Source organism: Synechococcus sp. W60.1, from assembly GCF_047461575.1.
GTDB lineage: Bacteria > Cyanobacteriota > Cyanobacteriia > Thermostichales > Thermostichaceae > Thermostichus.
In genome coordinates this window covers 56312-112579 of record NZ_JANSHL010000004.1, presented here as the reverse complement: position 1 = coordinate 112579, position 56268 = coordinate 56312, and the positions used below count along the sequence as shown (strand labels likewise).

Sequence of the window (56268 nt, the reverse complement as noted above, 5' to 3'; positions counted from 1 at the left end):
GCTACACAGGAAGAAGAGGAGCAGAGGCAACGCTGCCGACATCCTCTCGCTTGACATTAAGCCTAGCGGTATTCCACCGTAAATGCAAGCGTCACTTGCAGCCCGCCGCAATTCTTCAGGTTTTCTCCTCACTATGGCACGTCCTTCTTCTCGGCAAAGGCTGCTGAATGCGGCTCGGGAGCTGTTCGTTCGTCAGGGCATCACCCAAACCACCACCCGTCAAATTGCGGATTTGGCCGGAGTGAATGAGGTCACCCTGTTTCGGCACTTCGGCACCAAGCAGGGGCTACTCCTGGCCGTATTTGGGGAGTTGGGGGTTTTTTCCGGCATTGCCGATCTGCCTCTGAAGGCGGATCCCGCCCCCTCTCAAGGTTCTGGGTTGCAAGCCATTCTCCTGCGCTATGTCCACACCTGTTTTCGGGCTTTGGCCGATAATCCTGAACTGGTGCGCTCCCTGGTCGGGGAGGCTGGCCTTTATTCTGAGGAACATCGTCGCGCCTTGCGGATGGGTTTTTCTCAGGCCCAAGAACAGCTGACAGAGTATTTGCGGCGATTTCCCAACTCTGAGTTGCAATCTGTCGAGCCAGATCGCCTTTATGCAGCCGTTGGGGTTTTGCATGTAATGATTTTGGGAGCAGCAATGTTGGCGGTAACTGCCGAGTTGCCTTCCGTTGGCGCCGACGGAACCGAGCCCTCTGTTGAGGGGCAGCTATCGGATGAAAAATCTAAAAAATCAGAGAAAGGCGCCGAAACCGCCAGGATCCCCCCCCTTCTGCAAGCCTGCGTGGAGCTGTGGATGGCAGGCGTGACCCAACAGAGACCAGATAGAAAAGAGAGGAGGTTGTAAGCCGGGTTCTGTAGTGCAGAGTTGCACTGGCGATCATCTATCTGGGAGTGATGTTACCATCACCCTCTAGCGGCTCACCACCATCGAGAGCACCCTTCCCCACTTTGGGTACCGTGACCTCGATGCAACCGACAGGGGCGAAGAACAGCCATAGTCCTGCGGCTGCGGCCTTGCTTTCCACCGGGGTTTACCGAGCCAACGCCTCACGACGTTGCTGGTGGGCTCTTACCCCACCTTTGCACCCTTACCTGTGCTGGGATCCCAGCCATCGGCGGTATGTTTCTGTGGCACTATCCTCGCGGTTACCCGCACTGGGAGTTTCCCCAGCGGTGTGTTCTTCTGAAAGCCCGGACTTTCCTCATCCCGCTGTCTGGTGGCGACAGCAAGGACGCGATCGCCTGCCCCTCCTCTCTCTTCAGCTCGATCCTACTGCATCTCCCAAACCTAGAAAATCCCGGAAATCGGTACAAACTCCACGTGATCGGGAATGTTGGGGGCCAGGTGTAAGATTTGCCGGTTCAAATCCATCACCACAGCCGCCACGCTTTCGGTGCGATCCCAGACGGGCAGATGGGGATCCGGATAGCGGCAGATGCAGTGGGGGGCATTCGTCCGGTCCTGTAGGATTTTTTGAAGAGCGACCGCGTCTAGGGTTCCCGTTTGAGCACTCTGGCGAAGCAAATGATAGGCCCGTTCTAGCCTTGTGGAGGATCCTATATGGGGGGGCAGCTCATCTTCTCGCAAGGCCGGATCCAGGAAATGATTGGTGTGGGCGAGGATCCCTCCTTGAGGGAGATGCAGGCCAATTCCTCGTGGACTGATTTCAAAGCTGATTGCACTAGCGGGCTGTAGGCCTACCGCCTGTCCTGCGGTACCCGCAACGCTGACACAAGAGGAGGCGGTGTAGGGGTAGGATCCCACCCTCTCTACAGCCTGCTGCCACTCCTCGCACTCCAACAATAAGCGCAACAGCAGATGCACCGGCATTCCCTCGGTTTGCCCATCTAGGGTAGAGCGCAAGAGGTTGAGGGCTACGGCCAACCCTGCTCGGTTGAGGCCGATTTTGGCCAGGATCCCAGCTTCGGTCAGGGTGAGGTAGGCAGGGTGGGTATCGGAGTGAACGCGCAACAGCACACAGGCCCTGCGCTGCTCCCCAAGCCAATCCCAGGTTTGGGCCAGATAGGTGTGGTGGGTGGAGGTAACCTGGGGCAAGGCCGCTAGGGTAGTACATTCTCCCCCATCTGACTTGGCTGGGTTTGGATCGATGAGTTTCTCCATTGCCTTGCATTCATGAGCAGGATCCGCTGAGTGCTGGGGTACTCCGTTTTGGAGATTGTGTTCCAGAGCAGCGGCGCAGTCGGGATGGGATCCCCTGGGAACCGATCTGGATAAAATCTCGGTGCGCAAATTGAGGGCCAGAATCTCGGCAAAACGGAAGCCACTCCCCGCGGCAATGCCTTGGATTTCTTCCAGCAGGTGGGGCACGTGGCGCTCTAGCCAGGGCAGGGATCCCTCTGCTTGGGTCTGGGCCTGCTGCCAGGTGAGACCACAGCGGTAGGCAAATTGGCGGGCGTAACTAGCAATGCTGTGGCGAATGAGTTGGGCCGCCTGGGATCCATACTGTTGGCCTCGTTGTTGGGGATCCCCCTGCAGATGAAGAATGGGGAACATGGTGCTGGTTTGCCCGTGACCTCAATAGGTGGGCAGGGAGGGATCCACCTCACAGGCCCAAGCGTGAATGCCGCCGCTGATGTTATAAACCTGAGTGAACCCGTTGGCCTGTAGCCACCGGCTCATCTGAGCAGAGCGGATGCCATGATGGCAGAGCACAAAAGTTGGCTGATTCGGATCCAGCTCTGTGAGGATCCGTTCCCTCCATTCCTCGTACCGGCTCAAGGGGTAGTTGCGAAAGCCCAGGGCATTTAAATTCACCAGCTCCAGCTCTGCCGGTTCCCGCACATCGATCAATTGCAGAGGCCCAGCCTCGGGATCCCGTAGGTGTTGGGCCATCTGTTGCGGCGTAATGGAACGGATGGAAGAGGACATCGCCAACTCTGGTCTACAGGGATCCCTTTTCAAGATACACCGGCTCAGCGGCTGCCCTGAGACTGCCCGCAAAGGTTAAGATGTCACCCTGATTTGGGCTTAGCCTGGGTATGGCTGTGCAGCGCTTTTTGATCGACACGGATACGGCGGGAGATGATGTTACCTCGCTGCTCTTTGGGCTGCTCTGGCCCAACAGCATCCTACAGGGCTGCCCGCCGGGGTGAGTTTCATTCGAGATCCCTTTGCGGAAGTGCCCAAACCCGCCGATTATGCCAGCATCTGCAGCGGAGATACCCGTCCGCTGTTCTTTATCGGTGTGGATGCTAACCAAAACTACCTGGGGGATACCGATAACAACCCTGCCACCCTCAACCACGGTCTCACCTCGATGCTGAAGCGGGTGGATATGGCCACCTATGAAGTGATTCGCAGCGTGGTGGAAGGCAACTTTAAGGCAACTTTGTCGGCGGCATTCAAACCTTTGGCCTGGAGAACGAGGGTGTGGGCTATGCCCTGGATGAATACAACCAAGCCTTGCTCTCAGCGGATTTGGTGGCTGCTGTGGAAGCGGTGAAGCAAGACATCCTCGCCGGAACCCTCGAAGTACCTGAAGAGCGCTAGATTTTTGAGATTTTTGTTGCCGATTGATTGCGGATCCCTGGCGAAGCCTTGACTAAACAGAGGATCCATCAGAGGATGCTTTTGCTGAGGGCATTGGATCGCAACTTGGCCACCTGCACTTTGACCTCGTGGCAGTTGTTTGTTGCTCTTGTTTGTTGCTGTAACAACCTTAACCGCTAAGCGCTTGTAAGGAGCTTTCCACCTATGCTTGGCCAAGTATCCAAGTCTGGTTGGGGGATCTGTTCAGCCTTGCTGCCTCTGTTGGCGGGGGTTGCCCTCGGCTGTGGGGGTGGCGGCGGCAGTTCTCCACCTCTTCCTCCGCCAGGTGGCGGGCCCGTCATCCTGAGAGTGGATCCGGCCAGTGGCCCCTTTACCAAACTGGCAGACGCAGTTGCAGAGGCGCAGCGACTTCAGACTGCCACAGCCGGCCTGGAGGTGCTGATCGAGATTTTGGGGACGGGCAGGGAAACTTTGCAAAGCAACCTGGCCCTGGATGGCGGCGATGGCACCAACGGCGGTCGCATTCGCATCACCAGCTCCACCGCCTATGAGATCCTGACCGGGCTCTTTGACGTGATTGTAGCCAGCCAAACCAGCCTGCAGGGGGTAGATGTGGTGCTGGGGGGTGGACGGGTGCAGGTGAACAACGGCACTTTTCAGCCGCGCAAGGTCACCCTCAACGACCCTCGCTCCAACATCTTGGTCAACGGCAATACCGCGGTTCTGGAGGGCGACTTGGGCCAGTTAGCCCAGATCTTGTGCCGGCAATTTTTGGATCCCTGTGTGCAGATCTCCGGAAACAGTCGAGTCAGCGGCATTTCGTCAATCGTTAGCAAAACAGGCGGGGTGGGCATAGGCACAACACCAGGAAGTAACCCAACCCTCGAGAACAACACGATTCTCTTACAAGCTTTAGGGACTTTGGCTGTTCGCTACAGCGACAACTCCGGCGGGATCTTCCGCAACAACCAAATCGAAGGGGATCCACCCACGGCTGGAGCCGGCTTGGTACTGCAGGCGCGGCAAGCAGGTACGAGTGGCACTACCGGGATTCAGCTGGATGGGGCAGGCTCAATTCCATCCATTCAATCCAACCGGATCGGCGTGGGCAGGATAGCCGGCAGTGTCGGCATTCGTATTTTGCAGGGAACCCAGGCCCGCACCATTTCCGGGAATACGTTCCTAGCTCGGGGCGAGGGCGTAGGAGTGGCAATTCAGGCGGCCCCCGGCACCCCAGATGCGGTAGTCGCAGCCTACCTGGCTGGCAATACTTTCCAAGGAAACTTTGCTCAGAGGGTCACTGGGGAACCTGCGCCCACGCCAACTCCTACCCTGAGGCCACCACCAACTCCTGCACCGACACCCTCTCCCACCCCCACTCCTACACCGACACCCTCTCCCACCCCCACACCTCCAGTATTGGGCACCGGCCCCATTCAAGTTACCTTGAGTTGGAACACCATCGATGACCTTGACCTGTATGTTACGGATCCCAAGCAGCAGACGGTGTTTTTCAACAATCCTGCCATTCCTTCTGGGGGGCGGTTGGATGTGGATGCCAATCGCGATTGTGTTGGAGCGACCACAAGCCCTGTCGAAAATGTCTTCTGGATCTCCACTCCTCCCACAGGGCTATACATTATCGATGTGAGATTGTTTCGACGCTGTTCCCAAGTAACTGCTCCCATTCCCTTTACCGTAACGGTTCGCAAGAGCGGAAACGTCGCGCAGACTTTTAGCGGCTTGGCCACATCCCCTGGCTTGGCGGGTAGGTTTACGTTTTCCTTCCCCTGAAGTTAGCCAAGGCTGGCAGCCATCTGCCCTGCCGACGTATGGCCATTTTGGTTCAGACTAGGACACCACACCTATACTCATACTCAGATCTTTGATTGCAGATCGCAGGGTTCAGAAGACCTTATTTCTGCGCCCCAGGCATCTCCTTCCCACTAAGGACAGCTCCAACTTCGCGGCCTCGACGCTTTTTCTGGCCATCACCTTGCGGCAGCGGGCGATGCTGGAAGGCAGTCCCACAAGTTCAAACAGTCACATCCCCTGGGAAAGGGGCTAGGGGTGGCGGACAGCGGCGCGGAGCGCTTTGCGTCAGCATGAGTGCGGGAGTATGTCACGCTATTCCGCAGCAGCCTTGGCTGCTTTCGCTTCGGCTTCCTTAGCAGCTTTGGCCGCTCTCATTTCCGCCAGAATCTCCTCCGGTCGTTTGCCAGCCCGCTGGGATCCAGCAGGCAAGTCGTGGGGATCGATCACCCCTTTGGGCAGATAGGCAAACTCCCGCAGTGGGGTCACCATTGGGTCCTCAGTTACCTTGGAGGGCAAACGGCCCATCGCCACCTGATGGTAGTTGAGGTCGTGGCGGTCGTAGGTGGCTAGCTCATAATCCTCAGTTACCGAGAGGCAGTTGGTGGGGCAAAACTCCACACAATTGGCACAGAAAATGCACACCCCAAAATCAATGCTGTAGCTGTAAAGCTCTTTTTTCTTCAGCTCTGGGTTGTAGGCCCAATCCACCACTGGCAGGTCAATTGGGCAAACCCGAACGCAGATCTCGCAGGCAATACACTTATCAAACTCGAAGTGGATGCGTCCCCGAAAGCGCTCAGAGGGGATCAGCTTTTCGAAGGGGTATTGCACAGTTACTGGGCGCCGACCCATGTGGTCGAAAACCACCCCCATTCCCTGGCCAATGTATTTGGCAGCTCGGAAGGCATCGCCCACATATTCTTTGACACGCTTGAGAAACGTCATGACCTATGTTCTCCCTCTCTTGCCTCTTTACTTCTCATTCAACCCCCAAAAAAGGTGGGGAAGGCGAGCTTTAGGGCTGCCGTCAGCAGCAAGTTAACAAAGGATACGGGCAGCAAAAACTTCCACCCCAAGTCCAGCAGTTGGTCAATGCGCACCCGTGGCAAGGTCCAGCGCAGCAGGATGGCCAAGAAGATGAAGATAAAAGCTTTGACCATCGTCATGACAATGCCTAAGGCCGCCGCGCCGATCTGCAAGAAAGGGTTATCCAAAGGAATCCCGGCAAGTGCAGCAATCGTTTCCACCGGCACCACAAACGACCAACCCCCCAAGTACAGCACTGCCGCAATCAGAGAAGCCAGCAGCAAGTTGGCGTAGGATCCCAGATAAAAGAGGGCAAACTTCATGCCGGAGTACTCCGTTTGGTAACCGGCTACCAGCTCTTCTTCTGCTTCCGGCAAGTCGAACGGGATCCGCTCCGTTTCCGCCAGAGCCGAGATCAGGAAAATGACAAAGCCAATGGGCTGCCGCCAGACGTTCCAGCTCAGAATGCCTAGGCCGCTCTGCTGCTCCACGATCCCCACCGTGTCCAGACCGTTGCTCATCAGCACCACGGCCAACACTGACAGGGCCAGCGGCAGTTCGTAGCTGATCGATTGAGCTGCCGCGCGTAGCCCACCCAGCAAGGAGTACTTGTTATTGGAACCGTAGCCCGACATCAACAAACCGATGGGTTGCACGCTGGAGGTGGCGATCAGGAAGAACACGCCAATGGCAATGTTGGAGATCAATAGGTTCTGGCCAAAGGGAACCACCAGGTAGCACAAAAAGACGGGCAGGAAAACCAATATCGGCCCCAGCGTAAACAAGACTGGGTCGGCCAAGATGGGCAGAACATCTTCTTTGGTCAGCAGCTTGATGCCATCGGCAATCGGGATCAGCACCCCCTGAGGGCCGGCCATGTTGGGGCCAATCCGCTGTTGGGCTGCTGCCGAGATCTTGCGCTCCAGCCAAGTCATGACCATCACCCCCAAGGTGGCGGCGATGATCAGCAGCAACATCGGCAGGGGCATCCAGAGGGCATGGGCTGCGCCTGCTCCCAAGCCTAGGTTCTGTAGCGCAGTCTCGAAGCCAAGCTGTAGATCGATACCGGCGTTTGTCATGGGGGTGAGTAGCTCCCTAGAGATGGCGGGTTGGGTAGGGTTTGGGATCCCTGTAGCTAAGTTTTCCCGTTGGGATCCGATTGGGGGGGACGGTTGCGGCGGCGTAGCTCCTGCTGGATGATGGCCTGAAGGCGAGCATCAGATAGCTCTTCCGCGCGGCGGCGCCTTTCCTCTTGGTACTTAGCCCATTGCTTGGGGCCAATAATCGCAGCAATGACAGACACAATCAACAGCGGCAGAACCAAGATCGCCCAGGCCATTGCCTTTGTCCTCGCTTTCCGTAAGTATCTTAGCGATCCACCTCGCCCATGATGATGTCAATGCTGCCGAGGATGGCGATCATGTCGGCTACCTTCATGCCGCGAATCAACTGAGGCAGTACCTGCAAATTGACAAAGCCGGGGGGACGGATCTTCCAGCGCCACGGGCAAACGTTGTCGTCACCAACAATGTAAATGCCCAGCTCTCCTTTGGCGCTCTCCACCCGCACGTAGGCTTCCCCTTTGGGGATCTTGAAATTGGCGGAAGGCTTTTTGCTGATGAACTGGTAGTCCCCTTTGTTCCACTCCGACTTCGGCCCCTCCAGCATCCGCTTGGCTTCTAGGTTTTCAAAGGGGCCGCCCGGCAGAGCCTTCACCGCTTGCTGCACGATCTTGCAGGACTCCCGCATCTCTTTCATGCGCACCCGATAGCGGGCCAGGCAATCCCCTTCGGGATAAACGGCCACCTCCCAGTCGAAGTCGTCGTAGCATTCGTAGTGATCCACTTTGCGCAGATCCCAGTTGACGCCACAGGCCCGCAGCATGGGGCCGGACAGCCCCCAATTGATGGCATCCTGCTTGGAGATGGTGCCCACCCCTTCCAGCCGTCGGCGGAAGATGGGGTTGTCGGTCACCAGCCGTTCGTACTCATCCACTTTGGGCAGGAAATACTCACAAAAGTCTAGGCATTTTTCCGTCCAGCCGTAGGGCAAATCCACTGCTACGCCGCCTACCCGGAAATAGTTGTTGTTGATCAGGCGCATGCCGGTGACGGCTTCAAACAGGTCTAGAATCCACTCCCGCTCCCGCATGGCGTAGAGGAAGGGGGTTTGGGCGCCCAAGTCCGCCAAGAAAGGGCCAAACCAAAGTAGGTGATTGGTGATGCGGGTTAGCTCCAGCATGATCACCCGCAGGTAGCTAGCCCGCTTAGGCACGCTGATCCCGGCCAGCTTCTCGACGGCGTTGACGGTGATGGCCTCGTTGAACATGCCAGCCCCATAGTCCCAGCGGGAGACGTAGGGCAAGTATTGCACCACGGTGCGGTTTTCGGCAATTTTTTCCATGCCGCGGTGCAGATAGCCAATCACGGGCTCACAGTCGACAATGTTTTCGCCATCGAGGGTGACCAGCAGGCGCAAGACCCCATGCATGGAAGGGTGGTGCGGCCCAAAGTTGAGCAGCATCCGATCGGTACGGGTCTCGATCATGGGCATGGGCATAGCCGCCGCCTCCGCAACTGAAGAATGTTTATAGTCTGCAACATTTGCAGTATAGCGGTTTTCTTCTGCCTTCTCGGGATCCCATGCCATCAAGGATCCCAATCCTCGATATTGAAAATCTCCAGGGGAACTCAACTAGAGTGAGAGAAAAAGGAGGGAGACCGATGGCTGTATCCCGTTCACCCGCGAATGGCCCATCCCGGAGAGAGCAGCAACATCCGCAGTATGCCACCGACCGGGCTGTGCTCGATGAGCTGATGGTGCAGGCCCAGGAGAGGCCCCTCTCGGATTGGGTACTGGCGGAAGTTGCCCGTTTGCGCATCCGTTACCACGGCTTCCCCGGCGCCTGGGATCTGCAGCGGGATTTGGATCAGATCTTGGAACAGTGGGGCCTGAGCGAAGAAGAGCTGTTCGCCCGGACTCGCCAGATCCATGCCCGCGGCCAGGTGTACGACCGCAGCTTTAGCACGCGAGACGACTGGGCCTAGTGGAGGGTTTGGGTCGGGATCCCTTACCCCCCTGAGAGAGGGGAGTTTGCCGGTTGTTCATGAGACGTGAAGTTGCTCGGCAAAGATGGGATCCAAAGGCACATCCAGGGCGGCAATCACCTTAGTCCAGAAGTTCATAAAGCCAATCCAAGCCGATAGCTCCACCAGATCTTCATCTGACCAAATGGCTTTTAGCTGGGCAAAGAAGCTATCGGTGACCACCATGCTGGGCACGGTCATCCGCTCGGCGTACTCGATGGCCAGCTTCTCCGCTTCGGTGTAGAGGGTGCTGGTGCGGGCCTGGGCCACCGCCGCAATTTTGGCAGGGGAGGCGCCGTACTTTTGCGCCTGCAGGGTGTGGTAGGGCAGGCAGTAGTGGCGGCAGCCGTTGATTTGGGCAATGCGGATGCTGACCAGCTCCTTCAGCTCTTCAGGCAAGTTGGGGTTTTGGGTGTGCAGCGCCCCGTACAGGTTCATCACGGCTCGCATCAGTTGGGGCTTGTGGGCCATCACCTGCAGGGGGTTGAGGGCGGTGCCGTAGGTTTTCTCCAGGCTTTCGTAAACCTTTTGCAGTTGCTTGTCGGCTTTCTCTGGGGTAACAGGAGGGATCCGCATGGACAGTCTGTAAAATTGCAGCATTCTCGACTTTAGCGCGTCTGGGGGATCCACCCAAGCCTGAGGGGCGCTTCACGGTCTGGGGGAGGGATCCCTTCTCCGCCTGAAACCAGGCACCTGCCTCCCTTCTTACTTGTCAAGGGTCAAGGATTGCCCAAGGATTGCTCAACGGCTTCCACCTGCTGCTGGGTGGCGGTAGCCCCTTGGTTGAGGGTTTGCTGGATCTGTTCCCGAGATTGGTAAATCTGCAGCGGCCCACCTTGAGGGATCCCCTGCTGGGCAGCTTCCGGGCTGGCTTGCTCTGGTCTCGGCTCCGAACTCAGCGGGTTGCGATAGAGGCGGTTAACCAGCAAAAATCCCACCAGCACCACAGCAGTTGCCACCAAAAGCCGAACCATACTCGGATCCCTTGCAAGCATCTGGTTCTAGAATGCCCAAAAAGAGGAGCAGGTATCCGATGTCGGGCAAAGTTGCGCAAACTTCCCAGCCGGTACGGGTTGGCATTGGCGGCCCGGTGGGATCTGGAAAAACCGCTTTGGTGGAAAAGCTCTGCTTGGCGCTGCGGGACCACCTGTCTTTGGCGGTGGTGACCAACGATATCTATACCCGCGAGGATGCCGAGTTTTTGGTGCGGGCCAAGGCCCTGGAGGCAGAGCGGATCATTGGCGTAGAGACCGGCGGCTGCCCCCACACCGCCATTCGGGAAGATGCCTCCCTCAACCTAGACGCCATTCAGGAGCTGGAGCGCCGCTTTTGCCCCCTGGATCTCATCTTGGTGGAATCGGGGGGGGACAACTTGGCAGCTACCTTCAGCCCGGAGCTGGTGGACGCCTGCATTTACGTCATCGACGTGGCCGAAGGGGACAAGATCCCGCGCAAAGGCGGGCCGGGGATCACCCGCTCCGACCTGTTGGTGATCAACAAGATCGATCTGGCTCCCTATGTGGGGGCAGACTTGGGGGTGATGGAACGGGATGCCCGTCGCATGCGGGGAGACAGGCCCTTTGTCTTTACCAACCTGCGCACGGGCGAGGGGCTGGAGCAGGTTCTCAGTTGGCTGGAGCGGGAGGTGCTGTTTCGCCCCATCAAGGCCAATTCCCCCTCGGTGAGCCGCCTGTGAACTTCGGTAAGGCCATCTTGAAGGCAACCCGCCGAGGCGACCATACCCACATTTGGGAGTATTCTCAGGCTCCCTTGCAATGGCTGGGATCCCCTGGGGAGCCACCTGTGTACTACCTGCGCAACCCCAACGGCGGCCTGCTGGGTGGGGATCGCCACCGGATCGAGATCGGGCTGGGGCCAGGCTCGGCGCTGGAAATTCGCACCCAAGGGGCAATGCGGCTACATCCCGGCTTGATTCGGCAACAGGTCAAGGTCAAGCTGGCCCCCACCAGCCAGTTGATCTGGATCCCTCACCCGACCATTCCGGGGGCAGGGGCAGACTTTCGCCAGCAGGTGCAGATCGAACTGGATCCCACAGCCCGCCTGGCCTATGCCGAGATCTGGACTGCCGGACGGCTGGCCATGGACGAACGCTGGCAGTTTGAACATCTTGCCAACTGCTTGCAAGTTTGGGTCACTGCTGGGATCCCATCCTCCCCCGAGGGGAGAAAACTCTGGCTGCAGGAACACATAGACCTGCACTTTCCCCATCGGCAGGTCTCCGCCGCGTCAGTGCTGGGATCCCATCTCTGTTGGGGATCCCTGTACTTGCTGGGGGATTGGCCGGAACCCACTTGGCTGACCGTTCACATCAGCGGAACGGAGTCCCCATACTGGCTGGTCAAGTCTCCGGATCCCATCTGTAAGGGTTGGATTCTGCGCCAGGTGGGGCCACAGGCAGAGGCCATTTGGCGGCATTTTGGCCAGGTTGCACTACAGCTTGCTCAAGCCAAGGGTGGCTCACCCCAGGGGTGGTAGACTAAGGCTGACTCAAACCAACTGGTTGACCCAAGGCCGGGACGGAGTCCTTTGAACGCTGCTCAACGGATTCTCAGCTAGAAATCGCAGGAGCCCCGCACTGTACCCGTAGGGTCAGTGCCGGGAGGAATGCGCTTTGATGAAGTACAATGAACTTATGAGCCAAGTCCTGACCGTCTCCTGTAAGCTCAAGGCGTCCCAGTCGCAAGCCGCCAAATTGGACGCGACGATGGAGGCTTTTGGCCAAGCCTTGAACTGGGTCAACCAGAACACGCCGGAGAAGATCGTCAACGCGGTCAAACTGCAATCCCTTTGCTACTACGAGATTCGAGCCCGGTTCGGCTTGTCCAGTAACTTGGCTCAACAGGTGTGCAGACGGGTGGCAGGCGCTCGCAAAGTGGCGAGACAGCGCAACCGTCCGGTTAAAGAGTTCAAGCGTAGGTTCGTTACCTACGACGCACGTATCTTTTCATTCCGCGAGAAAGACTGGACGGTGTCGCTGACCACGGTGGAAGGGAGAGAACGCTTTGAGCTAGCCATTGGTAACTACCAGAGGGGAATGCTGGCTGGCTCTAACCCCAAATCGGCCACCCTGGTCAAGCGCAAAGATGGCTCCTACTACATCCAGATTTGCGTAGAGAAAAAACCACCCAAGCAACAAGATACCGACAAGGTGATCGGGGTGGATTTGGGAAGGATAGATATCGCTCATACCTCAGAGGGGAAGAACTGGAATGGACAGCAGTTGAACAGAGTCCGAGACCACTACTCCCGGTTGAGGGCGGCACTCCAACGCAAAGCCAGTAAGGGCACACGCAGTTCGCGGCGCAGATGCCGTCAACTGCTGCAACGGCTGTCTGGCAAGGAGAGACGCTTTCAAACGTGGGTCAATCATCGCATCTCCAAAGCTATTGTCTCTAGGGCAAAAGCTACCAACAGCGCTATCGCCCTGGAAGACCTGACAGGGATCCGGGAAAGGGTCAATCAACAGCCACGCAGCAAAGCCGAGCGGCGTAGGACCAACAGTTGGGCGTTCTACCAACTACGTCAGTTTCTGGAGTACAAGGCGAGGGTTGCAGGGGTTTCTCTGATTCTTGTGCCGCCCGCCTACACGTCGCAGACCTGCCACAAGTGTTTGCACATCCATCCCGATCCTGCGCAATCCTACCGCAGTGGCAAGTCGTTCAAGTGTGGGCACTGTGGATGGGAAGGGGATGCGGATTTGAATGGTGCGAATGTGATTGCGCTCTTGGGGGCTGTCGTAAACCAGCCTAGAGGTCCGGGCTTGTTTTGTTCTCTGGTAGAGCAGAGCAGGCCCAGGGCTACTGAAAGCCCGCTCCGTACCGCTTAGCGGTCGGAGCCGGGTAGTTTACGGCGCCAACAAAACTGGCCAGTTTGTGCGTATCCTCAATTTGATGCGGGAGCACATCCCAGAAGCCGACTCTGCCAGAGCCGCCTTTGCCCGCTTTTGGACTGCTGAGTACTTGGCCAGCGCCGATCCTGCAGATGGAATTGAATTTTTCCAGACCCGGCTGCGCCCCCTCTTTGAGACCAACTATTTCCGCCCCATTGGCGAGAGCGGTAACCCTGTTGACTTTTTCCCGGTGCTGGATTTTCCCTTCGTGCTTCTGTTTGGGCTGGAATTTTTGCTGCGCACGGTGGCCATCAGCCGCCGCTACACCGGCGTCAATTGGCTGGATGCCATGCTCTGGCGTTGGTACGATGTGCTGCTGCTGCTGCCCTTTTGGCGCTTGCTGCGGGTGATCCCCGTCACCATCCGGCTGGGACAAGCGCAGTTGCTGGATCTGGAGCGGGTACGAGCTCAGGTGAGCCAAGGCTTTGTCACCAACTTCGCCGAAGACCTGACGGAAGTCATTGTTGTGCGGGTGATCAACCAAATCCAGGTATCCATTCAGCGGGGATCCCTGCCCCTACTGCCGGCAGCACGTACCCCGCGGGACTACATCGACATCAACAACACCAACGAGCTGGAGGCGATTGCCAACCTGGTTTTTCGCATTGTCCTCTACCGCGTTTTGCCCCAGGTGCAACCGGAATTGCAACAACTGCTCCGCTACAACCTGGATGGCCTGCTCAAGCAGTTGCCTGCCATGCAAACTCTAGAACAGCTTCCCGGCCTGGGATCCCTGCCTGGCCAACTGACGGAGCGCCTGGCCAACGAGCTGACCACCACCACCTACAAAACCCTGACGGGCAGTTTCGAGGATCCCGTTGGCTCCAAGCTGGCAGCGCAACTGATGCAGCGGTTTGGTGAAGTCTTGGCACGAGAACTCACCCAGGAGCACGCTTTGGAGGAAATTCGCTCTCTCCTGCAAGACTTGCTGGAAGAGATCAAGATCAACTACGTCGAGCGGCTATCCCACGAGGATCTGGAGGAGGTGATGGAGCAAACCCGCCAGCTTCGGCAAAAGGCCCAGCAACTGGAGAAAGACCGCCGCCGATAGAGTTCGGGGGATTGGTTGACGAGGTTTCGCCAGTTCAGTAGGATAATGGTTCCAAGTCGGGCGAGTGGCGAAACTGGTAGACGCACCGCACTCAAAATGCGGCGGGAAACCGTGTCGGTTCGAATCCGACCTTGCCCATGCTCCTCAAATCTGTAGGGCTCGCCGCTTTCTGTGTTTGGTAGGTTGATCCGTCTTGCCTCTTCTCACAGGGGTTTGGTGATAGAACCAGCCAAGCCCTTCTGGAGCAGGGTGCCAGCGGGACGGAGTCCTTAGATAGGGCAGCCAGAATCGGGCTCATCCTGCATCCTAGAGATGAAGCTCTAGCCGCTAAACTGGGGAATCATGGATGCAACTTTGGAATCTTTCTTTGCCTCTGCCACCCAAATTGGGCTAGGTCTAGCAGGCTTGCTGGCTGTGCTCACCCTGCTGGCCTGGATCCGCAATTGGCCCTTGAAGTTTGCGCTGGTGGGCTACACGGCGTTTGCGCTGGTTTTAACAGCGGGATGTTTTGCCCTCAGCTTGGGGCCGATCTTTCGCTCCCGCATTCCCGGTGCTGCCCCCTACACCACCGTCTATGACCAAGGGGCGGATCGAGCGGTTATTGCTGTCAGCCCGGATATCACCCCAGAGCAACTGATCCTCACCCTGAAGCAGGCGGCCAGCGATTTGGGATCCCCGGGCCGCTTCTCCACCGGTTCGCCGGTGTTCACCTTGCGGGCCCGCACCGTCATCCATCCCGAGCCGGGAGTTTCCGAGCCGTTGCTCTTGGGCACGCTGCAACAGCCGTTGGGAAAGCGCCTGCGCACCCCAGAAGAACAACAGCAGCAGCAGATCCATCTAGAGGAAGAGGCCTTTGCCCGGCTGCGGAAGTTGGCCCAGGGTCAGGCTTCTGCCGCCTTGTCTGCAGAGGGAGCGGAAGAGCCAACCACCGGGATCCCACTTGCCCAGTCTTGAGCGCTGAGCCAGCGGCGCAGATCCTGTCCCACCCGGTCGGGGATCTCCCAGGGAAAGAGATGAGCCACGTTGGGATAGACAATGCAGGTGCAGTGGGGCAGGGCGCGGGCTGTGGCCAGGCTGCTGTTGGCGGTGATGTGGCGATCCCGCTCGCCGGCCATAAGCAGTACCGGGATGCGAATTCGGTGCAGATCTCCCTCGCGGTTGTAGCCCCGTTGCAAAGCGGCGCGCAGAGCTTGGCGAGCCTGGGGGGAGGTGTGCAGATAGGCGGGCAAGGCCATGTGCGCCAAATACCGATAGGCCGTTGGGGTCTGTTGCTGCATCAGGTAGCGGTAAAGGGAGCGACGGCCAAAGGTCTCGATGTTCCATTCCCAGCCAGGCCAAAGCCAGTTGAGCAGCGAGGCAACGCCGGTGTTGACCTGATCCCAAAAATCGGTGGGGGGATGGTTGCTGCGGGGGCAGGCGGCACTGGCCACCAAGACCAAACCCTTTACCCGCTGCGGCAGCCGCAAAGCCAACTCCAGGGCCAGGATCCCGCCCAAAGACCAGCCCAGCACCAGACACGCCTGCCAGCCCAGGCGATCCAGCAGCCGCTCCAAGTCCTCTAGGTGATCCTGCATCTCAAAGGGATCCGTCACCTGGGAATGCCCGTAGCCACGCAGATCTGGCGCCACACAGGGGTGCATTCCCGCCACTGCCTCTGCAAATACCGCCATGCAGTCGGCATTGCCCGGATGGCCGTGGAGCATCAAGATTGGGAGGGAAGGGATCCCTTTTCCCCAAGTACGGTAGTGGAGCTGCAGGCCCATCGCGTCAGCAGTGCAGTTCCCGACTGCTGTAGGCATAACACTCTAGATAGCATCTAGACAGCAGGGTTAGGCGCTGGCCGCCTTCTTCGGAGTGGGCTGGAGCTTTACCCCGTTGGGAATACAAATTAAGTTTTGATCCAGCACCTGCACAAACCCTTTCGAACGCAGGGATCCCAGAAGACGAGTCACCGTCACGCGGGTGGCCCCAATGGCATCCCCAATCTGGGCATGGGTAAGGGGCCAGGGGAGATACATCCCTTGTTCACAGGGCTGTCCATACTCTTCGATCAACAGGCTCAAGAAGCCCTTGAGGCGATCGATGGCGCGCCGTTGGCCCAGATTTCCCAACCACAGCAGCTTCCGTTGCAGTTGCTGGCGGAAGTTTTCCTGAATCTTCTGGTGCAGATAGGGCCACTGCTCCAGATCCTGCCAGTAAAACCACATCACCGTGGTGCGATCGGCGTGGGTGCAGGCTTTCAACTCAAAGCGCTCTGGGTTGCTCAGCTCAAAAGGAAATCCAGCCGTGATGAACCCAACAAAGACCTCCCGCCGCTCTGGAGTTTGGCTGACCAGGCGCACCACTCCCTCTTGGGTGATGTACACCAATCCCGGACGAGTGGGAATGCGCACGTCTTTGGGAAAGGTGCGACAGCGGTAGTGCTCCTCGGCCCACTGGCAAAGCTCACGCCATTCCTGAGCCTCTGTTGCCGATGTGATGGAAACAAGTGACATGAGATCAACTTCCTGTCGCTCGAGCGACCTGATGGGTTTTACAGACTTTCCAGCTTTACCCGGCTGTAGGCTATGCAACGCTTCCGCGTTCGCGCCGGCGGTGCGGAGCACCTACACGTCAACGGGACGGAGTCTTAGGAAGATGGGGATGGAGAAACAGCAAGATACACACAAGAAGGCAAATACAAAGAGGAAGGAAACCGCAGGGTTTACTTTACCTTAGCTTCATAATGGCACTTGACCTCATAGGGTGACATTGTGTTCCTACTGATATTGTTCAAAAGGCTACGTCCAATAATAACCCCAAGAAGCCGTAAATTTTCAGATTCTGCCGCTGAACTCGGCTACCTGGGGGATCAGCGCAGATCATTGGGTCAGACTGGTGTATGTCTAAGGGCGGGTGTGGGGTGGCTGGGATGAATATTCTCATCAGCAACGACGATGGCATCCAGGCGGCAGGGGTGCGGTGTTTGGCGGCAGCGCTGGCCCAGCTGGGGGGGCACCAGGTAACGGTGGTCTGTCCGGATCGGGAGCGCTCGGCCACCGGCCACGCCCTGACGTTGCACAAGCCGCTGCGGGTGGATCCGGTGCGGGAGGGATTTCCTCCAGAAGTGCAGGCCTGGGCCTGTTCGGGCACCCCTTCCGACTGTGTCAAGTTAGGTCTGGACGGGCTATTGGATCGTCCTCCCGATTGGGTGATTTCCGGCATCAATCAGGGAGCCAATCTGGGCACCGATGTGCTCTACTCGGGCACTGTCTCAGCAGCCATGGAAGGGCTGTTGGAAGGGATCCCCAGCCTGGCAGTGAGCCTGGCCAGCTTTACCTACCAGGATTTTCAGCCAGCGGCCCAGGTGGTGCTGACCCTGCTGGAGAAGCTGAGCCTGAAGCTCCTAGAGAAGCCAATGTTGTTGAACGTCAACGTGCCGCCGCTGGGGCTAGCTGAAATACGCGGCATGGTCTTGGCCCGCCTGGCCTGGCGCAAGTACACAGATCTCTACGAGAAACGGGTGGATCCCCGCGGCAAGGCCTACTACTGGCTGGCAGGAGAGGTGGTGGAAGAGGAGGTGGATCCCTGCTCTGATGTGCGGGCAGTTGCCGAGGGCTATGTGTCGATTACGCCCCTGCAGCCGGATCTGACGGCTTATGCTGCCTTCGATAGCTTGCAGCAGTGGGGGCTCTCGGCTTTTGGCTCTGGATTGGAGGGAGCTCTGTAGGGATTGGCGCAGTTCAGAGTCAGAGAATAGAAAGGCTATTAGGCCCTGGAATAGAAAGAAATCGCCTCTGCCAACGTGTTTAGCCCGTAGAGAGAGCGTCGGCAGTGTTGGACTACTGAGTCGCGCTGCCCTCTTCCACCGCAGGCTAAAGAAACTGAGCGAAATAAAGTCAGGCAGCACCAGGACGCTTAGAGCGGGTAGTTTTTGTTGACTTTGCCAAGACATCCCCTGGTCGTCGCAACGTCAAAAAAGGATTGATTGCCTGAATGTGGGCCTGGGGATAGGCCTGACGGACTTGCTCAACAGTTTGTTGCCAGATGGGATGCTCATCAGTCCAAATAGGATGGCGCACAATCCGCACTTCCCGCCCCCGGTTTCCCGTCCACACCGGCAGGAGAAAATCCTGAGACACTTGCTGGAAGCCTAGGTTTTCCAGCAGTGGCGGCAGTACCTGCTCCACCAAGCGCCGCCAGGGATTTTCCTGCTCTTCCCCCCAAGGGCTCTGCAAATCGACCGGTGCCCTAGCATTTCGCAGAAGGCGCGCCATATCCAAGGCTAGTCGCCAATCCAAGAGCCCGTGGTAGGCTAGGTTGGAGTAATCGCGCAAGCAGTTGTTGCAGGACGTGTCGCAGGTCTGCTGGTGCTGCAGCCAACGGAAGGCCAAACTGTTGGGTTGAGACAAGTCCTCTTGTTCCAGCAGCTTCGAGAAGACCTCCGGCTGAGCGAGGTAGAGGCAATACCCCGCGCCATTCTCCAGCTTGTCGAACAGAAAAGCCTGACCCACCACTCGGCCAGCCTCTTCCTTTGTCTGAAAGCTGGCTTGCAACTCGTCAGGATCGACATCCAAAAAGGTGCAGGCAGCCGCTCGCAACCAGAAGGCGAAGGAATACAAAGCTGCTCGCCCTTCCACAGTTGTTGGGTCAGCAAACACGCCAGGCGGCCAAGTTTGAAGGCTGACCAGCAGCACGTCAGTGCGTCGCTTAGACAGTAGGGCAATCCGATAGGTAGGGCCTATTCCTTCGAAATGTTTCCCCTGAACTTCAGGACAAACATAAGCTCCTGGCCACCTCTTATCCGCTTGTAACAGGAACCCCCCCTCGCCGCCGCGATCATTGACGATTAAAACGTCATCGCTGCCTCCCCGCAGGTGAGCGTTGCCGGTCGTTGCGGTCGTCGCTTCCGCCTTAAGTCCGTCCGCGCCCAAGGTTGGCCGACTGACGCGGGGTTGCCACTCAAATTGACCATCAAAAGCCCACGGCTGCAAGTTGGTGAAAAAGCCCCTGGGTTCCCGCGCATCAATGCAGCGGAGGGTGGTTTGCTGGCATACCGGACAGGCTTGCTTTGCCGGCTTGTGGGTAGCTGGGGGAGGAGAGCAAAGCGGCTGCTGTGGCTGGTAGTCCTCTATCATGGCTTGACAGTTGCAGCACAGACCTAGCCAGCGATTGGGTTTGTCGAGGGGCGGCACCAAGCCGGGACGCGATTGTACGCCTCTTGGGTGAGGCACCAACTCCACCAATCCGCAGGCGGTGTGTACTGCCCGATCTTTGACGATTTCCGAGCCAGGGGCAAACTGTGCAATCGCCGTATCCAAGTCGCGATCAATGGTGCCTTCGCTGGCAGACCAGCGAGTGTAAAGTAACCTCACCCGTGTGGGAAAGCCAAACATGGGCAAAATGCCGGCATTGGCCAGACGTTCGCTAAGTTGATCTTGGCTGTAGGCTTCAGACTCAGCAATCTCGCGAATTTTATTGACCAACTCCTCGCGGATGTAGCGATACAGCTCTTCCTGCTGTTCGGCTGAAATGTAAGTCTGCTGGCAAAGTTGGGCAATCACAGCTCGAATGTCTTGGGGATGGTTGTCAATCCAATCCCGAACCGACGGTTCCACTTGCCGCCAGTTTTTGGCCAAGCCAAATTCGCCGTGGACACTGGTTGCATCTTCGAGATCCGCTGCAACCGATAGATCTTGAAAAGCCTGCCGCAAGACTTCTTTGGCGACGACGCGCCGAGCAATGGTGAGGCTGCGCAGGTCAATGTAGGGCGGGGGTGGCGGATCGCCGGTAATGGCCTCAGGGCGCTGAAAGTAAAAATCGTCATGGCTGCGACCCCGGCAAAACGTAACTGCCAAGGAGACCCCGGCACCGCGCCGACCAGCCCGTCCCACCCGCTGCTGGTAGTTGAACCGTCGGGGCGGCATGTTTGCCATCATCACTGCCAGCAGGCCGCCGATGTCTACGCCAGCCTCCATAGTGGTAGTCACGCTTAACAAATCAATGCCCTGAGCCAGCGGTATTTCTCCCTCTAGGAACACTTCCTGGAACCAGCGCTGCCGTTTGAGGCGATCCTCCTTGTCGGTTTGCCCTGTCAATTCGGCAGCATTCATCCGAAACGGTTCGTTGTCAGGATCGGAGAGGTAGGCGTAGTAGTCGAAGTCGCGCGGCAAGCTGCTCGGCTGCAGTCGGATGGCCTGCGGGTCAGAGCGTTTGCTGGTGTTGCGACCGCCACTGCACTCTGGGCACCATCCCCCCGCAGTGTGCAAGTAAAAGGCCCCGCATTGAGGACAGCGGTAGCCTTGAAGACCTTCGCGAGAGACGGGCACAAGGTAGAGGCGATCTGGATCCAAAACCAATCCGTTCTCGCTACCGGTACCGATTTTGTCCAACTCCCGCTCGATCTGGGATTTTAAGTCTGGCTTGCCCTGTTCCTCTAATTTTCTCAAGTATCGCTCCACGTACTGGGGTAATTCCCGCCTAGTACCAGATCTGTAGAATTTGGAGTATCGATGCCGCTTGCGAATTCCCAATTGGCGGATAACCGCGCTGGCAACGTCTTGCAGTTCCGGAGGAACTTGAGCTGTAACATAGCCCTGTCCAAAAGACTCGATGTTTCTGACCGCATGGGCAAACAGCGTAAACATCATTTCATCAGCTAAATAGTCATCGAGTTTATCGAGGTGTGTGTTTTGCTCTGGTGTTGGGGCAGCAATTCGTGTTACTGGTTGACTTTGCCAGTTGTAGAGCTCAGTCCAGGGACGCCGATCCTTAGAATAGTAAAGGGCGCTAAAGGACATCCCGCCAGGGCACAATCCCAACTGCAAGAGTTGGTTGGCCAGAGTGCGTCGAAGCTCGCGGAGCGGGACTTTCTCACCGTAAGACTCGAGCATTTCCAGCCATTGTTGGCGGATCTCATGATTGGCCGGTTGCATGTCCTGCGACCAACGCCATGCCTCGTTATTGAGGAAGGATTGCAGACCACTGACGAAGCGCTTGCAGCGATCCAGATCCTCATCCATCCCCTCAACCTCTCGCAGCAACCGAGGATAGTCACGCAACCGCTGCCGTTGTTGTTCTGGGCTAGGCAAAATGCTGCGCAGAAAGGCCCGCAGGTCTTGCCTATACTCCTCTGCTGATCGCACTAGCAGCAAGCGCACCATATCGCGATAGTGATCCATTTCCATACCGGCGGCTAACTTGGCTGCGTCCTGGCGGCTATCGGAAAAAACCACCAGCTTGCGGGATTGCGGTGTTGGCATTTCCCGCAACAAAGCTCCGGCAATCACCTGACAGGCTTTTTGGAATCCAGTGCGGTGCACGCGCAAAGGAGTGGGATAGGCCTCACGGAGAGCGCGATCGGTATCGCAGCGAGGGCAGCGGCTCGGCAAGGCGGGCTGATTCCCATCCCCCTCTTTCACTTGGTACACCCAGCCGGGAACCTCGCCTTCTCTAGGGGGGCTTTTATCTTGTCGGAGTTCACCAGTAGCGGGGTTGAGCTTGGCTTCAACCCACCCCCGCTTCGTCTTGCCAGCAGTCCACTCCAAATATTGCGGCTGGGTCGCCCAAGGTTCCGGGTCGTGGGGCAGGGGCCAAAAAACGCGATAATTCCCAGACCTCTGCGCAAGGTTCACCAAATCAGGAATGCCTTCCAAGTCAGGTTGATCGGGAGTGAGGATAAGGGACTCGCCGGATTGGTATGCATAGCCCCCCAGGAATACCTCCCCGCAAACTTCGCAGACGATCAAGTCCAGGACACGCGCCCCGCAGTCGCAACTGAGACGGTGTTGGCTGTGCAAAGCGCCAATGGGTGAAGGCGGCTGGTTGTTCTCCGGAGAGCGTTGCGCAACGCTGCAGTGAGGGTTGCTGCACGCCCAGAGACCTTGCAGGTTGTGAAAGAAAAGGTGACCGCGCACGGGCTGGGGCGATCGCCCGTCTTCTCGCTGAGCTACCGCCGTCGCCATCAACAATCCTCGCAAGGCCTCGGAGACCAGACCGCCTTGGGGCACGGCCGCCCCCGGGAACAGTTGCTGGTCAACTTTTTGGATGGGGGTGGCGCGCACGCTGCCACTAGCTTGCCGACAGGCCTCCCGCAAGGCATCGCCAACCTTGAGTTCTTCGAGGCACTCCCCCAAAGCCTGCTCCAGTGGTTTTGAGCTGGGATCGCCCCCCAGCTCTTGCACCAGCTTGGTCAGAGCTTCTTCGGGGATAGGGAGAGGTCGCAGGGGCTGGAGGGGATCCGCCTGCACATCTCTGGCAAATTGAGCAAAAGCAACTTGATACTGACGCACTCGCGCTGGGGCTTCGGGATCCGGAGCAACTTGTTCTCCAGCGATCACCGCAAAGTTATCGCGCCCAAAAAACTCCCGGAGAAACCGGCGGCCCGCCTCGCCCTCTTCCAAGCTGGCGCTGGTCGCCAAAATTTGTAGCTGTTCTGAGTTGACTGTTAGCCCCAAGCGGTACAGCAGCAAGCGCAGCAAATAAGCTACTTCTGACCCTGGTGTCCCGCGATAGGTGTGCAACTCATCCACAATCAGCAAGAATTTATTACCTCGATCCGCTTGCAACCACGCTTTCGTTTGCTCGAACATCCCAGCCTCAATTTGCCGCATCAGCATAATGTTGAGCATGGAATAGTTGGTAATCAGGATATCTGGGGGATGTTCTTGCATGTCCCAGCGTGAGCGCATTTCTCCCCCATCTAAGCGAGGGAAATAAAATACTAAATCCGAATCTTTATCCGAATTCTTGTTCCGAACAGCAACTCTTCCCTGCTGCTCCTGAAGATCTCTCAATAGCTTGGCCAATTCTTTGACCTTTTCAGGGGTCTGACGACCGGGGAGGGGTGTCTGTCCCGTATAGCGACCGAAGGTGATGCGATTGCCGCCGCGCTCGCGATCGAGCCAGGCATGGGTTTCCGGACTGTCCAACACCTTGCGCAACCGTCGCAATTGATCCTCCACCAGAGCATTCAAAGGATAGAGAATCAAGGCCCGTATCGCCGCCGGTCGTTGTTGCCCTTGGCGCTGTGGTACCCACTTTGGATTGTCTTCCTGCTGCCACCAGAACGTATCGCCACTCTGAGGGGACATGGGATCCCAGGTGCGGGATTCTCGAGCAAGATAGGCTAAAATTGGTAGCAAAAAGCATTCGGTTTTGCCTGAGCCGGTGCCCGTCGTTACCACAATATCCTTCTGGTGAACGATGGCTGCTTCCAAGCTCCGCCACTGATGCTCATAGAGAGGGAAATTTGGAAACAAAGACCGACCAAGATGTGCCAAATCTTCGTAACCATCAGGTAACGCCTGTGCTGCTGCCTCAAGGGTCTTGCCGGAAGAAGGATAGACCGGTGTCGGCTCTAGCAAAGGAGGAACGCTTAGCAAGGGATGTTCAGGGCTGGACTGCAAGCAGCAATCGCGCTCAGCGCTAAGAGCCGGATACCGCAAGGGAAAAGCACTCTTGATGTAAAGCCGATAGACCCAATCTAACCGTTGATAGGCACCGACGAGATCGTACATGGTTTTTCCTTGGCGTTCCGTACAACTGTAATCTACAAATTTGCTATTCCCTTGCGCTGAGATGTGGCAGTCGCTCGCCAATTAATTGCCATACAGTCGGCGTGATGTTTCGATAAATCAGCTCTCCAGTGTCAGGATTGTAGTCAGGCAAACAACCCGATTGCATGACCAAATAGCGTTCGTACGCCAACGGCCAGCGCTGGCTGCTGGGAATTGTTAACTCTTGAGAATTTGGGTGGTAATTGACCACCAACTCTCCTGGCCGGAGACAGGTCAAAGCCAAAAAACGCAGGCCGTACCACTCGCTGCTGTACCAAGTGTTTTGCTCGCGGTCGTAAAACAGAGCGTGTTGCCGTTGGGATCCCTCCTCGTGCAGCTCGTAGAAACCCGTTTCCTCGGCGTCTGGCACATCTACGAAGCTGCTCCCATCGTAGCGCTTTAGTCGATAGCGGTGAAGTGGCACCCAATCGACGACCTTTAGCGTAGCTACCCAATCAGCCCAAGGAGGAGGGGCCTCGACCGGACGAATGGCTAGGGCAGGGTATTTGGTCCGTAACTCGGCAATTGCATCGGCAGCATCAGCTTGCAGCTCAAGCTGCCAACAGGGTGGAGCATCCCTTCGAGGTTGAGGGATCTTCACAAGGCGACCAAACTGCTGCAAAGACTCTTGCAGGCTGGCGTTTCGCTGACCGTACAGCACGTAGCAATTTTTGCTCACTGGCTGCAGGGAAGGTGGCTGCATTTGCCAGTGTTGACCATCCTGAGCTGCCAGAAGATGCCCTAACAACTGCAGCCGACGCCACAACCGACGCGGTTGGACTAGATCTAGGTGACCGCATACGGCTTGAAAGGTTTCCCAAGAACCAGAACCGGCTGCCGATAACCACCAAAGCAGCTGTTCGCACGGCTGGGAGCGATCGCTTCCTGCCGCCTCTGCTATAGGTGTTTCCAAACCAAGTGGGTTGACTTTAGGTGGCCGCTTGACTTGGAAATACTCAATGGGTTGGGTATCCCGTTCCAACTCATAGGCGATACCCACCATGTGTCGAATATCTTCCCAGCAAAATCCTTCTCTTCCAATCCTAACTATACTGATACCTCTCACTGTTTTAATCAGCTGCTCAAGGGTGTTTTGTGTGGATGACCAATCAGAGCGCGCATTTGTCTTAATACCCAAGTAGAAGTAATACTCTCCCCTACTTCTTTCCTTAATGCCCTTCTCAATACGAACATGAGACACAACATCGGCCAAGTTTTCTTGAGTAACCCGCTTTTGTAAGTAATTCAGCAACTTTTGGGGTTTGTATCTGGAGGTATGGGTGCGAAAGCCCCAGTAAGTTTGCTCTGACCGAGAAGATTTTTTCGACATAGAGTTATGCCTCTACTCTAGGGAAGCCAATGACAAATCACCCCAACTCAGGATCTTCAAAAAGCGTTCCTGGTGGGCAGTTCCGCCCCGTACTTGGATTTGGTAAGTACCGGGAGGTAAGTCTGCGGGCAAATCCCAAGGCTGGTTGGTAGAGCGATGGTCTTCTGGAAGATATATGCTCCCGGTACGCACTTCAGTTAGAGTCACGGCTACCGTAGGCTGAAACCCGTACACAGTCACCTTTGGCAAGTGACCCTCGAGCCAACCTTGTCCTTGCGGTACCCGTAGCCCTCCACCCAAGGCAATGTGCAGACGATCGCGTGGTTGTAAGGCCTCTTTCAGCTCAGGATGTTGTAAAAACAAACCGTCCCATACCGGCGCCAGCACCTGACATTCTTGGATTTCCCACCAGCCAGAGGTTACTTCAAAGGCAAGCTGGCGATCGCCCTCCCACTGCAGCAGCTTTTCTTCTCGTAGCTGCTGCAAGTCCAACCAGAGTGCTTCCCGAAACAGCACTGTGAAATGACTGCCCAATTTAGGTGCTCCCCAACTAGCCAGCGCACTAGACTCGGGGTTCTCAGGATCGGGCACCAAGACCCAAAAGTCTCGAGCTGGCAGCTGGAGTTCCCGCAAGTGGGCATGATCTCGAATCGGCCATGACTTCCCCGTTGTTAGATCGGCAGCAGAAAGCGGTGCGCCAACAGGGAAAAACCAACCAGAGCGCTCACAACGCAAGCTACCTAGGTTTTCTACGGTCACCTCGGCAACTGGCCAACGACGCGGAACTTTGGGGTAAGGGTAGTACTCTGGATTCCCCCACCGATCTTCGGTGCGATACAGCCCTGCAATCAGGCACGTGGGGGGACGTCGGCTAAATTGTTCAGGTTTCGGGCATTGTGCGTCTAACCACTCCTGATGGACGGCTAGGATTTCGGCGCCCAGTACCTCGTGTCGCTGGCGATCGTCCAGCAGCTCTTCCAGATGGCGGTTCAGGTTTTTTTCGCTCGCCAAGTCCACCAGTAACTTAGTTTCGCTGCGGGCGGTAGTCCAGTTTTTCTCGTAAAACAGGCAACAGAGCTTTTGGATGTCCGCTTTCCGCAGCAGGGTTTGGGAAATGGGGTAATTCAAATACCGGCGCGGGCCTTCCCCTGGCTCGGCGGTGGCAATCCATCCCTTTACCTCTAGCCATTGGTTCCACTCCTGCCATAGGCCTTCTTCATCTCCAGCTTTCATCCCAGTGGGACGAGTGTCGCCGCCTACCCCCAATCGTTGACAAAAATGGGTAAAGAAGTCCCTCTCATCCAGCTCCTCATCCCTCACCATGTCGTTGGCGGCGAGCACCATCAGCGCCAAGAAGGCAACTCCTGCTGGTTCGGGCAAGCTTTGGTTTTGCAGAGTTGATAGCTGGACTCGCTGGCCATCTACCACCTGGGCGCGCACGGCTTGGCAAAAGTCCTCAACTGGGCCTAAGCCTAGACTTGCTAAAACTTCTTCATCTACGCTGAGGTAAACTGGCGTACCGTGAGGAACTCCCAGCGTTGCCCATTGAACAATTGCTTGGTTCCAGCGGGCATAGTTGTTGTGCAGCACCACAGTAACCTCGCCCTGGGTTCCTTCCTCAAGCCTAGGCAGGCGTTGAATGCCCAGTTTCCTATTTTTTGAATCCCTTTATGTTTGTTTTAGGTCAAATTGGCAGCAAAACAGAGTCGGCGTGTAGAGGCTAGCTGCCTCGGAGAGGAAATGGTCGGGCGAGACCGTCGGGAAGCTTACCCCAGATCAAGAGGAGAGGTTTGCCAGTGAGAGCAAGCGCTCCGCAACCTCTGCAGCCACAGGTATCACCGACAGTCGCGTGCCCCGCCGCACCACCTCTAGCTCTGCAGGGGTAAAAGTGGCCCGCAACTGGGCCAAAGGGATCAAGCGCTCAAAGGCAGCAACGAATTGCACCCGCACCGTGTACCAGCGGGGAGCTGCAGGGGTTGACTTGGGATCGTAGTAGGGGCTGGTGGGATCAAACTGGCTGGGATCCACCACCTGGGTTTCCACGATCTCCATTAAGCCGGCTATGCCGGGAGGGTTGGCGTTGGAGTGGTAGAAAAAGGCGCGATCCCCAGGCTGCATAGCCTTCAGGTAGTTGCGGGCTTGGTAGTTGCGCACGCCGTCCCAGAGAGTTTGGCCCTCCCGCTGCAGATCCCAGATGCTGTAGACGCTGGGCTCCGATTTCATCAGCCAGTAGTTCATGGGGCTTGGGAAAAGCCGAGGTCTAGGTGCGGGCCAGGGATCCGGCCACAAAGTCCACGAAGTTTTGCAAGATCTTCAAACCAACCGGGCCGGACTTTTCCGGGTGAAACTGGGTGGCCAACACAGCGCCGCGGGCAATGGCGGCCACACAGGTTTGGCTGCCGTGCTGAGTGGTGGCGGCCACCCAGCTTGGGTCGTTGGGCACTGCATGGTAGGAGTGGACAAAATAGACCCAGGCTTGGTCAGGGATCCCTGCCCAAAGGAGAGAGTGGGGCTGGGTGAGGTGCAACTGATTCCAGCCCATGTGAGGGATGCGCAGGCCCGCCTCTGGCCGAAAGCGCTGCACCCGTCCAGGCACAATGCTCAGCCCTGGCTCTGTTCCCTCTTCGCTGCTTTCGAACAAAACTTGCAGCCCAAGGCAAATGCCTAAAAAAGGCTGTTGCCGCTCCACAGCTTCCCGGATCGCTTTCCCAAAGCCCCGCGCCCGCAGCTGCTGCATGGCTGGGTCAAAGGCCCCATCGCCGGGCAGGACAATGCCGTCAAAAGCCGCTAGTCCAGTTGGCTCTGTTACTAGCTGCACCTCAGCTCCGGCCCGCTCCAGCCCTTTGCAAGCCGAATGCAGATTTCCCGCCTCATAGTCGATCACCGCCAGGCGTACAGTCCCCATGGGATCCCTTCTCGTGAGGAGTTTAGGAGTCTATCAGTATAGTGGTTCCAACCCGTTTGAGCTGACCCATGGCTGTGGCAATTGCTTCGCACGATCCCACTCCGACCGATACTGCTCTGCAATGCTGCCGCGACCAGGTTGATTGGCCTGAAGCAGCTTACCTGCACATCCCTTTTTGTCGGCAACGCTGCCACTACTGTGATTTTGCCACCGGCCTGGGCACCCGCAAGTTGATGGAAACCTACGTGCAAATGCTCTGCCGAGAGATCGGCAGCTCCTACCGCTACCGCCATCTGGCCGGGGATCCCAGACCGTTGACCAGCATTTTTTTCGGGGGTGGCACCCCTTCTCTGCTGACGGTGGAGCAACTGGGGCGGATCTTGACTCAATTGAGGGAGAGGATCCCGTTTCGTCCCGACTGCGAGATTTCTCTGGAGGCCAACCCCGGCACCCTGACGCGGGAGCAGTTGGCGGGCTACCGGGAGCTGGGGGTCAACCGCATCAGCCTAGGGGTACAGGCATTTCAGCCAGAGCTGCTGGCCGCTTGTGGTCGCCTGCATGGAGTGGAGGAAGTTTACGAAGCCGTGGCCGACTTGCAGGCGGCGGGCTTTGAGAATTTCAACCTGGATTTGATCTTTGGGCTGCCCTACCAGACTTTGGAACACTGGCAGCAGTCTCTACGAGCTGTTCTTGAGATTAACCCCACCCATGTCTCCGTCTATGATCTGACGATTGAACCGGGAACCCGCTTTGGTCGGATGTACCGACCGGGAGCAGCACCTTTGCCCAGCGAGGAAACCACAGTTGCCATGTACCTAATGGCGCGGGAGCTGCTCACCGAAGCGGGCTACATCCACTACGAAATCTCCAATTTTGCCCGCCCCGGCTACGCCTGTCGCCACAACCGAGTGTACTGGGAAAATCGCCCTTACTTTGGCTTTGGCATGGGATCCGTCGGCTACGAGGGGGGACGGCGCATTCAGCAGCCCAAAACCCTTTACCACTACTTCGAGCAGGTGAAAGTCGGAGTCCACCCTCTTCCTCCTGAAGCATCCCCAGAGGAAGTTTGGATGGATACTTTGATGTTGGGGTTGCGTCTAAAGGAAGGTCTGGATTTGTGCCATTTACAGGAGCGTTTTGGCCACCCAAAGGTCGAGCAAGCTTTGGAGAGGCTGGATCCCTATTTTGAGAAGGGATGGGCCAGTTGTGAGGCAGGCCGGCTACGGCTGATTCCGCCCGATGGCTGGCTATTTTCCAATGAGATTCTCAGAGACTTGCTGGCTTGATTCCGACGGTTACTTTCACAAGATTTCTCACCAGAGCCCCCTATCCCAATTGGCCGAAAACTCAAGCTTTGAGGAGCGTAGGCCATCACCATTTCCAGCAGCCATTAAACCCAACATTTCACAGATCCTGAGATCTCTAATCTTGCAAGTTGAGGGGAAAGATACGGAAGCCCAGAGGATCCCTATCGATAGTTGACAAATTGCAGCGCCACCGGGTAGTCCTGCTGCCTAAGCATTTGAATGACCGCCTGTAGCTCGTCTTTATCCTTGCCGGAAACGCGCACCAGATCCCCTTGAATGGCAGGCTGCACTTTCTTAAAGTTGTCGCGGATTTGCTTGGCGATCTGTTTGGCCAGTGTGGCATCAATGCCCTTTTTCAGGTGAACCACCTGGCGCACTCGGTTGCCGCCGGCGCTCTCTGGGGGTTGGAAGTCGAAGATCTTCAGGGATAGACCCCGCTTGGCCGCTTTGGTAAGAAGCAGATCCCGAATGGAGTTGAGGGCCATGTCGTTGGCGGTGGTGATGGTCAGGGATCCCTCCTCCAGCTCAATTTCCGTCTGAGTATCCTTGAGGTCGTAGCGCTGTTTGATTTCCCGTCGGGCTTGATCCACAGCGTTCACCAGTTCCTGCCGATCGAAATCACTGACGATATCAAATGAGTAGGTAGAGGCCATAAACCTTATCTTCGCTATCGTTCAGTATCTTAAGCCCTCAGCCAAGCAGGGATCCCTAACTCTCGGAGAAGCTACAACAGGTAGAGGGATCCCAGTCCAGATTTACGGAGAAGCAGGATGGCCGATGTTGTTTTAATTACAGGCGCCTCTGAAGGCATCGGCAGAGCTACTGCCTTTGCCTTTGCCCGTGGGGGTTACCGATTGGCGCTGGCTGCCCGCACTGCTGAAACCCTGAAGCAAACGGCCATCGACCTAGAGCAAAGCCTCAACGCCGAGGTCTTGGCCGTTCCCACCGATGTCACGCAGCCAGAACAGGTGCAAAACCTGGTGGAGAGAACTCTGGAACGCTATGGCCGCATCGATTGCCTGATCAACAACGCCGGCATCTGCATGAGTGGCCCTTTTTTGCAAACTACCCTGGAACACTGGCAGGCTCTGATGGCGGTCAATTTTTGGGGCTACCTCCACACCATTCGAGCCGTGCTCCCCGACATGTTGAAGCGCAAAAAAGGTCAGATCATCAACGTGGGATCCATTGGCGGCAAAATGCCCCTGCCCCAGATGAGCGCCTATTGTGCCAGCAAGTACGCGGTCAGTGGGCTGACGGAGGCGCTGCGTCTGGAACTGCAACCCCAAGGGATCCAGGTAATTGGCGTCCATCCGGGCATCGTCAGCAGCAATTTCCTCAAGCGAGCCATTTTTCTGGATGAGGTGGGGCCAGCGTCCTCTCCCGACAGCCAAGCCCAAACCTCAGGTGGCAAAGCCCGTGAGCAAATGCAACAGGCGCTGGAGAGTTTTTGGGTCAGCCAGCCGGAAGAAGTTGCCGAAGCCATTTGGGATGCCGCTCGCCAGTCCAAGTCAGAGGTGGTGGTGGGCATGGCCCAATGGGCGGTAGGAGCTTACACCCTCTTCCCCGGATGGGTCGGCTCATTGCTCCAGAATGTTCCTCGCTAGGTCAGGTTCTGGGGCGCTGGATGAGCGATTCTGCAGACCCAGCGATAGCAGGAAGAAGGCTAAACTTCGGTATAGTTTGAGGTACGGTTAAACACTGGTATTGACAGCGGAAGTATGGTTGAATCTGTGCCTTCTCCTTCCGGTACCCACCAGCACATCTTGATCGTGGAAGACCGAGATGGCCGCCGTACCCAGGTGCTGGGATCCGCCAAATACTTCATCGGTCGGGACTTGGCGAACGACATCTGTCTCAACTCTCAGTATGCCTCCCGCTACCACGCCATGCTGCTGCGGATTCCCGCCGAGCGAGAGGGAGAATATTGCTACCGCATTTTGGATGGGGATTTGGAGGGTCGGCCCAGCACCAATGGCTTGTTGATCAACGGCCAGAAATTGACCACCCACCAGCTCAAGTCGGGGGATGTGATCACCTTTGGCCCCGATGCCAAAGCCACCTACAAAATTGTTAAGGCTCCCTAGGCCCAGATCTCTGCAGAGCGTGCAATCGCCCCCCAATCAACAGCAGCAAGGCCAGCACCAAGGCCATCTCCGACAGCAAGGTCGCTAGGGCCGCCCCCTGCCAACCCCACCTTGGGATCCAAACCGCATTCAAAAGCCCATTCAGCCCCAGAGCCATCAGTTGCAGACGGCTGCGGGGCTTTTGCAACCCTGCTCCAGTGAGCAGGTGAGACAGCAAAAGGTGGATCCCTTCCAGCAAAATAACCGGGCTGAGCCAGCGCAGGATGAGGGCCGTTTCCCGGTAAGCCGATCCCAGCACCCAAGGGATTCCGTAGGATCCCAGGGCCAGCCCCAGAGCAGCCAAACTGCCGTAGCCCACCACCCAAGGGAAAAGCTGCCAGGCGTAGCGCCAGCCTTGCGGAAGGCCCTTCTGCCCTTGGCGGCACAGCTCGGCAAAATGGCTGGTGAGCAGGGCGATCATCGGCGTTTGCGAGAAGTTGATCACCCGATAGGCAGCGCTGTAAAGACCCCCCGCCGCTGCTGAGGCCAAACGGGGCAAGAGCAGCTTATCCAAATCGGTGAAGGTTTTCACCGCGGCCAGCCCCACCGCAAAGTCCCAGCCCGCTATCAGCCGTTCCCGCAGATCTCGCCAGCTCAGGGCCAAGGGGGGAGAAGGCTCGCTCCACCGCCCCATCCCCCTCGCGATCAGCAGCAGCACGACCAACACCATCAGGCCGTACAGAACAGCCCATTGCACCAGGGATCCCCAGCCCAAGGCCACCGCCAGCAATACTGCCCCCAATCGCCCCAGCGCCATGCCGGTGTCGATGAGGGCTACCCCAGCAGCCTGCTCTCTCCCGATCAGGATCCCCCTGTACACCTCTGGCACCGCGATGAACAGCAGATCGCTCAAAAGCAATACCCCCACCACCGCTGCTGGCGTCCCGGCCAGCCAAACGCTCAAGAGGGGCCACAACACCAGCGCCATCCCCCCACAGCCCAATCCCGCCAACCATAAGCTGGGGCCAATCCCCTGGGTGCAAGTCGGGGATCCCTGCCGGCTGAGGCGCTGGATCAGCAGTTCCGATTGGCCCAAATAACCAAACGGGGCGGCCAGGTTGCTGCAGGCCAAGATGGCAGAGAAAACCCCGAAGGCTTCCGGCCCCAACAGACGGGCCAACAGGATGAAATAGGCCCCGGACAACCCCAGGCGCAGGCCATTGCCCACCATCAGCCAGGCAGCCTGGCGCAGCCGTTGTTGTTCTGCTCTATCCACGCTGCCACTCCTGGACGAGGCTTGCCGCAGCCAGGGATACTGGATGGATGCTGAGACTGCCTGCCCGAGAGCGGGCATCTCCTCTTGATTTTGGGTGTATCGGTTGCAATTCTTCTGGCAATTTCATGGCCAAACTCTACCCCGTCAGCAACGCCGCGCGAAGCCCCCACACCTTGGCAGGACGGGATCCGCAAGCCCTGTTCTCCCCCCATTCCAGACCGCCTGCCCCCCGCCGGGTACTTCCCCCACCCCTGCCGGACGGCGGTAGCCCTCGCTGGCTGGGATCCGCATCGGCCAAAACGGTGGGGCAGGGCTATCGGGCCGTTGTCTTGCTCTTGCTGACCAGTCTGCTGCTGTTTGGAGGGCTGGGATCCCGTCTGGCCTACCTGCAGCTAGCGCGCACCCAGTATTACCGCCAGCTGGCCGATACCAACCGCATTCGCCTGTTGCCCCAGCCGCCAGAACGCGGACGCATTGTGGATCGCAACGGCGTATTGCTGGCGAGCAGCCAATTGTCCCACTCGGTCTTCCTCTGGCCTCTGGTGCAGTCGCGGCAGCGCTGGCAGGAGATGATCCCCAAGTTGGCAGAATACTTGAACATGGCCCCCGAGGAGATCGCCCAGAAACTGGAACAGGCCGGATATCGTTCCCCGTTTCCCCTGCGCATCCTGCGCAACGCCAGCCCCCAGGTGGTCATTCAACTGGAGGAGATGAGCCGCGAGCTGCCGGGAGTGATGGTGGAGGCGGAGACGGCGCGGTTTTATCCCCATGGCGACTTGGCTGCTCACCTGCTGGGCTACACCGGCGAGATCCCCCTAGAGCAACTGCGGGCCGACCCTAGCTATCGCCTGGGGGATATCGTTGGCCTGATGGGAGTGGAGGAATTGTTCGAGAACCATCTGCGCGGCCAATGGGGCGGGCGACAGGTGGAGGTGGACGCCATGGGAGAGGTGCTGCGGGTGCTGGGGGAACAAGCGCCCCAACCGGGCAACACCCTGCAGCTCACTTTGGATGTGCGGCTGCAGCAGGCGGCAGAGCGAGCCCTCGGCCAGCAAAAAGGAGCGGTGATCGCCATGGATCCCAGCGATGGCTCGATCCTGGCCATGGCCAGCTATCCCACCTTTGATCCCAACCTCTTTTCCAGCCGCATCACCCAAGCCCAGTGGGAGAGCCTGCAGCAGCAGGATTTTCCCTTCCTCAACCGCGGCCTGCGGCCCTATCCCCCCGCCAGCACCTACAAAATCATCACCACCGCTGCCGGGATCGAGTCGGGTGCCTTTCCCCCCAACACCGTGCTGCAGACTGGCCCCTACATCCAGGTGGGGGGGTGGCGCTTCTGGGACTGGAACCGGGCCGGCTTCGGGCGGCTGAACTACCGGCAGGCGATGGCCTACAGCAGCGACACCTTTTTCTACCAAATTGCTCTCGGCACCAAGGCTGCCCCCTTGCAAGAATGGTCGCGCCGCTTCGGGCTGGGGCAACTGACCGGGATCGGCCTCAAAGGGGAGGCTGCTGGCCTGGTGCCCGATGCCGAGTGGAAACAGCGCCACTGGCGCGAGCCCTGGTATGTGGGCGACACGGTCAACATGTCCATCGGCCAGGGATTTATTACCGCTACGCCGCTGCAAATGGCGGTGGTAACGGCGGCAGTGGCCAATGGGGGCTGGCGGGTGCGCCCCTTGCTCTCGCACCAGGTGATCCCGGAAAGCCCTGTGCCGCTGCGCCAAAAGGTAGGTCTTTCCCCTGCCACCCTGGAGATCCTGCAGCAGGGGCTGCGAGATGTCGTGGTTTACGGCACTGGCGGCAACGCCAACCTGGGGCCAGGATTTCCCCCAACGGCTGGTAAAACCGGCACCGCAGAGGATCCGCCGCGGCGATCCCACGCTTGGTATGTTGGCTATGCTCCCTACGACCGGCCCGAATTGGTGGTCGTGGTCTTTCTGGAAAACAGCGGCGGTGGGGGTGGATCACGGGCCGCTCCCATCTTTCGAGAGGTGATGCGGGCCTACTTCCGACCTGAGTCGTGAGCCCTGGTTTTCTGTCGGATCCGAGCCGAGCAGGTATAAAATCATCTTTGCAGTCTCTTGTCTCCCAGAAAATTGCGTTAAGATCCCCTAAAACCCCTTGCCCAGCAGGCTTCTGCCCTAACTTAGCTGTAGAATATGTCAGTGATTTGGAGCTCAACTGCCACAATCCTGCCATTCGCGCCAGTGGCGCCTTGGCGCATTGCAGGGCAAGCCCCGCTCCCACACACTGAGAACACTCTGGGCCGTGGCCGCTCTGCAACGCCTGAGCGAATCCGCGATCCAGGGAACGCTCTAACTTTATTGCCTAACTCAAAAGGAGATCAGGATGAACAAGGCAGAACTTGTTGATGCCGTCGCTCATCGCGCCAATGTAACTAAAAAAGAAGCGGAGGCTGTCATTTCCGCCGCACTGGAGATCATTGTCGAAGAGGTCGCATCCCGCGATGAAAACGGTGAACCCAAGGGGAAGGTGACCCTGGTGGGCTTCGGCTCCTTTGAGGCTCGCAAGCGCAAAGAGCGGGAAGGTCGCAACCCGAAAACCAACCAAAAAATGGTGATCCCAGAGAGCATCGTCCCCACTTTTAGGGTGGGCAAGTCATTCCGCGAAGCAGTAGCAGGGGGGAAATCTTAATTTCGCCGGGTTGGGACTCGGCTGCTGGGTAGGGCGTGGAGCAGCCTCGACATGGTGGCAATTGGGCTTGGGGAGCAGCAATCGCTGGCTGCTCTCCCCAGGAGATTCTGGATTTTTCGGCCAGCTTGAATCCGCTGGGCCCACCGGAATCGGTCTTGCAAGCTCTGACTCAGGCGCTGTCTGCAGCAGACCCGGTTGTAATCAGCCGCTACCCGGATCCCGACTATCGGGACTTGCGCATCTGTTTGGCCAACCATTGGGCCGTCGATCCTGAGTGGATCTTTGTGGGCAATGGGGCAGCGGAGTTGCTCACCTGGGCAGCCCGGGATGCGCAAGGGCGGGAGGTATGGCTGCCCCAGCCTGCTTTTGGGGATTATGCGCGGGCTCTGCGGGCAGCAGGGGTAACCATCAAGCCGCTGCCTTTTTTCCCCGGCCAGGGATCCGCCGGTTTTACCCTTCTGCAGGAACCCCTTCCGGTGGCAGGCAAGGGAAACCGGGTGCTCTGGCTGAACAACCCTCATAACCCGACGGGCTGGCTGATCCCGCAGCAAGATATCCTGCCTCTCCTGCCCCAGTTCGACCGGGTGGTGGTGGACGAGGCTTTTATGGACTTTTTGCCGGGGGAGCCCACCCTGAGCTTAAACTCCAGCCCGTCGGCAATGCCCCGCAGCCAAACCTTGATCCCCCACCTGGCGGCTCACCCCAACACCATCGTCATCCGTTCCCTCACCAAGTTCTTCACACTGCCCGGCTTGCGCATTGGCTTTGCGGTGGGGCACCCGGATCACTGGCAGCGCTGGCGGCAGTGGCGGGATCCCTGGAGCGTCAACGGATTGGCGGGAGTGGCAGTGGCGGCAGCTTTGGCCGATGAGGACTTCCGCCGGCGCACCTTGGCCTGGCTACCCGTGGCCCGAGAGCATTTGTTCAGGGGTTTGCAAGCACTGCCCGGCTGGGATCCCTGGCCTGGTCAAGCCAATTTTGTGTTGGTGCGCTGCCCTGGCTCTGCCACGCAAATTCAGCGGGCGCTGCTGCAGCGGCACCGGATTCTGGTGCGGGATTGCCTGAGTTTTCCCGAGCTGGGAGATCGCTACCTGCGCATTGGCCTGCGCACCCTGCCGGAGCAGGAGCAGTTGTTATCCGCCTGCCGGGAGATCCTGGAGAATAGCTAGGGATTTTTCTGCGGGAGAAATTCTCATGCCCGAAGCTACCGCCTTTTGGCCGGAATGCAACGCCTCTATCGTGCGGGGGGTGGCCCATTACAGCGATCTGGAGTTGCTGCGGGCCTTTCAACGGCAGCCGGAGGTGGCCCGCTACTTCATCGGCCTGTTTTGCCGCTACTGCCAGTGGGTGGACGGGATCCTTGCCGAGCATCTGCCGCCAGAGCAATGGGCTGCCTGTCGAGAGCAGGTTTGGTTGCGGCTTTACCTGCGCCTACAGCGCCTAGATGTCCACAGCCTTGTGGAAGAAGCGGCTGGCGAAGGGGATCCTGTGCTGCGACCCTGGCTGGCGGAGCAAACCCGTGAGCTGATCCAATCCCTTGACGGGATCCCCACCCGCCCTCAAGCTTCTTGCAGTCTCGACTCCACCAGAGGCGGGGCAAAGTCCTCTCTTTCACCGGCACTGGCCTGTTATTTGACTGCTGGTTTGGATACCTTGCCGGGGGATCTGCGCTTCATTCTGCTGCTGCGGGATCGCTTTGGCTGGCCACCGGTTCGCATTGCCGACCAACTCAAGGCTGACGGATATTACCTCGCCCCAGAAGACGTGGATGCCATCGTTGCCTCTGCCCGCCAGATCTTGCTTCAGAACCTGCCGGCAGATGTGCGTGCCCTCTATCTGGAGGCAAAGCCCTAGAAGACTGCCATAGCCCTGTGGCATGGTGGTTTATGGCAAGGTATGGGGCGCTGGCAATCCTTGTTCCCAAGGTGGGTTCTCCTGTTAGGCTGTTTCCGGCTGTAACAGTGGATCGGCATTGTTTGCTCTCCGACTTTACATCAAGTTGAGTGTGGGCTGTCTATGAGTCCTTCTCCGCTTCCCCCAGACCCTACCCAACCCCTGTCTCCGGCACAGCAGTCCCATTCACATCCAGTTCCTCAACTTGCTCTTCAGGAAGCGCTGAGCCATCTGCATTTGGATGTGCTGAAAGAACTGGAGCGATTCCGCCTCTGGCAGCGTTTGCAGCGCATGGACTCTGTCCCGCCCCCACGAGCAGGTCAGCTTGGGAATACCGGCTCTGTACAGCGCCCTTCACCTGTGCTCATTCAAGAGGTGGTGGAAGACTTGGAAGAGGAAGAGATGCCGCGGCCCTCCGGGGCCTTTTCGCCCCTCTGGGTCTTGCTGCTGTGGGTGCTTTCCTGCGCGGGGATTGGCTTTGGGGTGCGCTGGCTGATCTGGCCGGAAGAACTGTCCCTGCCCCAAAGTGCTGCCAGCAGGGCGGAAGAAGGGATCCCTGCCCAGGTGGATCTGGCCCAGTTGCCCTTGATCCCACTGGAACCGGTGGAAGGGCAGGTGGGAGAGGAGTTCTATTCCGGTGGCTTGGATCCGGATCGGCTGGCGCTGGGCTTGACGGCCACCCCGGACTTGAAGGACGTACAGGTGGATCCTCTTCAAGGCGTTCCTAACCTGCTGGACAGCCTGCAGACCGACTTGGCCTTGGCTTCCAAGGAACCCTCTCCCCCCAGCTTGCAAACGGTGGAGCAGTTGGCAGCCAGCCTGGAGCGCCCGTCCCAACCTTCATCGCCTACTTCTGCGGGATCCCTGAACGTGGTGCCCCTAAGCGACAACAGCGTAGACTCTCTGGGGCCGAACCGCGGCGAGGGAACCTTCTTGGTGCTCACTACCTACTCGGGAGATGAGAGCTTGGCACGTGCTCGAGAAGTTTCTGATGGGGCCTTTGTCAAAGATGTGAATGGCCAGAAGTTTGTGCAGTTGGCAGCATTTAAGCAACTGGAGTATGCCCGCTATCATGCGGAAACCCTGAAAAATAAGGGCTTTAACGTTACAATTGCTGAGCAGTAACTTTGGCCATCCCGTCACTGCTGACCTGCGCCAAAACCCAATTCATCCTGGTTGGCAGCAAACTTTGTATTTCAGGGATCCCATCTTGGGAGAAGAGCTGGAGTCGATCCCATTGTAGTCATTTCAAGTTAGGTTAAGACGCTTCCCAGCTGCTCAGCGGTGCCGCCCAAGCCTTCCACGCCGCTTCCGCGACCACCCCCAGGCAATGCGACGGAACAGTTTCATTCCTCATTACGGTCGTTTCATTCCAACTAGGACACTGCACTCCCACCTAAAACAACACTAAAACAAACGTTAAATGCACAGGGCCAGAGGGCTTTTCAAGGACTCCGTCCCGCTGGCGCGATCAGCAGCCCAGGAGTTTCACCCTAACCTGAAATAACTGAAACGACTATAAAATGACTGCGGCCGGCTGAAGACCGGAAAGGGTCTTAAGTTGGTTCGGAATAACTGGCTATAGATCCCGAATCCAAGGGATCCGAGAGAGAGGTAGCCGCTGCCAGATCCCTTCACTTCCTTCTGGATCGAGCAGGCGCCAGGCCAGCAACCCGGTTGCCGAGAGGAAAACCAGGGCCAGCAACAACGCAAGGGCATTCTGTAGGCTTTTCAAAAAGGGCCAGAGGCGGGCTGTGCTCGGCCCCACCTGAGCAGCTCCAGACCGCTGCCGCGCCTGGGCGGGGGGGTTCCCGGAAGCTGGAGAGGAACTCAAGGGACGGGCGGGTGGAGGGAGGGTAGAGGATGCCAACTGGGCGGCAGGAATGGGTGGCCCTGGTAACCGATTCAAAGCCATAACCACAGCCTGAGGGCGCTGCTGCTGACGCATCCACCGGTTCAGCTCTGCCAGAGAGATGGCACAGAGGTTGTTGAGACCCAGACCCTGAATTCGCCCCACCAAAGGCCGGTCGTTGCTGACCAAAACCACCAGCGTTCCCGGCTGCTGCTGGGCCAGGGCATAGGCGCATTCGGCAATCGCTTCTTCCAAACGTACCCTCATGGACTGATCGCCGGCACCAGCACCACCCACCAGGGCACGGGCTTCTGAGACGGCAAACCCTAGACTGGGCCAGTGGCGCAAAAACTCGCGGGCTGTCGATTCTTCTTGGGGATCAATAGCCTGCCGGCTCAGGCGTTCTAGCTCGGCCATCACTGCCTGTGGCAGCACACACACCCCAAATCGAGCCCACTCTTGCCATAGAGCCAGACGACCGGCCAGGATCACCGGGCTATCGAAGACGAGGAGAGGCGGGATCTCGGCCATGGGATGCGCCAGCGTTGGACTTAACCTCAATTGTGCAGCTTCCCCGAAGACTTGGGTAGCAGGGATCCCTCTGCCAGGCAGAGGCGGATGGCCAGTGGGTAGAGGCGGTGCTCCTGGGTCTGGATGCGCCGGTAAAGGGATTCCACAGTATCTTCGGGCAGAACCGGCACGGCTGCTTGGGCCACGATGGGGCCACTGTCCATTTCCAGGGTGACCCGATGAACGGTGCAGCCGGCGATTTTCACACCGCACTTCAGGGCTTGTTCAACGGCACGCAGGCCCTTGAAACTGGGCAGCAGGCTGGGATGCAGGTTCAAGACGCGATCCGGGTAGGCGGACAACAACACCTGGGTAACTAGGCGCATCCACCCGGCCATGATCACCCATTCCACGTGATGCTGCCAGAGCACCTGGACAATGGCGGCGTCCAGATCTTCGCGACAGGGGTAGTCTCGGTGGTCGAGCAAAACGCAAGGGATCCCTCGCTTTTGGGCCCGCTGCCGCACATAAGCTTTGGGATTGTTGGTGATGACCACAGCAATCTGGGCCTGCAGTTCCCCAGCCTCAATGGCTTGGGCAATAGCTTCGAAATTGCTGCCATTGCCGGAAGCCAAAATGCCAAGGATCCCCGGTTGAGAGGGCACTGGGATCCCGTCGGGATCCGGCCAGAGTAAGCTGGGTAGGTTCATGAGCGCTTGGTGGGAAAGTCTGCAGCCCCGCTATTTTAAACCCAAACAGATTCCCTTCTGGTTCTGGCCGGGTTCAGCTTGAGAGGGATCCAAAAACTTGACCGTCGCCGGCTTTGGCAGGCGCACCCGCGCCATCGAGCGCTGCACGGATCAAGCCCAAGAGGAGCTGCGGGAGATGCCTCAAGAAATGCGGAAAATGCAGCAGGAGCATGACTCTAGTCAATAATAAGCTCAACTATACTGAAAATAATGTATAATATGTTCAGTACGGATTACTACCAGTTGATCTTTCTGTTTACTTTCGAGTCTGCCAACATGGTAGCCAAAGCAAAGCAGAAAATTGGTAGTAAGACGACACGGAAACTGCGCTTTGGGTATTCTACTCAAAGCTTTGCGGGATACCGCCATTCTGTTTGGAAACAAACAGAATGCTATCGCTGCATAGTTGAACAGTGATGTTCAGCAGTGTTCAGCGTAAATGTATCAGATCCGCGATCTCTCAAGCTCCTCCAAAAATAGGCCAAGTCGATCAAGTCGATCCCAGCAGTTGAGGCCGGATCTTATGGACTCCGTCCCACTGTGGCGAGCGGCCACCTGATCTAGAGTGGGTCTAGAGTGGGAAAGCATGGGCAGTGGGTGTGAGAGCATGGCTCCTTTGCAACGACGACGCCGGCGGTTTTGGATTTGCAGCATGGTAGTCATCCTGGCCGGGTTTATGGGATCCCTGCTGGCGGGATCAGCGCAGAACCTGGGAGCACAAGCCCAGCAGGGCCTGACTCAAGCCCAACTGGAGCAAGCTCAATATGTGCGCAGTTGTGGTGGTTGCCATGTGGCGTTGCCCGCCCAAGTGTTGCCCACTGAAACCTGGCGACGGCTGCTGCAGGATCCCAACCACTATGGCCAGCAGATCCAGCCCCTGAGCGGCGTGGCTTTACAACTGGCCTGGGGCTATTTGCGGCCCAACTCCCGGCCCCTGCGACAGGGGGAACAGGTGCCCTATCGCTTGGCAGATTCTCGCTATTTCCGTGCCCTGCATCTGCAAGTGGAGTTTCCCACTCCTGTGCGGGTGAGCGCCTGTGTGGATTGTCACCCCAGGGCCAATGGGGGGGATTTTGCCAGCCTCTCTGCAGAATGGCAATCTTGAGGAGCGCAACTGAGGCAATGCAGGTGGATCTGGCCACCATTCTGGCAGGCTATGCCCAAGGCTACTTCCTGATGGCCGACGAAAAGGCGGGATCCCTGGCTTGGTACAGCACCGACCAGCACGCGGTGATCCCCCTCGATGAGCGATTTCACTGCCCCCGTTCGTTGCGGCCCTTGGTGCGCAGTGGTCGCTTTCAGGTGCGGCTGAACTGCGCTTTTGAGCAGGTGGTAGAGGGCTGTGCCGCTCGTCCCCAAACCTGGATTAGCCCCGAGCTGAAGCAGATTTACGCAGCTCTGCACCGGTCTGGCTTTGCCCACAGCTTTGAAACCTGGCAGGGAGAGACCTTGGCAGGCGGGATCCTGGGTATTGCCCTTGGAGCGGCGTTTATCGGCGAGTCGATGTTCTACCACATCCCCAACGGCTCGAAGGTGGCCTTGGTGAAGTTGGTGGAGCACTTACGGGAGCGGGGCTTTCGCCTATTCGACGCTCAGTTGATGAACCCGCACCTGGCCCGTTTTGGTGCCTTTCTCATGGAGGGACAAGAATACCTGAAGCTGCTGCAGCAATGCCTGGGGATCCCTTGTCGGTTCAATTAAATCTGCGATGTTACGATAGCCGCCGACAAAACATTGCAGCGGCTCTTGGTGGAAAATAGAAAGGGAATCCGTCCCGCTGTTGCAGGCGGATACATCCTGTGGTGGGCCCACACATGGGATCCGATGGGGAGGTTGCCATGAGCCAAAAGCTTCTGTTTGTCTGTCTGGGTAACATCTGTCGCTCTCCCACTGCTGAGGGCATCACCAATCACCTTTTGCGCAGTAGCGGCTATAAGGAAGCAATTATCTGCGACTCAGCAGGTACGGCAGCCTATCACATCGGCAGCCCCCCAGATAGGCGCATGCAACAAGCAGCCCGATGCTATGGCCTAGAGCTACAAGGCAAGGCCCGCCAGATTCGACCTGCCGACCTGCGCGAGTTTGACCTGATCCTGGCTATGGATCGACAAAATTACCGCGACATTCTCAGCTTGGATCCCCAGGGAAAATATGCCGAGAAAGTGCGCCTGATGTGCAGCTATTGCCGCTCTCATTCTGACGAAGAAGTTCCGGATCCCTACTACGGGGGTGAGGCTGGATTCCATTACGTGATCGAGCTGCTCTGGGATGCCTGTAGCGGCTTGCTGGAATCCCTGGTTCCCGGGATCCAATGCCCACCGTTGCCCCCCCGTGCTTGAGAGCTTGTGTGTTTACTTATAGTCAATTCAAATGGCGATGAGACGGTAGCCAGTACAATAGCTCCATTTGCGATAGTCATTCCGAATAAGTCTGGGACATTTGCCCTGCCTTCGATCTCTAACCGGCCAACACAAACATACCCCTTATCTGTCTCCCAAAGCAGACTATGGGAACCTGGGATCCCCAAGTTGCTTTCCTGCAGTCTGAAACAACCATATATCCTGGCCCAGAGGGATCCTCATCTAACTTAATTGCCTCTATTTCCGATGCTGCTCCGGCAATTTGTCGGATTCATCCTCATCAGCGTTTTGTGCAGATTGGGATCCACATAACTCCAGACACCGCGCCTTTGCTTAGGTACGGGCTGAGAAGGGAACTTCCGGCTCCTCCGAGCCAACGATGTACGGGTCGTCTCCAAACGAAGTGTATTCGCTGTAGAGCTCGTCAGCAGTCATGCTGGGCCGCAAAGCCTCAATCAAAAACTCGTCGACGATACGCTTACAAGCGGCAATTGCGGCTTCGAGGGTCTCAAACTTTCCGTACTCGTACTCTTTATATTTCTCCACATAGTGGAAGTTGTCGGCAACCACCACAGTAAATGGGCGCGCTGGATCGGAGCCGGGCATGAGGTGAGGTCTAATGCTGCTGTTACTTCCGACATTATACATTTCTCTTAAGGGTTTATCAATTGTCGAAGAGAGGTTTCTAATAAAATAAGATCTTCTTGAATCGTTTGCCAGATGATGGACAAACTCACTTGAAAATACTCATGGATCACAATATTCCGCATTCCCCGCATTTCGTCCCATGGAATTTCAGGATGCGAAGCCTCCACCTCTGGTGGAATGCCGCGAACTGCTTCACCAATAATTGCAAGATTATACAAAACTGCTCCAACTGTCTTTCGATCGACTTGAAATTCATCGAACGTGATGTCTTTTATAAACTCTCGGATCTCTTCAATCGCAGCTAGCACGTCTCTTACTCTGTTCTGCCAATCTCTAGAAGGCACGAACCACCTCCCGGAGAACGGATTCTTGCAGATAGGGCTTGAGGGAGTCAGGCGTACCTAGATCAACCGGACTCTCTAAAATTTCCTCTAGATATCGTTTCAAGCGTACAAAAGTGAACAATCCAACTGGACGGTCAAACTCTACTAGCAGATCGATATCACTGTCTGTTTGCGCTTCATCCCTTGCTACTGAACCAAAGAGCATTAGAGACTTTACGCCAAAGTCCTTCAGAGTGTTCTGGTGATTTGCCAGTAATGTAAGGACTTCCTGTTTTTGCATTACCCAACCTGCAATGAAAAGAAAAGTCCATTAGGAATTATAGCTCACCTATTTCCTCTCAATTACGACTCAAACAAAGATTCATAACGCTTTGCAGGTCGCAGGCACAGTTGAGCCGAGGCACACCTTGCAGAGGACAGGGATCCCTGGGTTCCCGCAATGAGGGCATTTGAGCTTGCTCATCATCTTGTCTCTGGGTACATCTAACGGCACGCACATCTTGCCTTGCCATTAACAGCCAGTTCAAGAAACTTGTCGTCTTTGGGATCACGACACGTCGCCACGCGCTCTACAATCTCCACCAAGACGCCATCTCTAACAAAAGTGCTCAAGAACTCCATCCGTTCTTCCTCGGTTATATACCTTTCAAATCCTTTGCGCCGCAGGACATCGCTCAATTCTTCTTCTTTACACGTGGGGTGGGAACACAGTGTGACTTGAGGGGGGAGAAATCAACCCCGTCATCCCTCACCGTGAACCTTAGCCTCCCTGCTTGCAGTGGCACCCTGCATGTCTTATCAAGGAACCCATCCCAAATCGGATTCTCGATTTCGGTCCCGTACCTCATTACGCATCTCCCCCCCGCCTTACCCGCCACTTCGATGGTCGTAGAGCCGAAGGCGAAGAAGACCAACCGCCGCTCAGGAGTACACGCGCCGAAATCGATCTCAATATCAGCGCGCCCTCCCTGAGCGTGAGTCGGTACAGATGTCAGTGGCAAGACGAGCAGCGCCGAGGCCATAACCCTGAGAGCTATACATCTCTTCATCGGCAGACTTCTCATTATGAACCGCATCGATCAGCCATCTAACGATAAAACTCACCTGCCGCTATTGAGCGCAGCGAAATAGCGGTCAGGTGCAGTGCTGTGTTAGGCATTGCCGGATTCTTCTAAAAAATTGCCTTAGCGACGAAAAGCGACGAAAACAAGCCAAAAAATTATAAAGGCCATTTTCTCGATGAGGTTATAATTCCCTGGATATTTGCGAAGGAATTTAGGGAGGTGCTGAATTCTCGACTCCTTTATCTGGAGACCATGCCAGGGGAGTTGCTTGCATCCATGAAGAAATATTGTGCCATCAAAACCTGAGAATAGATAGGTAATGCTACTCAAGTCCTTCCGCAGAGTTTCCGGCCTGTTGTCACGAATCCCGAACAGTGGATAGTATTTCGAATCTACAAAAAAAGCATTAAAGGGCAAAACAGCTACCAATTCGTAACCTTTCTCCTTACCTAGCTCGAACAAGGACAGTAGGCTGGCACCTTGGTTCACAGATGGATCTGCACGTTGAACAAATCTTACTTCCGTAGGAATGGTAGGATTAAATTCTATGCAAATCGTCTTCGGGCGGTATTTCGATATGGCCTTCCATATATGATAATCATTGCCGTCTACATCAATTGACAGGAAATCAAAATCAACCGGTATAGGGGTGTCAGCAAGTATCACGTCGAGGTTGTCGTCTTCGTTGAATCCAACAAAGGTGTTCATGGTGATGACATTCCTATTAGAGGAATAGTTCTTTTGCAGTTCAGACCACTTACTCTTGTTCCCTTCGATTAGCACGGCCGAATAGCCCGCGTTCTCAATCAGGTTTCGAGTATTGCTCAGGAATATACCGTCCCATGCCCCGAACTCTACGCACCATTTGTCCTTTTTAGGAAGGGTCTGGAGTATCTTCGCGATAATTCCATCCTCCCCTGACTGGGAGTAGACATCGAACTTAAAATCTAATAACCAGGCTGGTTCTGTTGTCATGGTTGCTCTTTCAATCCCGGTTGTTTGAACGCCTAACCTTTGTTTATCTGGTTTCCATCTAACGCGCCTCTGCCGGTTTCTGTCGGCATAACACGCGATAGCAGGTGAATCGTCATCTTTGCTTCGTCTCCAAATATTGTCACCATGTCATACGGCCTGCTTGCCCCGCTCCCAACAGCGTAGCGGGACGGAGCAAGCTGATTTCCGTCTAACATGTGTTTCTGCAGCTAGATGACTGATAATCACCTAAGAAGCAGACTTTTCCATCGCCTAGCGTAATGCTACCCTAGTTTGTCTGTATAGTCAACATTTTGAGCGATAATTACCTCCAAAGGGTTTTTATCTGGCTGAATGAGCATTAACACACCCATACCTAGACCCAGAAAGCTCCTGGAGCAAGTCAGTGATGCCCTCCGGGTCAAACACTACTCCTACCAAACCGAGAAATCTTATCTTCTCTGGATCCGTCGCTTTATCTTGTTTCACAACAAGCGACACCCCAAGGAGATGGGCGGCGAAGAAATCAACGCCTTTCTCACTCACCTGGCGGTGGAGGGTAAGGTTGCCGCTTCCACCCAAAACCAGGCTCTCAGTGCGCTGTTGTTCCTTTACCGAGAAGTGCTGCATCTGGAGCTAGACCTTGACCTAGACGCCGTGCGAGCCAAACGGTCACGCTATTTGCCTACGGTCTTAACCCCTGAGGAGGTCAAAGCCATCATTGTGCATCTATCCGGGATCCATCGCTTGGTGGTGCAGGTGCTGTATGGCAGTGGCTTGCGATTGGCGGAAGCCCAGCAGCTCCGGGTCAAAGATGTGGATTTTAACCAACGGCAACTGGTGATTCGCAATAGTAAAGGGATGGAGAGCCGGTTAACGATGCTGCCAGAAACCTTAGTGGAACCTTTGCAAGAACACTTGCTCTGGGCAAAGCGACAACATCAGCAGGATTTGGAACAAGGATACGGCTCAGTCTATCTGCCATTTGCTTTGGAGCGCAAGTATCCCAATGCGGAGCGGGAGTGGAGCTGGCAATATGTCTTTCCGGCAGAAAGGTTATCTCAGGATCCTCGCACTGGCATCACCCGCCGCCATCATTTGCATGAGTCTGGATTACAACGGGCGATTAAACAAGCTGTCCAAAAAACCGGGATCCCCAAGCGGGTCAGTTGCCACACCTTCCGCCATAGTTTTGCCACTCATCTCCTGCAAAACGGCTACGACATCCGCACCGTCCAAGAATTGTTGGGCCACAAAGATGTCAAAACCACCATGATTTACACCCATGTGCTGAATAAAGGCGGGCGCGGGGTGAGAAGTCCATTGGATCCTTAGAAGGGGACGCTCTCTGGGGAAGGGATCCTCTTCCCCTTTACAGTACCTCAGCGATCATTGCGAATTGTTACGACCTTGCCGCCATGCCCCCAGCAGGGATCCGTTTCTCTGGTAGAACGGGAAACAGACAATAGGGGATCCTGCCTATCGCGTCAGCGGGACGGAGTCCTTTCCCCAGTTCACCCCATCTTTTGCATTGCACGACGGAGAGCGACCGCATGTTTACTCTGGTTAAGCCCATCACCCGCCACGTTACCCCTGCCGAGGTGGGGGATCGCCGCTTGATGAAGGTGGTGTATGTGGTGTTGGAGCCGCAATATCAGAGTGCCCTGACCGCAGCAGTGCAGCACATCAACGCCCACAACTCCAAGCTGGCGGTGGAGCTGTCCGGCTATCTGGTGGAGGAGCTGCGGGATCCCGCGGGCTATGAGGCTTTTCGGCGGGATCTGGAAACGGCCAATGTCTTTATTGGATCCTTGATCTTCATCGAGGACATTGCCCAGAAGGTGGTGCAGGCGGTAGAGCCCCTGCGGGAACGGCTGGAGGCGGTGGTGGTGTTTCCCTCCATGCCGGAGGTGATGCGCCTGAACAAGATGGGAGCCTTTTCTATGGCGCAGCTGGGACAGTCCAAGAGCGCCATTGCCCAGTTCATGCGCAAGCGCCAGCAGGGATCCAACTTCCAGGAGGGGATGTTGAAGCTGCTGCAGACCCTGCCCAAGGTGCTGAAGTATCTGCCCTTCGACAAGGCGCAGGATGCCCGCAACTTCATGCTCAGCTTTCAGTATTGGCTGGGGGGATCCCGCGAGAACCTGGAGAACTTTTTGCTGATGCTGGCGGATCGCTACCTGCCGGGGATGCGGGGGCAGCTCTCCTTTGCCGAGCCGGTCACCTACTTGGAGATGGGCATCTGGCACCCCTTGGCGCCGCAGATGTTTGCCAGTCTGGCGGAGTATTTGGATTGGTACAACGCCCGCGAGGATTTGCCGGCAGAAGTGAAGGATCCCTTGGCTCCCTGCGTGGGGTTGGTGTTGCAGCGCACCCACCTGGTGACGGGGGATGATGCCCACTACGTGGCCATGGTGCAAGAGCTGGAGTCGCGCGGGGCGCGGGTGGTGCCGGTGTTTGCCGGGGGTCTAGATTTCTCCAAGCCAGTGAACGAGTTTTTCTGGAACGCGCAGAAGACAGCGCCCATTGTGGATGTGGTCGTGTCGCTAACCGGGTTTGCCCTGGTGGGAGGGCCGGCGCGGCAGGATCACCCCAAGGCAGTGGAAGCGCTGCAACGGCTGAATCGCCCCTACATGGTGGCGCTGCCCTTGGTGTTTCAATCGACGGAGGAATGGGCTGCCAGCGACCTGGGGCTGCACCCGGTGCAAGTGGCTCTGCAGATTGCCATTCCCGAGCTGGACGGGGCCATTGATCCCATCATCCTCTCAGGGCGGGACGCGGCCACCGGCAAAGCTCACGCAATGCAGGATCGGATCGAGCTGATCGCGGCGCGGGCCATTAAATGGGCCAATTTGCGGCGCAAGCCCAAGCTGGAGAAGAAGATCGCCATCACCGTTTTCAGCTTCCCGCCGGACAAGGGCAATGTGGGGACGGCGGCCTACTTGGATGTGTTTGCCTCTATTCACCGGGTGATGCAGGCCCTGGCCCACAACGGCTATGACCTCGGCCCCGAGCTGCCCAAAACCCCGCAGGAGCTGATGGAGTCCATCCTGCACGATCCCCAGGCCCAGTACGCCAGCCCGGAGCTGAATGTGGCCGCCAAACTGTCGGTGCGGGAGTACGAGGCGCTGACACCCTACGTGAAAGCCATCGAGCAGTACTGGGGGCCAGCACCGGGGCACCTGAACACCGATGGGCAAAACCTGCTCATCTACGGCAAGCACTTCGGCAACCTCTTCATTGGGGTGCAGCCCACCTTTGGGTATGAAGGGGATCCCATGCGGCTGCTTTTTTCCAGGTCAGCCAGCCCCCACCACGGCTTTGCCGCCTACTACACCTACCTGGAGAAAGTGTGGGGGGCGGATGCGGTGTTGCACTTTGGCACCCATGGATCCCTGGAGTTTATGCCGGGCAAGCAGATCGGCATGTCGGGCGAGTGCTATCCGGATAATCTAATTGGATCCCTGCCCAACCTGTACTACTACGCCGCCAACAACCCCAGTGAGGCCACTATTGCCAAGCGGCGGGGCTACGCCTGCACCATCAGCTACCTGACGCCGCCGGCAGAAAACGCCGGCCTCTACAAGGGGCTGCAAGAGCTGCGGGAGATGATCGGCTCCTACCAAACCCTACGGGAGGGGGCGCGGGGCATCGCCATCGTCAACGCCATCTGCGACAAGGCGCGGCTGGTGAACCTGGACAAGGATGTGGAGTTGCCCCAGGGGGACGCCGCCCAGTTGAGCTTGGAAGAGCGGGACAGGGTGGTGGGCAAGCTCTACGCCCAGCTGATGGAGATCGAGTCGCGGCTGTTGCCCTGTGGTCTGCACGTCATTGGAGCGCCCCCCACAGCAGAGGAGGCGATTGCCACCTTGGTGAGCATCGCCAGCATCGACCGCCCGGAAGAAGGGATCCTGGGCTTGCCCCGCATTCTCGCCCAAAGCCTGGGCCGGGATATCGATGAGATCTACCGCAACCGGGATCGGGGACACCTGGCGGATACGGAGCTGCTGGATCGCATCAACAAGGCCTGCCAGAAGGCGGTGGCGGCGCTGGTGCAGGAGCAGACCGACGCCCAGGGCCGGGTCGCGCGGGTGGCCAAGCTCAACTTTTTCAACATGGGCCGGCAAGCCCCCTGGTTGGCAGTCCTAAAAGAAGCGGGCTACCCCCAGGTGGATCCGGATCTTTTGAAGCCCTTGTTTGAATTTCTGGAGGAGTGCCTCAAGCAAATTACGGCAGATTATGAGCTGGGATCCCTGCTGCGGGCCTTGGAAGGGGAGTACATTTTGCCGGGGCCAGGAGGGGATCCCATCCGCAACCCCAATGTGTTGCCGACAGGGCGCAACATCCACGCTTTGGATCCCCAGTCCATCCCCACGGCAGCCGCCATCCAGTCGGCGGAGATGGTGGTGGAACGGCTGCTGGCTCGCGAGATGAGCAGTAACGGTGGCCGGTACCCGGAAACCATCTCGGTGGTGCTCTGGGGCACCGACAACATCAAGACCTACGGGGAGTCGCTGGCGCAGGTGCTGTGTTTGCTGGGGGTGCGACCCAAACCCGATGCCCTGGGGCGGGTGAACAAGGTGGAGTTAATCCCCTTGGAGGAACTGGGCCGGCCCCGCATTGATGTGGTGGTGAACTGCTCGGGGGTGTTCCGGGATCTGTTTGTTAACCAGATGGACCTGATCGACCGGGCGGTGAAGCTGGCGGCCGCAGCGGTGGAGCCACCGGAGCTGAACTTTGTGCGCAAGCACGCCTTGCAGCAGGCAGAAGAACTGGGGCTGACGTTGGAGCAGGCGGCAACGCGGGTCTTTTCCAACGCTTCCGGATCCTACTCCGCCAACATCAACCTGGCGGTGGAAAACAGCTCCTGGGAGGACGAGAGGGAGCTGCGGGAGATGTACCTATCCCGCAAGTCCTTTGCCTTCGGCTCGAATCTGCCTAACCAGCAGATGCGGCAGCTTTTTGAAGCCAGCTTGAAGACGGTGGATGTGACCTTCCAGAACCTGGACTCCTCGGAGATCAGCCTGACCGATGTCAGCCACTACTTCGACGCGGATCCCACCAAGCTGGTGCAGAGCCTGCGCCCCGACGGCAAGGCCCCCTCGGCCTACATGGCAGATACCACCACGCCCAACGCACAGATCCGCACCCTGAGCGAAACCATCCGTCTGGACGCCCGCACCAAGCTCCTCAATCCCAAGTGGTATGAGGGGATGCTCAAGCACGGCTACGAAGGGGTACGGGAGATCGCCAAGCGGTTGGTCAACACTTCGGGCTGGTCGGCCACGGCAGGTGCGGTGGACAACTGGATCTACGAAGAAACCAACGAGACCTTCATCAAGGATGAGGCCATGCGGCAGCGCTTGATGAACCTCAACCCCCACTCCTTCCGGCGCATTGTCGGATCTCTGCTGGAGGTGCATGGGCGTGGCTACTGGCAGACTTCCCAGGCCAATATCGAGCGTCTGCAGGAGCTGTATCAGGAGATCGAGGACAGAATCGAAGGGGTGGAGTAATTAATATGGTTGTTTCAGGTTAGCGTGAGACGTCTGGGCTACTGTTCGCGCCAGCGGGACGGAGTCCTTAGACCTTACGTGAAGTCGGCAAAAGCTGCAACCATGGCCGGATCCTTGCCCAGGGCTTCTGAAGCAGCAGTGGATCCTGCCAAGTTCGTTGATTACTCTATGAATCCAGCTAATCCTGGAAATCAAGGCAAGTGGATTGCCTTTGCAGAGCTTGGCTATGATGTCAGTACACCAGAGGGAAGAAGGGTGGGATTTGCTCACATTCTGCAACAGGTTACTGCTGCTCTGCCTTGCGCCTTAGCCGGGGATCCGTTTCCAACACCCTATGGAAGCCGCTATCGAGTCAAGATTGAAATTTTGGGCCTCAATCAGAAAAAAGGCACTTTAGTGACCGTGTGGCAGGTTGATAAGGAAAGTTTAATCCCTCGTTTGGTCACCAATTGGCTAGAGGTACACAATGATGAGTAAAACCACTTCTAGAATCAAGCCATACAGTAGAGTCAAAACTGTGGCAGATGTCAAGGAGTATTTCAGCGAGACCACTATTCCTGCTGGAACTCAGGGATCCATTGTGGAATGTTACTCAGATCCCACTGAAGGCTATGCGGTTGATTTAGCGGTTCCGGATTTGAGCTTGGTAGGAGGTTTTCGATATTTTAATCTCATTCTTTTTCCCGATCAGTTTGAAGTCATAGATCCCGAAACATGAAGTATCCAATGTTGAATGGACGTTCCCTCTACCCCACCAATCCGGCCCAGCGTAAATAGCCCTCCACCAGTTGGGATCCGGCCAGAGCCGCTACCCCTCCACCCAAGGCCAGGTAGGGGCCAAAGGGGATGAGTTTTCCCAGGCGGGCCCGCCCCTTGGTCATGGCCAGCAAGCTAGCCAGCAGGCCAAACCCGGAACCCAAAAGAAGGGCCACCACCACCCCCTGCCAGCCCAACCACATGCCGATCAGGGCCAACAGCTTGCCATCTCCCCCGCCCATAGCCTCCCGCCCCAAGATCCAACGGGCCAAGAGGCCAATGCCCTCCAGCAGCCAGAGGCCCAGCACAGCTCCCGCAATCCCTTCCACCAGTGACAGGCCTGTAGCGGCCAGGGATCCGGATCCCTGGAGCCACGGCAGAGCCAGGCGGGCCAAAAGCCCCACCACCAGGCCTGAACGGGTCAGCTCCTCCGGCAGCAAAAAGGTATCCAGATCGATGAGCGCCAGGGCCAACAGCCAGCTCAACAAGATGCAGGTGAGGATCCCTTGGGCAGAAAACCCCAAAGCGCCGATGCTGAGGGCAAACAGGCCCATTGTCAACGCCTCAACGGCAGGGTAGCGCCAGCTAATCTGCGCTCCACAATGGCGGCAGCGACCGCGCAGCAACAACCAGCCTAGGATGGGAATGTTCTCCGTGGGGCCCAGCGGCGTCTTGCAGCTTGGACAATGGGATCCGGGATGGAGCAGAGAAAGACCCTGCGGCAGGCGATAGACCACCACGTTCAAGAAGCTGCCCACACAGGCCCCCAGCACCAGTACCAGCACCCAGGCCAACAGGCGCAGCTCCCAGATTCTGTTGGCGTCGGCGCTGCTCAGCCACATCATGCTCAGCCACATCATGTGAGCGTTGTGCAGTAGGGGAGAATCTCGAGCATGGCAGCCATTCCCATCGCGTCGGCAGGACGGAGTCCCTAAAGGCAGAAAAAGGAAGGATCTGCTCTGTCAGCGTAGCTCCTTGTGCCTCACCGCAGCGGCTCCAATTGCTGCAGCGGAATAAAAGTTTCCTGGGGCAGCAGGATGGGGAACTCGGAAAAGATCAGATCCCCTCGCAGGGTACGGCGGTGGATGACTACTCCCCGCGGGGGTTGCTCCAGCACTTCCGGTCGATGCTGCAGATGAAATTGATAAATCTGGCGAGCCGCTTGAAGCAGAGCGCTGTCCATGAGCTGTTTTCCTACCTTGCCAAGTTCACGACTACCCTAACGACATTCCCATCGCGTCGGCGGGACGGAGTCTTTAGACCTTTTGGGATCCCCAAAGTTCTGTCTGCCATCCCTCAGACTTTTTTAGAACGGTTAAGGCTTCTGAAAAGCCGAGGATCCCCTGAGCCGAACACCTGCTGCTTCCCAAAAGACAAGTCACCCGCCCCCGCCAGCCTAAACTTAGGATATCGCCGCCGAGGACTTATGGGTCACCTCCGCCCACTCAATTCTCGATGTCTGTCCAGACCAGGAATGGAGGCCATAGAGCACTCTGGAGTTGTCGGCAGCCAGCCTAAGACAGTTTGACGTCAGGGCTGGGGGAGATCAAATCTGGGCCGATGCTGTAGGAGGAGCCACGGTAACTGGGTTTGGGATTGAGCTTGTCTTGAAAGCGGGTGATGATCTGGATGGTGCGCTGTACATCCGCCGGAAAGATCACCACCAGGTCTCCGGGTTCGGCTTTCTCCAGAGCGGTTTCGATAGCAGTTGCCTCATCCAAGATTTCCTGCAGACGATCCCCTGCCTTTTCCTGTTCCCAACCCTGCCGGATTAGGGCGGCCACCTCGCCTGGTTCCCGTCCTCGCCGGTCATCATCTTCTTTGACAATGGCTCGGTCGAACATGCGCGCTGCCAAGACTCCCAGCTCTCGTAGGTCGCTGTTGCGCCGATCCCCAGGCCCGCCGATAACCCCAATTTTTCGTTGGCAATCCCAGCGCTCCAGGGTACTTTGAATGGCTTCGTAACCTGCTGGGTTGTGGGCATAGTCCACCAACACCTGGTAGCCCCCTACATCAAACAAGTTGAGGCGACCGGGGGTCTGGGCTACAGAACTGGTGAAGGTGCCCAGCGCCATGCGGATGTCGTCGATGGAAACCCCGTGCAGGAAGGCTGCCAAAGTAGCGGCCAGCACATTTTGGATCATGAAGCTGGCCTTGCCAGAGAGGGTGAGGGGAATTTTGGTTACATCTTCGATGCGCAGTTTCCAGCCCCGCTTCAAAATGGAGATGTGGCCCTCTTCATAAACAGCCGCCGTGCCCCCGGAAGCAATGTGCTTTTGAATGAGGGGATTTTCCGGGTTCATACTGAAGTAGGCCACCGTCGCCTTGACATTGGCGGCCATGGCGGCCACCAGACCATCATCGGCATTCAAGACAGCGTAGCCCCGCTCGTGTACCGCTTCCACCAAGACGGATTTGACGCGGGCCATGTCTTCCAGGGTTTCGATATCCCCCAACCCCAGGTGATCTGAGGTTACGTTGAGCACCACGCCAATATCGCATTCCGGAAACCCCAGCCCCTCTCGCAAAATGCCGCCTCGCGCCGTTTCCAGCACCGCCACTTCTACGGTGGGATCCCTGAGCACCAGGCGGGCGCTGTGGGGGCCGGTCATGTCTCCCTTGGCAATTTGATGGTTTTGGATGTAAACGCCGTCGGTGGTGGTGAAGCCGACCCGCTTGCCGATGCCTTTGAGGATGTGGGCGATCAGGCGGGTGGTGGTGGTTTTGCCGTTGGTGCCGGTGACGGCCAGGATGGGGATGCGGGTGTGGCTGCCGGGGGGAAAGAGCATGTCGATGATGGGCTCGGCCACATTGCGCGGGATCCCTTCGCTGGGGGCCAGGTGCATGCGCAAACCCGGAGAAGCGTTCACCTCGACAATGCCGCCACCGGTTTCGTTGACGGGCTGGGCAATGTCCGGGCAGATGAGGTCGATGCCCGCCACATCCAGGCCGATGATCTGAGCTGCCCGTTCGGCAATGAAAGCGTTGTAGGGATGGATGATATCGGTGCAATCGACGGCGATGCCTCCGGTGCTCAGGTTGGCGGTGGATTTGAGGGTGCAATGTTCTCCTTTGGGCAGCACCGTATCCAGGGTGTAGCCTTTGCTTTCGAGGATACGCAGGGTCATGTCATCAACGCTAATTTGGGTCAGCACGTTTTCGTGGCCAAACCCCCGCCGCGGATCCCTGTTGACTTCGTCGATCAGCTCTTGAATGGTGGAGCGGCCATCTCCCACCACATAGGCTGGGATCCGCTTGGCCACAGCCACCAGCTTGTTGTTGATCACCAGCAGTCGGTAGTCATCCCCCACCAGGTGCTTTTCCACCAACACCACATCGGAGTATTGGCTGGCGGCATCGTAGGCGATCTCGGCGGCTTCCAGGCTGGTGATGTTGACGGTGATGCCCTTGCCGTGGTTGGCGTTAAGGGGCTTGATCACCACCGGAAAGCCCCCGACATCCTCGATGGTGGCTGCCAACTCGCTGCGGCGACGCACCGTATAGCCCTTGGGCACCGGGATCCCCATGTCCTGCAGCAGTTCTTTGGTGGCCCGCTTGTCGGCGGCCAGGTCGGCGGCAATGATGCTGGTTTTTTCAGTGGTGGTGGCTTCGATGCGCTTTTGGTAGACGCCGTACCCCAGTTGCACCAGGGATCCCTTGTTGAGGCGCAGATAAGGGATCCCGCGCAGGGCGGCCTCGTCCAGCAAAGCTTGGGTGCTGGGGCCGAAGCGGACGTTCTCTCGGATCTCTCGCAACTCTTGAATGTCCAGTTCTAGGTCGCGGCGGTAGTCTTCTCCATCCACCAAAGCCTGACAGAGGTAGACTGCAGCTTTGGCCGCAAAGCGCCCGGCCTCTGCCTCTTGATACTCGAACACGACGTTGTAGGTGCCGGGGGTGGAGGTTTCGCGGGTGCGGCCAAAATCCACTTTCATGCCGGCCAGAGTCTGCAGTTCCAAGGCCACATGCTCCACCACATGGCCCATGAGGGTGCCCTCTTCCACCCGTTGCAAGAATCCCCCATAGCAGCCGCGGGAGCACTGGTGTTCCCACAGTCCCGGCAACAGGGCCTCCAACCTTTCTTTGAAACCCGGGATGGTGTTGGTGGGTCGCTCCTGCAAGTCTTC

54 protein-coding genes, 1 tRNA gene, 1 other RNA gene and 1 pseudogene (1 of these 57 running past the window's edge) are annotated in these 56268 nt (G+C 57.4%); 28 read left to right on the top strand and 29 right to left on the bottom strand.

Features of this window, described 5'->3' with window-relative positions; genetic code table 11:
• Positions 1 to 82: 82 nt before the first annotated feature.
• Positions 83 to 241 (top strand): annotated as a pseudogene (locus NW805_RS06045) (TetR family transcriptional regulator); the annotation flags it as partial.
• 45 nt (positions 242 to 286) lie between these two features.
• On the opposite strand, the gene NW805_RS06040 reads toward NW805_RS06045, so the two are convergent.
• From NW805_RS06040 to NW805_RS06025, 4 genes are all read right to left on the bottom strand, one after another.
• Positions 287 to 619 (bottom strand): hypothetical protein, encoded by a 333-nt coding sequence (locus NW805_RS06040; protein ID WP_414421964.1) that lies wholly within the window; start codon positions 617 to 619, stop codon positions 287 to 289.
• Positions 620 to 828: 209 nt separating this feature from the next.
• Positions 829 to 1259, bottom strand: an RNA gene (gene rnpB, locus NW805_RS06035) — RNase P RNA component class A.
• A 32-nt stretch (positions 1260 to 1291) separates the two neighbouring features.
• A complete protein-coding gene (locus NW805_RS06030) occupies positions 1292 to 2518 on the bottom strand; it encodes a C45 family autoproteolytic acyltransferase/hydolase (RefSeq protein WP_414421963.1) in 1227 nt (408 codons plus the stop codon).
• 21 nt (positions 2519 to 2539) lie between these two features.
• Complete coding sequence (locus NW805_RS06025; RefSeq protein WP_414357937.1) at positions 2540 to 2893, bottom strand: rhodanese-like domain-containing protein; 354 nt, start codon at positions 2891 to 2893, stop codon at positions 2540 to 2542.
• A 220-nt stretch (positions 2894 to 3113) separates the two neighbouring features.
• On the opposite strand from NW805_RS06025, the gene NW805_RS06020 reads away from it, so the two are divergent.
• Both NW805_RS06020 and NW805_RS06015 read left to right on the top strand, forming a co-directional pair.
• Positions 3114 to 3467 (top strand): hypothetical protein, encoded by a 354-nt coding sequence (locus tag NW805_RS06020; RefSeq protein ID WP_049749562.1) that lies wholly within the window; start codon positions 3114 to 3116, stop codon positions 3465 to 3467.
• A 296-nt stretch (positions 3468 to 3763) separates the two neighbouring features.
• A complete protein-coding gene (locus NW805_RS06015) occupies positions 3764 to 5308 on the top strand; it encodes a right-handed parallel beta-helix repeat-containing protein (protein ID WP_414421962.1) in 1545 nt (514 codons plus the stop codon).
• A 333-nt stretch (positions 5309 to 5641) separates the two neighbouring features.
• Here the strand turns inward: NW805_RS06015 and ndhI are convergent, their stop codons facing one another.
• From ndhI to NW805_RS05995, 4 genes are read right to left on the bottom strand one after another with little or no spacing between them, the layout of a single operon-like run.
• Positions 5642 to 6274 carry an NAD(P)H-quinone oxidoreductase subunit I gene (ndhI, locus tag NW805_RS06010; protein WP_011432505.1) on the bottom strand — a complete coding sequence of 211 codons (633 nt, stop codon included), beginning with the start codon at positions 6272 to 6274 and terminating at the stop codon, positions 5642 to 5644.
• Positions 6275 to 6312: 38 nt separating this feature from the next.
• The gene (gene nuoH / locus NW805_RS06005) at positions 6313 to 7434 is read right to left on the bottom strand and encodes an NADH-quinone oxidoreductase subunit NuoH (protein WP_414331864.1); all 1122 of its coding nucleotides are present in this window, start codon (positions 7432 to 7434) and stop codon (positions 6313 to 6315) included.
• A gap of 56 nt (positions 7435 to 7490) precedes the next feature.
• Complete coding sequence (locus NW805_RS06000; protein ID WP_414331866.1) at positions 7491 to 7694, bottom strand: hypothetical protein; 204 nt, start codon at positions 7692 to 7694, stop codon at positions 7491 to 7493.
• Between the two features lie 29 nt (positions 7695 to 7723).
• Entirely contained in the window at positions 7724 to 8908 is a 1185-nt protein-coding gene (locus NW805_RS05995) for an NAD(P)H-quinone oxidoreductase subunit H (RefSeq protein WP_414421998.1), read from the bottom strand.
• Between the two features lie 170 nt (positions 8909 to 9078).
• Between NW805_RS05995 and NW805_RS05990 the strand changes: the two genes are divergently transcribed.
• Entirely contained in the window at positions 9079 to 9402 is a 324-nt protein-coding gene (locus NW805_RS05990; RefSeq protein ID WP_414421961.1) for a DUF3288 family protein, read from the top strand.
• A 57-nt stretch (positions 9403 to 9459) separates the two neighbouring features.
• Here NW805_RS05990 and NW805_RS05985 read toward each other — a convergent pair whose 3' ends face one another.
• Entirely contained in the window at positions 9460 to 10017 is a 558-nt protein-coding gene (locus tag NW805_RS05985; RefSeq protein ID WP_414331869.1) for a carboxymuconolactone decarboxylase family protein, read from the bottom strand.
• Positions 10018 to 10160: 143 nt separating this feature from the next.
• The gene (locus tag NW805_RS05980; RefSeq protein WP_041436298.1) at positions 10161 to 10415 is read right to left on the bottom strand and encodes a hypothetical protein; all 255 of its coding nucleotides are present in this window, start codon (positions 10413 to 10415) and stop codon (positions 10161 to 10163) included.
• Positions 10416 to 10474: 59 nt separating this feature from the next.
• Between NW805_RS05980 and ureG the strand changes: the two genes are divergently transcribed.
• The 6 genes from ureG (at position 10475) to NW805_RS05950 (ending at position 15356) form a co-directional block, all read left to right on the top strand.
• Positions 10475 to 11137 carry an urease accessory protein UreG gene (ureG, locus tag NW805_RS05975; protein WP_414383783.1) on the top strand — a complete coding sequence of 221 codons (663 nt, stop codon included), beginning with the start codon at positions 10475 to 10477 and terminating at the stop codon, positions 11135 to 11137.
• The gene (locus tag NW805_RS05970) at positions 11134 to 11937 is read left to right on the top strand and encodes an urease accessory protein UreD (protein ID WP_414352216.1); all 804 of its coding nucleotides are present in this window, start codon (positions 11134 to 11136) and stop codon (positions 11935 to 11937) included. The genes ureG and NW805_RS05970 overlap by 4 nt, the downstream gene beginning before the upstream one ends.
• 157 nt (positions 11938 to 12094) lie before the next feature.
• Positions 12095 to 13288, top strand: a complete 1194-nt coding sequence (locus tag NW805_RS05965) for an RNA-guided endonuclease InsQ/TnpB family protein (protein WP_414421997.1) — start codon at positions 12095 to 12097, stop codon at positions 13286 to 13288.
• A gap of 64 nt (positions 13289 to 13352) precedes the next feature.
• Complete coding sequence (locus NW805_RS05960) at positions 13353 to 14402, top strand: hypothetical protein (RefSeq protein WP_414421960.1); 1050 nt, start codon at positions 13353 to 13355, stop codon at positions 14400 to 14402.
• 58 nt (positions 14403 to 14460) lie between these two features.
• Positions 14461 to 14540: transfer RNA gene (locus tag NW805_RS05955), tRNA-Leu, on the top strand.
• 204 nt (positions 14541 to 14744) lie between these two features.
• Complete coding sequence (locus NW805_RS05950; protein ID WP_414343408.1) at positions 14745 to 15356, top strand: Ycf51 family protein; 612 nt, start codon at positions 14745 to 14747, stop codon at positions 15354 to 15356.
• Here the strand turns inward: NW805_RS05950 and NW805_RS05945 are convergent.
• Entirely contained in the window at positions 15284 to 16201 is a 918-nt protein-coding gene (locus tag NW805_RS05945; RefSeq protein ID WP_414421959.1) for an alpha/beta fold hydrolase, read from the bottom strand. The two genes, NW805_RS05950 and NW805_RS05945, sit on opposite strands and share 73 nt — an antisense overlap.
• Before the next feature lie 30 nt (positions 16202 to 16231).
• A complete protein-coding gene (locus NW805_RS05940) occupies positions 16232 to 16897 on the bottom strand; it encodes a Crp/Fnr family transcriptional regulator (protein WP_011432518.1) in 666 nt (221 codons plus the stop codon).
• A gap of 416 nt (positions 16898 to 17313) precedes the next feature.
• Between NW805_RS05940 and surE the strand changes: the two genes are divergently transcribed.
• Positions 17314 to 18111 (top strand): 5'/3'-nucleotidase SurE, encoded by a 798-nt coding sequence (gene surE / locus NW805_RS05935; protein WP_414421958.1) that lies wholly within the window; start codon positions 17314 to 17316, stop codon positions 18109 to 18111.
• Positions 18112 to 18280: 169 nt separating this feature from the next.
• On the opposite strand, the gene NW805_RS05930 is transcribed toward surE, so the two are convergent.
• From NW805_RS05930 to hisH, 5 genes are all read right to left on the bottom strand, one after another.
• Positions 18281 to 23899, bottom strand: a complete 5619-nt coding sequence (locus tag NW805_RS05930; protein ID WP_414421957.1) for a DEAD/DEAH box helicase — start codon at positions 23897 to 23899, stop codon at positions 18281 to 18283.
• Positions 23900 to 23942: 43 nt separating this feature from the next.
• On the bottom strand, positions 23943 to 24941 hold the full coding sequence (locus tag NW805_RS05925; RefSeq protein WP_414421956.1) for a hypothetical protein: 999 nt from the start codon (positions 24939 to 24941) through the stop codon (positions 23943 to 23945).
• A gap of 339 nt (positions 24942 to 25280) precedes the next feature.
• Complete coding sequence (locus NW805_RS05920) at positions 25281 to 26858, bottom strand: hypothetical protein (protein ID WP_414421955.1); 1578 nt, start codon at positions 26856 to 26858, stop codon at positions 25281 to 25283.
• 186 nt (positions 26859 to 27044) lie between these two features.
• Positions 27045 to 27506, bottom strand: a complete 462-nt coding sequence (locus tag NW805_RS05915; RefSeq protein WP_414421954.1) for an EVE domain-containing protein — start codon at positions 27504 to 27506, stop codon at positions 27045 to 27047.
• A 22-nt stretch (positions 27507 to 27528) separates the two neighbouring features.
• Entirely contained in the window at positions 27529 to 28173 is a 645-nt protein-coding gene (gene hisH / locus NW805_RS05910; protein ID WP_414421953.1) for an imidazole glycerol phosphate synthase subunit HisH, read from the bottom strand.
• Between the two features lie 68 nt (positions 28174 to 28241).
• Between hisH and hemW the strand changes: the two genes are divergently transcribed.
• Complete coding sequence (gene hemW / locus NW805_RS05905; protein ID WP_414421952.1) at positions 28242 to 29459, top strand: radical SAM family heme chaperone HemW; 1218 nt, start codon at positions 28242 to 28244, stop codon at positions 29457 to 29459.
• A 182-nt stretch (positions 29460 to 29641) separates the two neighbouring features.
• On the opposite strand, the gene NW805_RS05900 is transcribed toward hemW, so the two are convergent.
• Positions 29642 to 30133 (bottom strand): YajQ family cyclic di-GMP-binding protein, encoded by a 492-nt coding sequence (locus NW805_RS05900; protein ID WP_011432526.1) that lies wholly within the window; start codon positions 30131 to 30133, stop codon positions 29642 to 29644.
• Between the two features lie 117 nt (positions 30134 to 30250).
• On the opposite strand from NW805_RS05900, the gene NW805_RS05895 reads away from it, so the two are divergent.
• Both NW805_RS05895 and NW805_RS05890 read left to right on the top strand, forming a co-directional pair.
• The gene (locus tag NW805_RS05895; protein WP_414406732.1) at positions 30251 to 31087 is read left to right on the top strand and encodes an SDR family oxidoreductase; all 837 of its coding nucleotides are present in this window, start codon (positions 30251 to 30253) and stop codon (positions 31085 to 31087) included.
• Positions 31088 to 31201: 114 nt separating this feature from the next.
• Positions 31202 to 31567 carry an FHA domain-containing protein gene (locus NW805_RS05890; RefSeq protein ID WP_011432528.1) on the top strand — a complete coding sequence of 122 codons (366 nt, stop codon included), beginning with the start codon at positions 31202 to 31204 and terminating at the stop codon, positions 31565 to 31567.
• Here the strand turns inward: NW805_RS05890 and NW805_RS05885 are convergent.
• Positions 31554 to 32822 carry a lipopolysaccharide biosynthesis protein gene (locus tag NW805_RS05885; RefSeq protein WP_414421951.1) on the bottom strand — a complete coding sequence of 423 codons (1269 nt, stop codon included), beginning with the start codon at positions 32820 to 32822 and terminating at the stop codon, positions 31554 to 31556. The genes NW805_RS05890 and NW805_RS05885 overlap by 14 nt on opposite strands.
• A gap of 125 nt (positions 32823 to 32947) precedes the next feature.
• Here NW805_RS05885 and mrdA point away from each other — a divergent pair, with 125 nt between their 5' ends.
• The 6 genes from mrdA (at position 32948) to NW805_RS05855 (ending at position 38616) form a co-directional block, all read left to right on the top strand.
• Positions 32948 to 34849 (top strand): penicillin-binding protein 2, encoded by a 1902-nt coding sequence (gene mrdA / locus NW805_RS05880; protein WP_414421950.1) that lies wholly within the window; start codon positions 32948 to 32950, stop codon positions 34847 to 34849.
• 325 nt (positions 34850 to 35174) lie between these two features.
• A complete protein-coding gene (locus tag NW805_RS05875; protein WP_414352206.1) occupies positions 35175 to 35480 on the top strand; it encodes an HU family DNA-binding protein in 306 nt (101 codons plus the stop codon).
• Between the two features lie 35 nt (positions 35481 to 35515).
• Positions 35516 to 36649, top strand: coding sequence for a threonine-phosphate decarboxylase CobD (gene cobD, locus NW805_RS05870; RefSeq protein ID WP_414406729.1), 1134 nt, complete (start codon positions 35516 to 35518; stop codon positions 36647 to 36649).
• A 25-nt stretch (positions 36650 to 36674) separates the two neighbouring features.
• The gene (locus NW805_RS05865) at positions 36675 to 37334 is read left to right on the top strand and encodes a hypothetical protein (RefSeq protein WP_414421949.1); all 660 of its coding nucleotides are present in this window, start codon (positions 36675 to 36677) and stop codon (positions 37332 to 37334) included.
• 282 nt (positions 37335 to 37616) lie between these two features.
• A complete protein-coding gene (locus tag NW805_RS05860; protein ID WP_414421948.1) occupies positions 37617 to 38498 on the top strand; it encodes a hypothetical protein in 882 nt (293 codons plus the stop codon).
• Positions 38485 to 38616, top strand: coding sequence for a hypothetical protein (locus NW805_RS05855; protein WP_414373289.1), 132 nt, complete (start codon positions 38485 to 38487; stop codon positions 38614 to 38616). Before NW805_RS05860 ends, NW805_RS05855 begins: the two co-directional genes overlap by 14 nt.
• Positions 38617 to 38952: 336 nt before the next feature.
• Here the strand turns inward: NW805_RS05855 and NW805_RS05850 are convergent, their stop codons facing one another.
• Both NW805_RS05850 and purN read right to left on the bottom strand, forming a co-directional pair.
• On the bottom strand, positions 38953 to 39756 hold the full coding sequence (locus tag NW805_RS05850; protein ID WP_414421947.1) for a PIN domain-containing protein: 804 nt from the start codon (positions 39754 to 39756) through the stop codon (positions 38953 to 38955).
• Between the two features lie 26 nt (positions 39757 to 39782).
• On the bottom strand, positions 39783 to 40445 hold the full coding sequence (gene purN / locus NW805_RS05845) for a phosphoribosylglycinamide formyltransferase (protein WP_414347221.1): 663 nt from the start codon (positions 40443 to 40445) through the stop codon (positions 39783 to 39785).
• Positions 40446 to 40542: 97 nt separating this feature from the next.
• Between purN and NW805_RS05840 the strand changes: the two genes are divergently transcribed.
• The 4 genes from NW805_RS05840 to NW805_RS05825 all read left to right on the top strand — a co-directional run bounded on the left by NW805_RS05840 (position 40543) and on the right by NW805_RS05825 (position 42823).
• On the top strand, positions 40543 to 40671 hold the full coding sequence (locus NW805_RS05840; protein WP_414421946.1) for a hypothetical protein: 129 nt from the start codon (positions 40543 to 40545) through the stop codon (positions 40669 to 40671).
• A 420-nt stretch (positions 40672 to 41091) separates the two neighbouring features.
• Positions 41092 to 41589, top strand: a complete 498-nt coding sequence (locus tag NW805_RS05835) for a hypothetical protein (protein WP_414421945.1) — start codon at positions 41092 to 41094, stop codon at positions 41587 to 41589.
• A gap of 17 nt (positions 41590 to 41606) precedes the next feature.
• A complete protein-coding gene (aat, locus tag NW805_RS05830; RefSeq protein WP_414421996.1) occupies positions 41607 to 42185 on the top strand; it encodes a leucyl/phenylalanyl-tRNA--protein transferase in 579 nt (192 codons plus the stop codon).
• 137 nt (positions 42186 to 42322) lie between these two features.
• Entirely contained in the window at positions 42323 to 42823 is a 501-nt protein-coding gene (locus NW805_RS05825) for a low molecular weight protein-tyrosine-phosphatase (protein ID WP_414421944.1), read from the top strand.
• A gap of 354 nt (positions 42824 to 43177) precedes the next feature.
• Here the strand turns inward: NW805_RS05825 and NW805_RS05820 are convergent, their stop codons facing one another.
• From NW805_RS05820 to NW805_RS05800, 5 genes are all read right to left on the bottom strand, one after another.
• The gene (locus tag NW805_RS05820) at positions 43178 to 43450 is read right to left on the bottom strand and encodes a hypothetical protein (RefSeq protein WP_414347213.1); all 273 of its coding nucleotides are present in this window, start codon (positions 43448 to 43450) and stop codon (positions 43178 to 43180) included.
• 47 nt (positions 43451 to 43497) lie between these two features.
• Positions 43498 to 43836, bottom strand: coding sequence for a DUF86 domain-containing protein (locus NW805_RS05815; RefSeq protein ID WP_414343083.1), 339 nt, complete (start codon positions 43834 to 43836; stop codon positions 43498 to 43500).
• On the bottom strand, positions 43826 to 44116 hold the full coding sequence (locus tag NW805_RS05810; protein WP_414329506.1) for a nucleotidyltransferase family protein: 291 nt from the start codon (positions 44114 to 44116) through the stop codon (positions 43826 to 43828). Before NW805_RS05810 ends, NW805_RS05815 begins: the two co-directional genes overlap by 11 nt.
• 203 nt (positions 44117 to 44319) lie before the next feature.
• A complete protein-coding gene (locus NW805_RS05805; protein WP_202943711.1) occupies positions 44320 to 44514 on the bottom strand; it encodes a PIN domain-containing protein in 195 nt (64 codons plus the stop codon).
• Between the two features lie 506 nt (positions 44515 to 45020).
• A complete protein-coding gene (locus NW805_RS05800; RefSeq protein ID WP_414421943.1) occupies positions 45021 to 45875 on the bottom strand; it encodes a hypothetical protein in 855 nt (284 codons plus the stop codon).
• A 351-nt stretch (positions 45876 to 46226) separates the two neighbouring features.
• On the opposite strand from NW805_RS05800, the gene NW805_RS05795 reads away from it, so the two are divergent.
• The 4 genes from NW805_RS05795 (at position 46227) to NW805_RS05780 (ending at position 52106) form a co-directional block, all read left to right on the top strand.
• Positions 46227 to 47207, top strand: coding sequence for an integron integrase (locus NW805_RS05795; RefSeq protein WP_414343089.1), 981 nt, complete (start codon positions 46227 to 46229; stop codon positions 47205 to 47207).
• Positions 47208 to 47425: 218 nt separating this feature from the next.
• Positions 47426 to 51388, top strand: a complete 3963-nt coding sequence (locus tag NW805_RS05790) for a magnesium chelatase subunit H (protein ID WP_414421942.1) — start codon at positions 47426 to 47428, stop codon at positions 51386 to 51388.
• A 102-nt stretch (positions 51389 to 51490) separates the two neighbouring features.
• Positions 51491 to 51865, top strand: a complete 375-nt coding sequence (locus NW805_RS05785) for a DUF6883 domain-containing protein (protein WP_414330567.1) — start codon at positions 51491 to 51493, stop codon at positions 51863 to 51865.
• Positions 51858 to 52106 (top strand): hypothetical protein, encoded by a 249-nt coding sequence (locus tag NW805_RS05780; protein ID WP_414421941.1) that lies wholly within the window; start codon positions 51858 to 51860, stop codon positions 52104 to 52106. Before NW805_RS05785 ends, NW805_RS05780 begins: the two co-directional genes overlap by 8 nt.
• 28 nt (positions 52107 to 52134) lie before the next feature.
• On the opposite strand, the gene NW805_RS05775 is transcribed toward NW805_RS05780, so the two are convergent.
• From NW805_RS05775 to cphA, 3 genes are all read right to left on the bottom strand, one after another.
• Complete coding sequence (locus tag NW805_RS05775) at positions 52135 to 53004, bottom strand: prepilin peptidase (protein ID WP_414421940.1); 870 nt, start codon at positions 53002 to 53004, stop codon at positions 52135 to 52137.
• A gap of 122 nt (positions 53005 to 53126) precedes the next feature.
• Positions 53127 to 53327, bottom strand: a complete 201-nt coding sequence (locus NW805_RS05770; RefSeq protein ID WP_414330572.1) for a hypothetical protein — start codon at positions 53325 to 53327, stop codon at positions 53127 to 53129.
• A 331-nt stretch (positions 53328 to 53658) separates the two neighbouring features.
• Positions 53659 to 56268: the 3' portion of a cyanophycin synthetase gene (gene cphA, locus NW805_RS05765; protein WP_414373191.1), read on the bottom strand. The gene runs 87 nt beyond the window's last position; the window shows 2610 of its 2697 coding nt (coding positions 88-2697); the start codon falls outside the window, past its right edge; it ends in the stop codon at positions 53659 to 53661.

What these genes read in the sequence shown, in the direction of transcription:
- NW805_RS06040 (WP_414421964.1), bottom strand. Translation starts at nt 619, where the DNA reads ATGCAAAACCCCAACGGCTGCATAAAGGCGATCTGGCTCGACAGATTG.
- NW805_RS06030 (WP_414421963.1), bottom strand. Translation starts at nt 2,518, where the DNA reads ATGTTCCCCATTCTTCATCTGCAGGGGGATCCCCAACAACGAGGCCAA.
- NW805_RS06025 (WP_414357937.1), bottom strand. Translation starts at nt 2,893, where the DNA reads ATGTCCTCTTCCATCCGTTCCATTACGCCGCAACAGATGGCCCAACAC.
- ndhI (WP_011432505.1), bottom strand. Translation starts at nt 6,274, where the DNA reads ATGACGTTTCTCAAGCGTGTCAAAGAATATGTGGGCGATGCCTTCCGA.
- nuoH (WP_414331864.1), bottom strand. Translation starts at nt 7,434, where the DNA reads ATGACAAACGCCGGTATCGATCTACAGCTTGGCTTCGAGACTGCGCTA.
- NW805_RS06000 (WP_414331866.1), bottom strand. Translation starts at nt 7,694, where the DNA reads ATGGCCTGGGCGATCTTGGTTCTGCCGCTGTTGATTGTGTCTGTCATT.
- NW805_RS05995 (WP_414421998.1), bottom strand. Translation starts at nt 8,908, where the DNA reads ATGCCCATGATCGAGACCCGTACCGATCGGATGCTGCTCAACTTTGGG.
- NW805_RS05990 (WP_414421961.1), top strand. Translation starts at nt 9,079, where the DNA reads ATGGCTGTATCCCGTTCACCCGCGAATGGCCCATCCCGGAGAGAGCAG.
- NW805_RS05985 (WP_414331869.1), bottom strand. Translation starts at nt 10,017, where the DNA reads ATGCGGATCCCTCCTGTTACCCCAGAGAAAGCCGACAAGCAACTGCAA.
- NW805_RS05980 (WP_041436298.1), bottom strand. Translation starts at nt 10,415, where the DNA reads ATGGTTCGGCTTTTGGTGGCAACTGCTGTGGTGCTGGTGGGATTTTTG.
- ureG (WP_414383783.1), top strand. Translation starts at nt 10,475, where the DNA reads ATGTCGGGCAAAGTTGCGCAAACTTCCCAGCCGGTACGGGTTGGCATT.
- NW805_RS05965 (WP_414421997.1), top strand. Translation starts at nt 12,095, where the DNA reads ATGAGCCAAGTCCTGACCGTCTCCTGTAAGCTCAAGGCGTCCCAGTCG.
- NW805_RS05960 (WP_414421960.1), top strand. Translation starts at nt 13,353, where the DNA reads ATGCGGGAGCACATCCCAGAAGCCGACTCTGCCAGAGCCGCCTTTGCC.
- NW805_RS05950 (WP_414343408.1), top strand. Translation starts at nt 14,745, where the DNA reads ATGGATGCAACTTTGGAATCTTTCTTTGCCTCTGCCACCCAAATTGGG.
- NW805_RS05945 (WP_414421959.1), bottom strand. Translation starts at nt 16,201, where the DNA reads ATGCCTACAGCAGTCGGGAACTGCACTGCTGACGCGATGGGCCTGCAG.
- NW805_RS05940 (WP_011432518.1), bottom strand. Translation starts at nt 16,897, where the DNA reads ATGTCACTTGTTTCCATCACATCGGCAACAGAGGCTCAGGAATGGCGT.
- surE (WP_414421958.1), top strand. Translation starts at nt 17,314, where the DNA reads ATGAATATTCTCATCAGCAACGACGATGGCATCCAGGCGGCAGGGGTG.
- NW805_RS05930 (WP_414421957.1), bottom strand. Translation starts at nt 23,899, where the DNA reads ATGTACGATCTCGTCGGTGCCTATCAACGGTTAGATTGGGTCTATCGG.
- NW805_RS05925 (WP_414421956.1), bottom strand. Translation starts at nt 24,941, where the DNA reads ATGGTGGGTATCGCCTATGAGTTGGAACGGGATACCCAACCCATTGAG.
- NW805_RS05915 (WP_414421954.1), bottom strand. Translation starts at nt 27,506, where the DNA reads ATGAACTACTGGCTGATGAAATCGGAGCCCAGCGTCTACAGCATCTGG.
- hisH (WP_414421953.1), bottom strand. Translation starts at nt 28,173, where the DNA reads ATGGGGACTGTACGCCTGGCGGTGATCGACTATGAGGCGGGAAATCTG.
- hemW (WP_414421952.1), top strand. Translation starts at nt 28,242, where the DNA reads ATGGCTGTGGCAATTGCTTCGCACGATCCCACTCCGACCGATACTGCT.
- NW805_RS05900 (WP_011432526.1), bottom strand. Translation starts at nt 30,133, where the DNA reads ATGGCCTCTACCTACTCATTTGATATCGTCAGTGATTTCGATCGGCAG.
- NW805_RS05895 (WP_414406732.1), top strand. Translation starts at nt 30,251, where the DNA reads ATGGCCGATGTTGTTTTAATTACAGGCGCCTCTGAAGGCATCGGCAGA.
- NW805_RS05890 (WP_011432528.1), top strand. Translation starts at nt 31,202, where the DNA reads ATGGTTGAATCTGTGCCTTCTCCTTCCGGTACCCACCAGCACATCTTG.
- mrdA (WP_414421950.1), top strand. Translation starts at nt 32,948, where the DNA reads ATGGCCAAACTCTACCCCGTCAGCAACGCCGCGCGAAGCCCCCACACC.
- NW805_RS05875 (WP_414352206.1), top strand. Translation starts at nt 35,175, where the DNA reads ATGAACAAGGCAGAACTTGTTGATGCCGTCGCTCATCGCGCCAATGTA.
- NW805_RS05865 (WP_414421949.1), top strand. Translation starts at nt 36,675, where the DNA reads ATGCCCGAAGCTACCGCCTTTTGGCCGGAATGCAACGCCTCTATCGTG.
- NW805_RS05850 (WP_414421947.1), bottom strand. Translation starts at nt 39,756, where the DNA reads ATGGCCGAGATCCCGCCTCTCCTCGTCTTCGATAGCCCGGTGATCCTG.
- purN (WP_414347221.1), bottom strand. Translation starts at nt 40,445, where the DNA reads ATGAACCTACCCAGCTTACTCTGGCCGGATCCCGACGGGATCCCAGTG.
- NW805_RS05835 (WP_414421945.1), top strand. Translation starts at nt 41,092, where the DNA reads ATGGCTCCTTTGCAACGACGACGCCGGCGGTTTTGGATTTGCAGCATG.
- aat (WP_414421996.1), top strand. Translation starts at nt 41,607, where the DNA reads ATGCAGGTGGATCTGGCCACCATTCTGGCAGGCTATGCCCAAGGCTAC.
- NW805_RS05825 (WP_414421944.1), top strand. Translation starts at nt 42,323, where the DNA reads ATGAGCCAAAAGCTTCTGTTTGTCTGTCTGGGTAACATCTGTCGCTCT.
- NW805_RS05820 (WP_414347213.1), bottom strand. Translation starts at nt 43,450, where the DNA reads ATGCCCGGCTCCGATCCAGCGCGCCCATTTACTGTGGTGGTTGCCGAC.
- NW805_RS05810 (WP_414329506.1), bottom strand. Translation starts at nt 44,116, where the DNA reads ATGCAAAAACAGGAAGTCCTTACATTACTGGCAAATCACCAGAACACT.
- NW805_RS05800 (WP_414421943.1), bottom strand. Translation starts at nt 45,875, where the DNA reads ATGACAACAGAACCAGCCTGGTTATTAGATTTTAAGTTCGATGTCTAC.
- NW805_RS05795 (WP_414343089.1), top strand. Translation starts at nt 46,227, where the DNA reads ATGAGCATTAACACACCCATACCTAGACCCAGAAAGCTCCTGGAGCAA.
- NW805_RS05790 (WP_414421942.1), top strand. Translation starts at nt 47,426, where the DNA reads ATGTTTACTCTGGTTAAGCCCATCACCCGCCACGTTACCCCTGCCGAG.
- NW805_RS05785 (WP_414330567.1), top strand. Translation starts at nt 51,491, where the DNA reads ATGGCCGGATCCTTGCCCAGGGCTTCTGAAGCAGCAGTGGATCCTGCC.
- NW805_RS05780 (WP_414421941.1), top strand. Translation starts at nt 51,858, where the DNA reads ATGAGTAAAACCACTTCTAGAATCAAGCCATACAGTAGAGTCAAAACT.
- NW805_RS05775 (WP_414421940.1), bottom strand. Translation starts at nt 53,004, where the DNA reads ATGATGTGGCTGAGCATGATGTGGCTGAGCAGCGCCGACGCCAACAGA.
- NW805_RS05770 (WP_414330572.1), bottom strand. Translation starts at nt 53,327, where the DNA reads ATGGACAGCGCTCTGCTTCAAGCGGCTCGCCAGATTTATCAATTTCAT.